The organism is Paenibacillus alkaliterrae (assembly GCF_021532375.1).
Taxonomy (GTDB): Bacteria; Bacillota; Bacilli; order Paenibacillales; family Paenibacillaceae; genus Pristimantibacillus; species Pristimantibacillus alkaliterrae.
The window spans coordinates 1-57,671 of the sequence record NZ_JAKGAP010000003.1; the positions used below are offsets into that span (position 1 = coordinate 1).

Annotated in this window: 52 protein-coding genes and 5 pseudogenes (1 of these 57 running past the window's edge); 16 read left to right on the forward strand and 41 right to left on the reverse strand. The window is 49.1% G+C overall.

Translation table 11 applies throughout. The annotated features are described in order from the left end of the window. Positions 1-398: 398 nt before the first annotated feature. Complete coding sequence (locus L1N85_RS01825; RefSeq protein ID WP_235234372.1) at positions 399-1,241, reverse strand: class II fructose-bisphosphate aldolase; 843 nt, start codon at positions 1,239-1,241, stop codon at positions 399-401. 244 nt (positions 1,242-1,485) lie between these two features. On the opposite strand from L1N85_RS01825, the gene L1N85_RS01830 reads away from it, so the two are divergent. The 4 genes from L1N85_RS01830 to L1N85_RS01845 all read left to right on the forward strand — a co-directional run bounded on the left by L1N85_RS01830 (position 1,486) and on the right by L1N85_RS01845 (position 6,589). Then, positions 1,486-2,334, forward strand: coding sequence for a MurR/RpiR family transcriptional regulator (locus tag L1N85_RS01830; protein ID WP_235234373.1), 849 nt, complete (start codon positions 1,486-1,488; stop codon positions 2,332-2,334). 16 nt (positions 2,335-2,350) lie between these two features. Next, entirely contained in the window at positions 2,351-3,418 is a 1,068-nt protein-coding gene (locus L1N85_RS01835) for a 2-hydroxyacid dehydrogenase (protein WP_235234374.1), read from the forward strand. A 28-nt stretch (positions 3,419-3,446) separates the two neighbouring features. Beyond that, complete coding sequence (locus tag L1N85_RS01840; RefSeq protein WP_235234375.1) at positions 3,447-5,030, forward strand: FGGY-family carbohydrate kinase; 1,584 nt, start codon at positions 3,447-3,449, stop codon at positions 5,028-5,030. A 194-nt stretch (positions 5,031-5,224) separates the two neighbouring features. After that, positions 5,225-6,589, forward strand: a complete 1,365-nt coding sequence (locus L1N85_RS01845; protein ID WP_235234377.1) for a GntP family permease — start codon at positions 5,225-5,227, stop codon at positions 6,587-6,589. Between the two features lie 116 nt (positions 6,590-6,705). Here the strand turns inward: L1N85_RS01845 and L1N85_RS01850 are convergent. Continuing rightward, positions 6,706-7,827: pseudogene (locus tag L1N85_RS01850) on the reverse strand (transposase); the annotation flags it as partial. A gap of 85 nt (positions 7,828-7,912) precedes the next feature. Here L1N85_RS01850 and tnpA (L1N85_RS01855) point away from each other — a divergent pair. After that, on the forward strand, positions 7,913-8,224 hold the full coding sequence (gene tnpA / locus L1N85_RS01855; RefSeq protein ID WP_235234378.1) for an IS66 family insertion sequence element accessory protein TnpA: 312 nt from the start codon (positions 7,913-7,915) through the stop codon (positions 8,222-8,224). 7 nt (positions 8,225-8,231) lie between these two features. Next, the gene (gene tnpB / locus L1N85_RS01860) at positions 8,232-8,558 is read left to right on the forward strand and encodes an IS66 family insertion sequence element accessory protein TnpB (protein ID WP_235234380.1); all 327 of its coding nucleotides are present in this window, start codon (positions 8,232-8,234) and stop codon (positions 8,556-8,558) included. Here tnpB (L1N85_RS01860) and tnpB (L1N85_RS27795) read toward each other — a convergent pair. The 17 genes and pseudogenes from tnpB (L1N85_RS27795) to L1N85_RS01950 form a co-directional block, all read right to left on the reverse strand. After that, a pseudogene (tnpB, locus tag L1N85_RS27795) lies at positions 8,504-8,647 on the reverse strand (IS66 family insertion sequence element accessory protein TnpB); the annotation flags it as partial. The gene tnpB (L1N85_RS01860) and the pseudogene tnpB (L1N85_RS27795) overlap by 55 nt on opposite strands. Then, complete coding sequence (gene tnpA / locus L1N85_RS01865) at positions 8,641-8,973, reverse strand: IS66 family insertion sequence element accessory protein TnpA (protein WP_235234381.1); 333 nt, start codon at positions 8,971-8,973, stop codon at positions 8,641-8,643. The gene tnpA (L1N85_RS01865) and the pseudogene tnpB (L1N85_RS27795), both read right to left, overlap by 7 nt. An 84-nt stretch (positions 8,974-9,057) precedes the next feature. Then, positions 9,058-9,414, reverse strand: a pseudogene (locus L1N85_RS01870) (zeta toxin family protein); the annotation flags it as partial. Beyond that, positions 9,407-9,583, reverse strand: coding sequence for a hypothetical protein (locus tag L1N85_RS01875; protein WP_235234385.1), 177 nt, complete (start codon positions 9,581-9,583; stop codon positions 9,407-9,409). The gene L1N85_RS01875 and the pseudogene L1N85_RS01870, both read right to left, overlap by 8 nt. Before the next feature lie 175 nt (positions 9,584-9,758). After that, positions 9,759-10,460, reverse strand: coding sequence for an RNA polymerase sporulation sigma factor SigK (sigK, locus tag L1N85_RS01880; RefSeq protein WP_028611699.1), 702 nt, complete (start codon positions 10,458-10,460; stop codon positions 9,759-9,761). Between the two features lie 168 nt (positions 10,461-10,628). Continuing rightward, positions 10,629-10,858, reverse strand: a pseudogene (locus L1N85_RS01885) (VWA domain-containing protein); the annotation flags it as partial. After that, positions 10,827-11,210 carry a TerD family protein gene (locus L1N85_RS01890; protein ID WP_328285138.1) on the reverse strand — a complete coding sequence of 128 codons (384 nt, stop codon included), beginning with the start codon at positions 11,208-11,210 and terminating at the stop codon, positions 10,827-10,829. The pseudogene L1N85_RS01885 and the gene L1N85_RS01890, both read right to left, overlap by 32 nt. A 551-nt stretch (positions 11,211-11,761) precedes the next feature. Further along, complete coding sequence (locus tag L1N85_RS01895; protein WP_235234386.1) at positions 11,762-12,394, reverse strand: UPF0158 family protein; 633 nt, start codon at positions 12,392-12,394, stop codon at positions 11,762-11,764. Between the two features lie 95 nt (positions 12,395-12,489). After that, positions 12,490-12,843 (reverse strand): hypothetical protein, encoded by a 354-nt coding sequence (locus tag L1N85_RS01900; RefSeq protein WP_235234387.1) that lies wholly within the window; start codon positions 12,841-12,843, stop codon positions 12,490-12,492. A gap of 67 nt (positions 12,844-12,910) precedes the next feature. Further along, positions 12,911-13,882, reverse strand: coding sequence for an ABC transporter permease (locus L1N85_RS01905; RefSeq protein ID WP_235234388.1), 972 nt, complete (start codon positions 13,880-13,882; stop codon positions 12,911-12,913). Continuing rightward, complete coding sequence (locus L1N85_RS01910) at positions 13,875-14,786, reverse strand: ABC transporter ATP-binding protein (protein WP_235234389.1); 912 nt, start codon at positions 14,784-14,786, stop codon at positions 13,875-13,877. Before L1N85_RS01910 ends, L1N85_RS01905 begins: the two co-directional genes overlap by 8 nt. Further along, positions 14,783-15,571: a GDSL-type esterase/lipase family protein gene (locus L1N85_RS01915; protein ID WP_235234392.1), complete on the reverse strand. Its 789-nt coding sequence runs from the start codon at positions 15,569-15,571 to the stop codon at positions 14,783-14,785. The genes L1N85_RS01910 and L1N85_RS01915 overlap by 4 nt, the downstream gene beginning before the upstream one ends. A gap of 65 nt (positions 15,572-15,636) precedes the next feature. Beyond that, positions 15,637-17,418, reverse strand: a complete 1,782-nt coding sequence (locus L1N85_RS01920) for a glycerophosphodiester phosphodiesterase (RefSeq protein ID WP_235234393.1) — start codon at positions 17,416-17,418, stop codon at positions 15,637-15,639. 169 nt (positions 17,419-17,587) lie between these two features. Next, positions 17,588-21,892: a rhamnogalacturonan lyase family protein gene (locus L1N85_RS27480; protein WP_328285137.1), complete on the reverse strand. Its 4,305-nt coding sequence runs from the start codon at positions 21,890-21,892 to the stop codon at positions 17,588-17,590. Between the two features lie 263 nt (positions 21,893-22,155). Further along, on the reverse strand, positions 22,156-24,291 hold the full coding sequence (locus L1N85_RS01940) for a right-handed parallel beta-helix repeat-containing protein (RefSeq protein WP_235234394.1): 2,136 nt from the start codon (positions 24,289-24,291) through the stop codon (positions 22,156-22,158). Between the two features lie 167 nt (positions 24,292-24,458). Beyond that, positions 24,459-25,793 (reverse strand): DUF445 domain-containing protein, encoded by a 1,335-nt coding sequence (locus L1N85_RS01945; RefSeq protein WP_235234395.1) that lies wholly within the window; start codon positions 25,791-25,793, stop codon positions 24,459-24,461. Between the two features lie 6 nt (positions 25,794-25,799). After that, positions 25,800-27,074 (reverse strand): DUF445 domain-containing protein, encoded by a 1,275-nt coding sequence (locus tag L1N85_RS01950; RefSeq protein ID WP_235234397.1) that lies wholly within the window; start codon positions 27,072-27,074, stop codon positions 25,800-25,802. A 103-nt stretch (positions 27,075-27,177) separates the two neighbouring features. On the opposite strand from L1N85_RS01950, the gene L1N85_RS01955 reads away from it, so the two are divergent. The 7 genes from L1N85_RS01955 (at position 27,178) to L1N85_RS01970 (ending at position 29,419) form a co-directional block, all read left to right on the forward strand. Then, positions 27,178-27,468: a hypothetical protein gene (locus tag L1N85_RS01955; protein WP_235234398.1), complete on the forward strand. Its 291-nt coding sequence runs from the start codon at positions 27,178-27,180 to the stop codon at positions 27,466-27,468. A gap of 14 nt (positions 27,469-27,482) precedes the next feature. Beyond that, positions 27,483-27,713, forward strand: a complete 231-nt coding sequence (locus L1N85_RS27800) for a COG4315 family predicted lipoprotein (protein WP_407946303.1) — start codon at positions 27,483-27,485, stop codon at positions 27,711-27,713. After that, the gene (locus tag L1N85_RS27805) at positions 27,676-27,756 is read left to right on the forward strand and encodes a hypothetical protein (protein ID WP_407946304.1); all 81 of its coding nucleotides are present in this window, start codon (positions 27,676-27,678) and stop codon (positions 27,754-27,756) included. The genes L1N85_RS27800 and L1N85_RS27805 overlap by 38 nt, the downstream gene beginning before the upstream one ends. Next, the gene (locus L1N85_RS01960) at positions 27,734-28,087 is read left to right on the forward strand and encodes a cupredoxin domain-containing protein (RefSeq protein WP_268818110.1); all 354 of its coding nucleotides are present in this window, start codon (positions 27,734-27,736) and stop codon (positions 28,085-28,087) included. Before L1N85_RS27805 ends, L1N85_RS01960 begins: the two co-directional genes overlap by 23 nt. A gap of 64 nt (positions 28,088-28,151) precedes the next feature. Next, positions 28,152-28,280: a cupredoxin domain-containing protein gene (locus L1N85_RS27035; protein WP_268818109.1), complete on the forward strand. Its 129-nt coding sequence runs from the start codon at positions 28,152-28,154 to the stop codon at positions 28,278-28,280. Positions 28,281-28,577: 297 nt separating this feature from the next. Then, on the forward strand, positions 28,578-29,162 hold the full coding sequence (locus L1N85_RS01965; RefSeq protein ID WP_235234401.1) for an anti-sigma factor: 585 nt from the start codon (positions 28,578-28,580) through the stop codon (positions 29,160-29,162). Between the two features lie 74 nt (positions 29,163-29,236). Beyond that, a complete protein-coding gene (locus L1N85_RS01970) occupies positions 29,237-29,419 on the forward strand; it encodes a hypothetical protein (RefSeq protein ID WP_235234402.1) in 183 nt (60 codons plus the stop codon). Here the strand turns inward: L1N85_RS01970 and L1N85_RS27485 are convergent. Continuing rightward, positions 29,384-29,491: pseudogene (locus L1N85_RS27485) on the reverse strand (hypothetical protein); the annotation flags it as partial. The gene L1N85_RS01970 and the pseudogene L1N85_RS27485 overlap by 36 nt on opposite strands. A 194-nt stretch (positions 29,492-29,685) precedes the next feature. Continuing rightward, the gene (locus L1N85_RS01975; protein WP_235234404.1) at positions 29,686-32,049 is read right to left on the reverse strand and encodes a glycoside hydrolase family 95 protein; all 2,364 of its coding nucleotides are present in this window, start codon (positions 32,047-32,049) and stop codon (positions 29,686-29,688) included. A 101-nt stretch (positions 32,050-32,150) separates the two neighbouring features. Between L1N85_RS01975 and L1N85_RS01980 the strand changes: the two genes are divergently transcribed. Further along, entirely contained in the window at positions 32,151-32,975 is an 825-nt protein-coding gene (locus tag L1N85_RS01980; RefSeq protein ID WP_235234405.1) for a helix-turn-helix domain-containing protein, read from the forward strand. Between the two features lie 193 nt (positions 32,976-33,168). Here the strand turns inward: L1N85_RS01980 and L1N85_RS01985 are convergent, their stop codons facing one another. From L1N85_RS01985 to L1N85_RS02035, 11 genes are all read right to left on the reverse strand, one after another. After that, positions 33,169-33,324 (reverse strand): helix-turn-helix domain-containing protein, encoded by a 156-nt coding sequence (locus L1N85_RS01985; RefSeq protein ID WP_235234406.1) that lies wholly within the window; start codon positions 33,322-33,324, stop codon positions 33,169-33,171. A gap of 101 nt (positions 33,325-33,425) precedes the next feature. Then, complete coding sequence (locus L1N85_RS01990) at positions 33,426-35,072, reverse strand: type 2 periplasmic-binding domain-containing protein (RefSeq protein ID WP_235234409.1); 1,647 nt, start codon at positions 35,070-35,072, stop codon at positions 33,426-33,428. Positions 35,073-35,119: 47 nt separating this feature from the next. Next, on the reverse strand, positions 35,120-36,019 hold the full coding sequence (locus L1N85_RS01995; RefSeq protein WP_235234410.1) for a carbohydrate ABC transporter permease: 900 nt from the start codon (positions 36,017-36,019) through the stop codon (positions 35,120-35,122). An 18-nt stretch (positions 36,020-36,037) separates the two neighbouring features. Further along, positions 36,038-36,952, reverse strand: a complete 915-nt coding sequence (locus tag L1N85_RS02000; protein WP_235234458.1) for an ABC transporter permease — start codon at positions 36,950-36,952, stop codon at positions 36,038-36,040. 381 nt (positions 36,953-37,333) lie between these two features. Continuing rightward, complete coding sequence (locus tag L1N85_RS02005) at positions 37,334-39,016, reverse strand: type 2 periplasmic-binding domain-containing protein (RefSeq protein ID WP_235234414.1); 1,683 nt, start codon at positions 39,014-39,016, stop codon at positions 37,334-37,336. Between the two features lie 23 nt (positions 39,017-39,039). Then, positions 39,040-41,244 carry a helix-turn-helix domain-containing protein gene (locus L1N85_RS02010; protein ID WP_235234415.1) on the reverse strand — a complete coding sequence of 735 codons (2,205 nt, stop codon included), beginning with the start codon at positions 41,242-41,244 and terminating at the stop codon, positions 39,040-39,042. Between the two features lie 784 nt (positions 41,245-42,028). Further along, complete coding sequence (locus tag L1N85_RS02015) at positions 42,029-42,247, reverse strand: hypothetical protein (RefSeq protein WP_235234416.1); 219 nt, start codon at positions 42,245-42,247, stop codon at positions 42,029-42,031. Positions 42,248-42,396: 149 nt separating this feature from the next. After that, the gene (locus L1N85_RS02020) at positions 42,397-42,660 is read right to left on the reverse strand and encodes a VOC family protein (protein WP_235234417.1); all 264 of its coding nucleotides are present in this window, start codon (positions 42,658-42,660) and stop codon (positions 42,397-42,399) included. Positions 42,661-42,774: 114 nt separating this feature from the next. Beyond that, positions 42,775-43,293 carry a GNAT family N-acetyltransferase gene (locus tag L1N85_RS02025; RefSeq protein WP_235234418.1) on the reverse strand — a complete coding sequence of 173 codons (519 nt, stop codon included), beginning with the start codon at positions 43,291-43,293 and terminating at the stop codon, positions 42,775-42,777. Between the two features lie 411 nt (positions 43,294-43,704). Beyond that, entirely contained in the window at positions 43,705-44,457 is a 753-nt protein-coding gene (locus L1N85_RS02030; RefSeq protein WP_235234421.1) for a methylenetetrahydrofolate reductase, read from the reverse strand. A gap of 155 nt (positions 44,458-44,612) precedes the next feature. Beyond that, positions 44,613-45,509 carry a LysR family transcriptional regulator gene (locus L1N85_RS02035; protein ID WP_235234423.1) on the reverse strand — a complete coding sequence of 299 codons (897 nt, stop codon included), beginning with the start codon at positions 45,507-45,509 and terminating at the stop codon, positions 44,613-44,615. A 712-nt stretch (positions 45,510-46,221) separates the two neighbouring features. On the opposite strand from L1N85_RS02035, the gene L1N85_RS02040 reads away from it, so the two are divergent. Next, complete coding sequence (locus tag L1N85_RS02040; RefSeq protein ID WP_235234425.1) at positions 46,222-46,884, forward strand: SIMPL domain-containing protein; 663 nt, start codon at positions 46,222-46,224, stop codon at positions 46,882-46,884. 89 nt (positions 46,885-46,973) lie between these two features. Here the strand turns inward: L1N85_RS02040 and L1N85_RS02045 are convergent, their stop codons facing one another. Next, the gene (locus L1N85_RS02045; RefSeq protein WP_235234429.1) at positions 46,974-47,666 is read right to left on the reverse strand and encodes a metallophosphoesterase; all 693 of its coding nucleotides are present in this window, start codon (positions 47,664-47,666) and stop codon (positions 46,974-46,976) included. A 92-nt stretch (positions 47,667-47,758) separates the two neighbouring features. Continuing rightward, the gene (locus tag L1N85_RS02050; protein WP_235234431.1) at positions 47,759-49,015 is read right to left on the reverse strand and encodes an MFS transporter; all 1,257 of its coding nucleotides are present in this window, start codon (positions 49,013-49,015) and stop codon (positions 47,759-47,761) included. Between the two features lie 559 nt (positions 49,016-49,574). On the opposite strand from L1N85_RS02050, the gene L1N85_RS02055 reads away from it, so the two are divergent. Further along, a complete protein-coding gene (locus tag L1N85_RS02055; protein WP_235234432.1) occupies positions 49,575-50,189 on the forward strand; it encodes a 3'-5' exonuclease in 615 nt (204 codons plus the stop codon). Here the strand turns inward: L1N85_RS02055 and melA are convergent. From melA to L1N85_RS02090, 7 genes are all read right to left on the reverse strand, one after another. Next, on the reverse strand, positions 50,186-51,682 hold the full coding sequence (gene melA / locus L1N85_RS02060; RefSeq protein WP_235234434.1) for an alpha-glucosidase/alpha-galactosidase: 1,497 nt from the start codon (positions 51,680-51,682) through the stop codon (positions 50,186-50,188). The two genes, L1N85_RS02055 and melA, sit on opposite strands and share 4 nt — an antisense overlap. Before the next feature lie 122 nt (positions 51,683-51,804). After that, the gene (locus L1N85_RS02065) at positions 51,805-52,719 is read right to left on the reverse strand and encodes an AraC family transcriptional regulator (protein ID WP_235234436.1); all 915 of its coding nucleotides are present in this window, start codon (positions 52,717-52,719) and stop codon (positions 51,805-51,807) included. A gap of 88 nt (positions 52,720-52,807) precedes the next feature. Continuing rightward, on the reverse strand, positions 52,808-53,533 hold the full coding sequence (locus L1N85_RS02070; RefSeq protein WP_235234438.1) for a nucleoside phosphorylase: 726 nt from the start codon (positions 53,531-53,533) through the stop codon (positions 52,808-52,810). A gap of 2 nt (positions 53,534-53,535) precedes the next feature. Continuing rightward, on the reverse strand, positions 53,536-54,210 hold the full coding sequence (locus tag L1N85_RS02075; protein WP_235234439.1) for a sulfite oxidase-like oxidoreductase: 675 nt from the start codon (positions 54,208-54,210) through the stop codon (positions 53,536-53,538). Between the two features lie 45 nt (positions 54,211-54,255). Further along, entirely contained in the window at positions 54,256-55,179 is a 924-nt protein-coding gene (locus L1N85_RS02080; protein WP_235234440.1) for an ABC transporter permease, read from the reverse strand. 1 nt (position 55,180) lies between these two features. Then, a complete protein-coding gene (locus tag L1N85_RS02085) occupies positions 55,181-56,200 on the reverse strand; it encodes an ABC transporter permease (RefSeq protein WP_235234459.1) in 1,020 nt (339 codons plus the stop codon). Positions 56,201-56,222: 22 nt separating this feature from the next. Further along, on the reverse strand, positions 56,223-57,671 hold the 3' portion of the coding sequence (locus tag L1N85_RS02090) for an ABC transporter ATP-binding protein (RefSeq protein ID WP_235234442.1). Its footprint extends 51 nt past the window's final position; the window shows 1,449 of its 1,500 coding nt (coding positions 52-1,500); its start codon lies off the right edge, out of view — the gene reads right to left on this strand; its stop codon occupies positions 56,223-56,225.

A 57,671-nucleotide genomic window follows, 5' to 3' on the forward strand; every position in this document is an offset into this window, starting at 1 on the left:
CTGTTCAAGGCTTTGTCAATGAGATCAATAAGACCCCAGAAGTTACGGTTGATCGGTTATGCGTTCAGATGTAAATCATTTTTGCCGAATATATAGCTTATTTATGTGCATTTATCTTTATGTTGTATCACGCCTAACGAGGTAGAAAAGTCTTATTCACGGCAGGGAGCAGCCAATAGACCAAGGTGAAAACAAGGTTAAAATAATAATTTCTTCTCCGCGTAAAATATGGTATAAACTAGTAGTTAATGGGTGAGCATATCGGGCAAGTGGAGTGGCAATCTATTGGAATGATCTTATACATACTATCAGAAAAAGTGAGCTACAGATACAAAAATGCACCGAAACAGCGGGCATTGCAGAAGCGGCACCCGTTAGGTGCAACAATACGGATGGTTTTACCCGGTAGCCCCCATAAACAGACGGGTGAATCGTTCCATTGACCGCTCCATTTCCGCCTGCATAGAGGCCATGATAGAGGATAGATGGTGGGGCTTTCCGGTTATGCCGAGTGTTTGGAGATAAGCGACCGCAGCCATGGATATTTCTGTGTTGACGTTGATTTTGCAAATGCCGTTCTCAATGGTTTGCCGAATCTTATCATCTGGAGTGCCAGAACCGCCGTGCAGCACTAAGGGAATCTCAACCGCCTCCCGAATTTGCTTCAGCAGCGGAATGTTAATGTTAGGCTCACCTGTGTACATGCCGTGGACCGTGCCGATCGCGGCCGCGAGGAAGTCAACGCCCGTTTCTCCGACGAAGGCTTTCGCTGATTGCGGGTCCGTCAACGTGCCGCTGCCTTCTTCTTCATCGGAAAATTCGCCGCGGGCGAGTGAGCCGATCTCCGCTTCAACAGTAACCCCGCCCATATGGGCGAGCTCGACAATCTCCTTAGTCCGCCGGATATTTTCAGCCAATTCATATTTGGAACCGTCATACATCACGGAAGTGAAGCCGTTACGGATTGCACGAACGATCGATTCTTTCTCGTATGCGTGATCCAGATGCAGCGCAACCGGAACCGAAGCTTTATGAGCTAAAGCCCGAACCATCGCGGAGAATCCCTCTATGTCAACCGTATCAAAGTAACGCTCGCCCAAAGCAATGATGACAGGATGCTGCAGTCTTTCCGAAACGGCGACGGCGGCTTGTGCGGTTTCCATACTGTACACATTGAATGCGGCCACTGCATGGCGCTGTAGCTGCGCCTGCTGAAGAATGCGCTTCGTATTTACCAACATATAAATTCCCTCTCTTTCGCGTAATAAAACTACATCATTACCACTGATCATTATAAACTATACTACAAATGACATTATCACACAATGTAGTATTACTACACTACTTCCTCTCCTACAGAAAACTTCATATGAATGTAGTATAATTACAAAGATAAGAGATAAAAATAAAAATGTAGTATAAATACATTGATATTTAAATTTAATTGTAGTAAAATTACAACAAGCTGAAAGTGAGGCTGTAAGGATGGCTACTTTTCAAAACCGCGTGAATGCCATTGAGAAGGAGATGACGAATTCCGACAAAAAGATATTGCGTGTGATTCAACAAACGGAAAAAGCATTCTTGTTGTCCATGAACGAGTTATCCAGACTGAGTGAGGTCAGCGAGCCAAGCGTCGTGCGTTTCTGCAGAAAACTGAAATATAGCAGCTATCAGGAAATGAAGGTTGCGCTTGCCCAGGAAAGCACCGCAAATCACAATCTAGCAAGCAACATCTATGAAGCAATCGATCTGTCGGATTCCACGCAGCAGGTGTTTCATAAAGTGATCGAGCAGACGATAGTAGCCTTGAACACGACCAAGGATATGATCGATTACGAGGCCGTTCAGCGGGCAGGACTTAAGATTGCGCAGGCCAAACGGCTATTTTTCTTCGGTCAGGGCGTATCAGGCATCTTGGCAGGCGATGCGGCCCATAAGTTTCTTCGAATCGGTGAAACGGTAATTCCGATCATCGACCCTCATCTGGAGGCAATCGCAGCTTCACATATGAGCAAGGACGACGTGATTGTCGCCATCTCGCATTCCGGAGAAAGTCACGGACTCCTCAAAGTGCTGGAGCTCGCGAAAGAGAAAGAGGCGCAAATTATCGTCATTACCGGGTTCAACAAATCTTCCATCGCACAAATGGCGGATGAGCTACTCGTGTCAAGCGCAAATGAAACCGAATTTAGGTCGGATGCGATGGTAAGCCGCATCGTTCAATTAACGATCATAGACTGCCTCTATGTGATTACGGTTTTGCATAAGGGGAAAAGTGCGATTGAAGCGGTGAACACATCCCGGCTGGCGGTAGCAAAACTAAAAACATGATCGAGAGGGATACAACATGAAAATATTAACGTTCGGCGATGCAATGATTAACGGTAAACAATTTACGAAAGCGGCGCGCATGCTCGGTAATCACGAGATTGTGACCACGGATTGGGAGCCGGATTGGGGTCGACTGCAAAATCGCCGGCTTGTCATTGAGCAGCAGGGTCCGGCAGTCGAAGAGGCGCCCTTGATGTTCAAGGAAAATAAAGACGCCGATATGGTGCTCGGCTTGTTCGGGCCTTTCTCGTCTGAAGGCATGGATTCGTTCGATAACCTGAAAGTTATCGGCGTTGCGCGTGCGGGAACCGAGAACGTGGATGTTAAAGCGGCTACGGAGCGCGGCATTGTTGTGGTCCATGTTATGGGACGGAATGCGCAAGCCGTATCGGATTTCGCCATTGGACTAATGCTGAGCGAATCGAGAAATATCGCACGCGCCCACATGTCGATTATGAATGGGGAATGGCGCAAAGTATTCAGCAATTCGGATTATATTCCGGAGCTTAAAGGTAAAAAGATCGGTATCGTCGGCTTTGGCTATATTGGACGTCTTGTGGCCAAAAAATTGGCCGGCTTCGATGTAGAGATTCTCGTCTTTGATCCGTTTGTACAAGCCGACTCCATCGATCTGCCGAATGTGAAGCTGGTGGATAAAGACACACTCTTGGCTGAATCCGACTTTGTTTCGATTCATGCCAGACTGACTGAGGAAAATCATCATTTTATCAGCCACGCTGAATTGGAGAAGATGAAACCTACTGCCTATCTGATCAACTGCGCCCGTTCCGGACTCATCGATACGGACGCGCTAGTGCAGGCGCTTGCCGAGAAGAAAATTGCCGGCGCGGGATTGGATGTATTTGACATTGAACCCATTCCAGCGGAGCATCCTCTGCTTGCTCTGGACAATATAACGTTGACTACACATATTGCCGGGACGACCTCCGATGCTCTGACCCAATCGCCTTACTTGCTGGTCGAAGAGGTGAAGAAGGTGTTGGAAGGCGGCAAGGCCAATTGGGTGAAAAACCCTGAGGTTCTGCAGCATCCGAAATTCCGTGAATGGCTGTCAACACTATAATAGCGGATAAGAACAGGAGGTGAATGCAATGACAAACCAAGAGCATGCTTTAGTGCTGGTTATGGATATTGGAACGACGGGCGGTCGTGTTATTCTCATGGACGCGAAAGGCGAGTCGCACGGTATGGCTTACCGTGAATACCGGAGTATCTTTCATGCGCCGACCGTCATTGATCATGATCCTACAACGTGGATCAACGCTGTCGTGGAGGGCATTCAAGAGCTTAAAGAGTCGCATGCGAACGTCCTGCAGCGAGTCAGGGCAATTTCCATTACGTCACAGCGGGCGACCATTATGCCTGTAGATGCGGACGCCAATCCACTGACTCATGCGATATTGTGGCAGGATAAACGCTCCATTCAGGAGAGTCGCGAGATTGAGGCCCGAATTGGCCGTGAAGAAATTTATAAACGAACCGGGCTGAAAATCGATCCTTATTTTTCGCTGCCTAAGATTATGTGGTTCCAGAACAACCATCCGGAGATTTATCGGAAAGCGTCTTGTTTTCTCACCGTTCATGATTTCATGGTGGCTTCATTAACGGGTGAGTTCAAAACCGATTGGACACAAGCTTCCCGAACTATGCTGTTTAATATCAATGATTTTGCTTGGGATCGTGAGCTGGCGGATCGTATGGGGATAGATCTGGGAAAATTACCCGAGGCTTATCCCACAGGTACCGTTGCGGGTAACGTTACGGAAGCTGCAGCGGTTCGTTTCGGCTTGCCGGTAGGGCTGCCTGTTGTTATGGCAGGCGGCGATCAGCAGAGTGCGGCCATCGGGTTGGGCGCCATTCGTCCGGGGATTGTAAAAGTGACCACAGGCACGGGTTCATTTGTCGTTGCACCCATCGATCACCAAATTCACAATCCGGAGCAAAAGGTCGTATGCAGTGCATCCGCCGTTCCCGGAAAGTGGGTGATCGAGGCAGGTATATTCACGACGGGCTCAACCTATCGCTGGCTGCGGGATTTTCTCGGCACGGACGGCTTATATGATGAATTGAATGCTCAAGCGGCAATGTCGACACCGGGCGCAAACGGCGTGCTTCATATTCCGCACTATGCTGGAAGCGCGGCGCCCTATTGGAATGCGAACGCGTCAGGCGTGCTCTTCAATTTGTCCCTGGGTACGAAGAAAAGCGATGTTGTAAGGGCTTACCTGGAAGGGATATGCTATGAAACCAAGAAAAATCTGCGTATCATCGACTCGCTGCTTTCAGCGGATCAGGATGTTGATCATATCCGTCTGTCTGCCGTACATGTCAGCGGTGGACTCGCGAGATTTGACTGGTTCAATCAAATCCAGGCGGACATTTACGGTATCGTGGTCATACCGGACAGAACCGAACAGGCCACATCCTTAGGAGCCGCAATTATTGCCTATACGACGCTTGGCTTCTATTCCGATCTGATTGAAGCTCATGCTGCTATGGGCAAGCTCGAAATGAAGCGGATGAAAACGACGAATCGTGCGACCAAAGAAGTATACGAGGAGATGGGCGAACTGCATCATGCCCTCTATGAATCGTTGGATAGAGATGATCTATACGGTCGTGCCAAACACATGGCATCCAAATTTGATGCGGTCAACAGCATCCAGGCCATTTGACAGGGAACAATTCCCCTGCAATCGTATTCAACGGCATTTCAGTCCTGAAAAAGCAGGAGGAATGCCGTGTTTCCTGCAAAAGAAAACAAAACATAAAAATGTAGTAAAATATAATTGTGTAGTACGAAAGTATGTAGTATTATTACATTATCACATATGAAAGCGATATCATTCATTGAGAGGGGAATTCGGCCATGGTAACTGGAAGTGCTTTAATTTTCATCTTTATCGGTTCACTGCTCGCTTTATTCGCACTTATCTTAAAATTCAAGTGGGATCCGTTTCTCGCACTGATCGCCGTTGCGGTCGTTACGGGACTTGTTGTAGGCATCCCATATACCGAGCTTCCGGGCGTTATTACAACCGGTTTCGGTAATACCCTTGCCGGCGTTGGTATTATGATCGGTTTGGGCGTCATGTTCGGCGAGCTGCTTGCCGCTTCAGGAGCAATAGAACGAATAGCCAACTCGCTTCTAAGGGTTTCAGGCAAAGAAAAGTCGCCGCTTGCGATTACGATTACAGGCACTGCGGTTTCCATTCCAGTATTCTTTGATGCAGCATTCGTTATCCTCATCAACCTGATCCGTAAGCTGTCCCAAAGCACCAAGATTTCCATGGTAACGTTCATTACGGCTCTTGCAGTCGGACTCATCGTCTCGCACAGTCTTATACCTCCTACTCCCGGACCGCTCGTTGTTGCTGAAAATACGGGTTCGGGACTCGGATACTTCATTCTTTATTCGATGCTGGTCGCGATCCCTGCCGTATTGGTCGGCGGCTGGTGGTACGGCGTGCGAGTCGGCAAACATTCTCCGATCTACATTCCGCAAGCGGGGGACGCAGGAGTCACTGAAGTAGCTGCATCCCTTGAATCCGATCAGGCGCGGCCGGAAATCGGAACCAAGCTTTCTTACCTTCTGCTTCTCCTGCCGATCGTGTTGATTTTGATGAATACGATTATTGGCTTGATTTTCCCGGAAACGTTTGCCTCAGGCATCTTCGGTTTCCTGGGAGAGAAAAACTTGGCCTTATTTATCAGCGTTCTTGTGGCCGCATTTGTTCTTCGTCCTTATCTGCGGGACAGCAAAGAAAACCTGTATGCAAAAGCAATCAGTTCCGCAGGTTTGATTCTTCTGATCACCGGTGCTGGAGGCGCCTTCGGTGCTGTCATCCGGCATAGCGGTATTGGCGATTACCTTGTCGAAGTTATGCAGTTATGGAGCATACCGGTTCTCCTTCTTGGATTCCTGTTCTCTCAGATCCTGCGCGCATCGCTGGGTTCGACCACCGTTGCTCTCGTTACCACCTCTTCGATTCTGGGGCCGATGATTGCGGATCTTAACGTGTCGCCTGTTCTTCTTGGCCTCGCGATCTGCGCAGGCGGTATCGGGTTGTCGCTCCCGAACGACTCCGGCTTCTGGGTTGTTAATAAGTTCGGAAGATTGACGGTTCCTGAAACGCTCAAAACTTGGACGATCGGCGGCTCGTTAGCCGGTATTACAGCCTTTATCGCCATTTACATTTTGAGTTTCTTTGTCGGCATATTGCCGGGCTTGTAAAATCGATTCACAAGAAGACCCGCCCCTAGGAGAGCCCTGCAAAAGCCTTGCTTTTGAGTAAAATTGAGCTTCAAAATGGAAATGTAATCGTTAAGACTAAAAAAGCAGCTCGTTCCTCATCCGAGGGCGGGCTGCTTTTGCTCTACCAGCTTCACCATTCGTTTCACATTTACAACAAACGCGGTGAGGTACGCCTGTATTCGCATGCGAAATAGACCCCGGTATTTGGCTGTTGCCATCCCGTGGAGTCTCTTCATCTCTGCGTTCTTGTGTTCAATTATTGGTCTCCGCTTAATCCGATCTTTAAACGTATCACTTTTCTCAAACTCGATCTGTTCCTTGAAGTGCTCCGCAATAATGCGAATCGAGTATGTCTTGCTCTTTGAGCCTGGTTTGTAACACCCTTCGCTTAGCGGACAGCTCTTGCACTTCTCAATATCAAAATAAAACACAAGGGAGCGGCTTTTTCCGCTTTGCTTACTTCCTTTCATCGCTTTTCGAGTGTTGTGCAGTCCGGCAGGACATATCACTAAATCCGCATCTTTGTTGTATTCAAATCCTTCTTGTCGCTCGCCCCCGTTATGGACAACAGGGTTTAGTGGTACGACAGGCTGAATCGTTTCTTTTTTCATTTCCGCTAGATTATCTTTGCCAGAGTAGGCGGTATCTGCAATAATTTCCGTTACCGTTATGCCATTTGCTTGAGTTTGTGACAACAGATAGGACAGTTGTTTTCCATCATCGCTGCTGCCGGGTGTGACTTCAACCGCTGTAATAATCTCTTCTTCCGTAATGGCTAAATGCTCTTTGTAGCCAAAGAAGGATTTGGTTTTGCTTTTCCATGCGAATCGGGCATCTGGATCAATGGCTGAAAGAATACCTTTTTGGGACAGCAAGCGCTCATCTTCTACGATTTGTCTAGCTATTTGAAGCTTTTCGCTAATGGCCCCTTCATGAGGCAGTAGTTCCTCCACGGCTTCACTTAACTTAGCCAAGTAATGAAGCGTAATCTCCTCTGCATCCACTTGTTCGCTTTTTACACGAGGCATGGAAGGTAGCCTCTTCTCCAGCTTCGGATGTCGTTTGACAACCGTTCGCAGTAGAAGTTTAGCTGCATCCCGCAACACGTCCAAAGGGCGCTGCTTTTGACTGCTTGCATGGGTATGAGTGGCATCCAAAATAATGGTTTTACTCTTAATGAGTCCTTTTTCCACACATTGACTCACCACCTGTTTCAACGTAAGCGTCAAATCTTCCACACCTATCAACCAATCATACGTCATGAGAAAATGAAGGCATCCTAAGAAAACAGGAGGTTGCCTCATGACAAAAAAAGATCAACGCCAGCTCGAGTGGTCGACGCGCATAGCGGACTACAAAGCAAGCGGTCTTACGATGACCGCATGGTGTACGGCCAATCAGGTTGCCCTGGAGCAATTCAAATATTGGAAGCGGAAACTCAAACCTATCGCATCGGATATGGTGTCCCCCACTGCCTCCTTTATCCCCATCTCCGTAGCGGAATCCGTTCCTCCCCACAGCGCCTCTTCGCTTGTCGTTCACGTTGGGCACGCCAGCATCACGCTTCAAAAAGGGTTTGATCCCCAGTTGCACGAGAAGCCGTCGAAGCCTTAAGCGCAACATGCTGACGTTCTCGAACGCTCATCCCGTCTATCTGGTGGCAGGCGCCACGGATCTGCGTAAATCGATTGACGGTCTTGCCGCCCTCGTACAAGAAGGGTATGGCTTGAATCCATTCTCTCCGAGCCTGTTCGTGTTTTGCAATCGCGAGCGCAATAAGCTCAAACTCCTTTTCTGGGATAATAATGGTTTCTGGCTGTTATCCGGAATTCCGGATAACAGCCAGAAACCATTTAAATCCCAGTATAGCATCTTGAGCTTGTCACGCTGGCGATTGCAGAAAACAAACAGGCTCGGTGAGAAGGGATCAAGACCGAACCCTTCCTGAACAAGGGCAGCGAGTGCGTCGATCGACTTACGCAGATCCGTAGAACCTGCAGCCAAGTAGACTGTGTGAGCGCTCGATAGCGTCAGCATGATCGGCTTATTGCTTCAACAGCTTCGCGAAGCAATTGCGGGTCGAAGCCGGGATGAAGTTCGATGCTGGCGAACCCCACTTGAACAACGAGCGAAGAAGTGGCTGTACGAGGAGCAGGTTCGATTGCGATGAGCGGAATGAAGGATTTGGAAGGAGCAATGGAAGCAATGGCAGAGATCGTTTTGAACTTACGTGTCCAATATTTCATTTGTTCCAAGCTTACGTGATTGGCGGAGCACCAGTGAGTCATTTTGAGTCCGCTAGACTTGAAATCTGAGACGCGGACTTCCCATTCGCGTTGGCGCTGTTCTTTTGGGGACAACATGAGGCAACCTCCTGTTTTTTTAGGATGCCATCATCTTCTCATGATTACCGAGGGTATGTAAGGTGTGCAAGGTTTGACGCTTACCGCAGCGACACGCTCAATATTTAAACGATAGTCTCCTAAACCAACATAAAACATGATTACTTCAAAACCGTTCTTTTTTGCCTCGCGTATTTGGCGAATGACGTTGCCACCTGCAAGGGTCGTTTCCACAGTAAAATCTCGCTTGTTCTGTATACAATCTCTGGCCAACTTTATAGCTTCTTTTCCTGCTGATACCTTACGCCGCTCAGGATGCTCACCATCGATTCCACGGGCTAAGGCGTCTGGATCGATGTTTACACTTACTCCAAGCCGATCTATGATTAGATTGCGTATCGTGCTCTTACCGCTTCCATTGTTTCCAGCAAAAACAAACATAGTGGCTATTGGCTCACTCATTCTGCAGATCCTCTTCTTTAATCCGTTCTATTTCACCATTGCTATGCTCTCTTATAAATTGTCCTTCATTTGTTTTATATACAATATAGGTACCGTTCGCTTTAGCATCTAGCTTGGCCCGATCACCAGTGAGCTTAATTAACTTACTCAAATCTTGAGTTCGATTCATTTCGTCTCGCCTCCATTTCATTATTACGATCTAAAATCGAAACATTCCTCATATCAAAAAGTATAGCACAAACCTCATTATTCAAGAACGTTCAATAAACCAATATTATTACATAGCAAAACAGACTCCCTCTTGGATAAGGTCGTCTGCACATAAATATTCTTATAATTCGATTTTACCGCTTCGCCTTATAAAACTCATGATAAAGCTTCATCAACGCCCTTTTCTCTATCCGCGACACATAACTCCGCGAGATCCCAAGCTCCTTCGCAATCTCCCGCTGCGTCCGCTCATCCCCGCCATGCTCCAGCCCGAAGCGACCGATCACAACTTCCTTCTCACGATCATCCAATATATCGAGGTTCTTATATATCTTGCTCTTCTCTATCTTCAGCTGCACCTTATCGACAATATCATCGGCCTCCGTGCCGAGGATATCTATTAGCGTAATTTCATTGCCTTCCTTATCCGTACCGATTGGATCATGCAAAGACACGTCTTTGCGAGTTTTCTTCAACGATCTTAAATGCATAAGTATTTCGTTTTCAATACAGCGTGCCGCGAATGTTGCCAACTTAGTGCCTTTTCCGGTCTGAAAGCTCTCGATTGCCTTGATCAGACCGATCGTTCCGATCGAAATCAAATCCTCTAAATCCTCCCCAGTATTGTCGAATTTTTTTACGATATGAGCAACCAAACGGAGATTATGTTCAATTAAAAGGTTCCGGGAACGCTGATTGCCTTCGGCCATCAACTGAAGATGCTTCGTTTCCTCTTCCTCTTGGAGCGGCTGGGGAAAAGCGTTATTTTTGACATAGGAGACGAGCAATGTAAGCTGTTTAATGAATAGCGCTATCGCTGAGAACAATCCAGGCATTAACCGTACACCCCCACGTTGTATTACCTGAAATGAGAAGCGCACGCGGCTCCTGATCCAGGCGAACATTGAAGTCTGTTCTTTAGTGTATGTGGGTAATTGCCTAGTCGTGCATGTACGGGGAACGATTCCTTGACTTTCTCTCAGGCATAATGTTTTTATAAATGACTACCGTATGATCCGTTTCTCCTTGGCCGCCTTTATCCAAAGCGGAAATTCATTCAACAGTTGATCGTACAGCATCTCATCCGATACCGCTCCAATATCATCCAGATGGATGAAACGTCCTCCATTACTGGCGGTTCATTGTTGCGTCCGAACTTATGAATGGCGTGATTATTCATAATATGATTTTGAACATATTGGCTAAAATCCTTCTCCGTCACCGAAGATTGGCGATAACACGACCGCTTCCACGGCAGCAGCCACCTCTGGAGCTCCCTCCTCAATCTCAAGCCCAAAGTTTGTGCATAACGCTTCAAGACCGCCATAAAAGCCGCTGCCAATCGCATTGAATTTCCATTCTCCGATATGCCTGTACAGCTCTCCAACCACGATGGCCGTCTCTTTCGTAAATTCAGAACCGCAATCAAAGCGGAACAGTTCTTCTCCAGAGTCGCAATTTACAAGACGAACGTACAGACCCGAAACATCCTTTATAAAATGGCCAAGCTTCTCTCCCTCATGAATCGTTACCGTAAATGCTATTTTCGCGGTATTCTCGGGAACTCGTCCAAAAGATACATCTATGCTTTCCTTATCTGATTAGCTTGATATATCGCGACCTTTTGTTTCAACCTTCTGCCCTTTTAATAGCTGCATGCGTTCAACTCCCGATCATTGATTTAGCTCCTTACCTTACAGCACTTGAATTTATCTTAACTGACTATGCAATTCATACAAACTATCGTGAAAGCCCCAGCCGATGCCGGACGTATAAACGCCTTGCTCCACATAGAAAAGCCTAAGCTCCGTGCTGTATTTCACGCTTCCCGTTAGCTTCTCGAATTCGGAAATCGCCTTTTTGGCGACCTGCAGCTGCAGTCACGCGAGTTCACGGCTGCACCGGCAGCATGAAATGGAAAAACTCCAGCTAGTTTGTCTCTGATGCTCAATATAAAGCAAATAATGGGGAAACCAGGCGTTATTCACCGGAATCATCGCTTCTAGCCGGCAAACGGACCGCATTAGCGGGACAAATTCCAGTTAGGCCAGACTTACTCGCTAATGAAGCAAGTTTAGCGGGATCCTTTCCAGCTAGATTCGTCTATCATTTCGCAGAAGCGACGCTATTTTTTCGCTCATTCCAATATCGTTGCTCTAAATCCGATGGATTGCAGCCATTCCAACACGCGTTCGCGGTTTCGTTCTTCGACGAAAGCATAATACCGCTCTTGCTCGCCGGCATCGGATGAAAGTACATTCTTAAATCTTCGGAATACTCCGCGGCCGCCGTTTAGAGCAGTCATCAGCTTCGTTCTAAGCTTTTCGTTCGATACCTCAGCTGTAAAGAATACCATATCTTCGAAGCCCTCATCCGAACCAATGGCAGGGATTTGAAAATAGATCTCATTAAACCCTTCATCTATGATCTCGCTCCATTCCTCGTCCTCTTCATCCTCACCTAACGTATTCAACGTTACGACATCCCCTGTCTCCACGTTCAAGTAGAATTCGATGCCATCTGCTTGCATGTCAAAGTCCTCGATGATTTCCTGAAGCTGCCGCTTCGTAAGTTGTAGTTCTTTCATCTCTACCGAATCACCCTTCTTCAAGCCGCCTGCGGCCTCCTTAAGCTTATCCGCCTCATGCTCCTCCCAGGTTATTCCGAAGGGTGCGCCACCATCTGTATATCCCGCTATAAAATAGAAAGTATCGTCTTGGTCTATGTCTTCTGCTTGTTCGTTTTTAAACTTACGTTTATTATTTTTCATGACTTGTCCACTCCTGCAATAAGATTCATAACCATTATAACAAAAAAAGCCTCCCTCAAGCAGCAACCGCCGCCTTAGGAAGACCTCTTCAAACGCTATTTTTTATCTACCTGCAGCAGTTTCACCGTCTTAAGAGAATACGTATCCTTAATCTTCTCCTCCGTAATGACATTCAGCTTGATCAAGCTCGTAATTTTGGAAGCGTCGGATTTGGATAACATACGCCATATTTCCGGGTCGGGCAGCGCCTCGAACAGCTTGTTGTCATCGTATTCCTTTCGCTCCTGCGTGACGATCCTCGCCTTATGGCTGCCGGCCTCCAGCTCGCTGACGCCTTGCTCCATGCAATAGGCCATAATTTCGCCCCGCAGCCCGGACAGCTCTTGTTCTATTTCTTTTTGCTTTTGCTTTAGTTGATAGTACCTCTTTATAGCCTTATCCAATAACATCACTCTCCTCATCTACTAAATACTTATGCAGAGAGCGTCATTTTAGGACAAGACACCGATACTTCCCTCAATAAATATCCTTGCGCATAAACACCGCAAACGAAACCGCCAGCGCACCAATCATCCAAGCTGCCAGCACCGCGAGCGAGAAGCCGAGTGTCATACCCTCGATCGGGGGCGCCGTTCCGCTCACATAATCCATTAGTCCCAGATTGACCATGAACAAATATTTCGCTGAATCCCAAGAGGAGACCATGCTGCTAAGTATCGCCCCCGCTATTAAACAGGCGAGCATTGTGCCCATGCCGGCCGCGCTGCTTCTCATCAGGATAGACAGCATGAATGACAGCGTGCCTACAACCATCGATATAAACCAAGCTAAGCCGAATTGCTGTAAAATATACTGCCACTGCGATACCAAACGAACGCCTGATATATCGAGCTCGCCGCCCTGAACCGAGAAGCCGGTCAGCACCGGTGCCGACCAGCCCTGGCTGCCGAACATCATGGCGGAAATCACATAGGATAACAAGCCGAATATGAACAAAACGAGTGAGACGGAAAGGACTAGGGCGATATATTTACTTAGCAAAATGCAAAAGCGGCTCACCGGTCTCGTCAGCAGCAGCTTGATGGTACCCATGCTGCGCTCCGACGATACGAGATCGACCGCGATGATCATAACCAATAATGGCAAAAACAGCTCAGCTGAATTTTCGACGAAGCCCCTGATAAACGTAGGAGCGCCTGGCTCTGACGGATTAACGCCATGGTCTAAATAATACTGGGATTGCTGAATTTGGATTTGAAGATGTTCCCGCCATTGACCTGCGCTGCTGAGGCGGTTTTGCCAATCGACAATTTGCTGCTGCAGCTCGGTTCGCCAATCGACTGATCCCAGCCGCTCCCTGGTCGTCTCGGCATGACGCGCCTGCGCATACGTAAACATCGAGAGAAGAACAATAATGATGACCGAAATAATGAGAAACCGCCGTTTGCCGATCAGCTTCATCATTTCGTTCTGAACGAGGTTAATCAATAGACTCCCCTCCCGTCAATTCGAGGAATAAATCTTCGAGCGCCGGGAGTTTCCGGTTCATTTCCAGCACCCGGACGCCCGCTTCGACCAGCTCCCGGTTCCATTCTCCCGCCTCCCGCTCCGAATAAACGGTCGTCACCGTCTCTTCTTCCTCATTCAAAATAGGAGTCCTATTACTCAAAATGGATTTCCCTGACTCATAAGGCATCAACCGCCATACTAATCTTTCTTCGCGGGACAAGAGAGCTTGAACGGAATCGACACGCACAATTTCACCCTTCGAAATAATGGCCACGCGATCGCACATCAATTGGATTTCATGAAGCAAATGGCTGGACACAAGAACGGTTAAGCCTTCCTCCTCGGCCAAAAAACGAATAAACGCGCGCATCTCTCTAATCCCGGACGGGTCCAATCCATTCGTAGGCTCGTCAAGAATGAGCACATCGGGCCTTCCGAGCATAGCTTGGGCAATGCCTAGCCGCTGACGCATGCCTAAGGAATAAGTGCTCACCTTATCGTTCACTCTTTCCTGCATGCCGACCAGACGCACGACCTCGTCGATCCTCTCCTGCCCGGTCCCGCTAAGCATAACGGCGAAGTGACGCAAATTATCCATGCCGCTCAAAAAGGGGTACAGCTCAGGATTTTCGACGATACAGCCCAGATGCCGCATCGCCCGCGTGAACTGCTTCGATATATCCAATCCGCAAATGTGAATGGAGCCCGCAGTCGGCTTGATCAAACCGACCAGCATCCGGATGGTCGTCGTTTTTCCCGCGCCGTTAGGGCCCAGAAAGCCGAACACCTCTCCGCGCTTCAGCTCAAAGCTTAAATCTTTTATAATGACACGTTTGCCGATGACCTTCCGCAGTCCTTTGACTGATAAAGTGATGTCGCTCATGATTGTCCTCCTGTTCCAATGATTAGCGCGGCAACCCGCTCAGCCATACGCTGATACCCCTTTTCATTCGGATGGAATTGATCCGTGAATAAGTACTCGCTCACATTCTGCTGAAACAGATCATAGGTTGGTACGAAAACCGCATTGGCATATTCCGCTATCGTCTCCATTGTCTTATAATTCCAGGCTCTCACCACACGGGACGTTACGGCTCCCTCCTCAAGCTCGCCAAAAGGATCATATAAGCCCAAAACATATACGGCCGCATCCGGATTACTCGCCTGAATGGCCCCGAGAATAACCTCCAAATGGTTCAAATATTCGTCCTCCAGCTTCGCGATGCCCTCATCCGTGAGATTCGAAAGCGTCTGCCCGCCAAGGAACAGGTCATTACCGCCAATTGTCATTAATACCGCGTCGGCTTGTCCGATTTGACGTCCGATTTCCATCTCTTTCATTTGCTCCGCCAATTGAACCGAGGTTAGACCCTTTATGCCTAAATTGACGAACGAGATGTTCCACCCGGCTTGCTTTAATCGGTCGCTGACGTAGCCCGCATAACCCTTGCCCTCGAGATCTCCGATTCCTCTGGTCAAGGAGTCGCCGAGCGCAATGATTTTAAATTCATCCGAAGCAGGCGCCGGCTCCTCATCGGAAACCGGAAATGCCGAAGCTCCATTTGTCCCAAACAAATAATCGTTCACCGTCCAGCCTAAACCGAACAACCATAGAAGACAGGCAACAGCGGCAAAGGCGGTTATAAAACGAACCTTCTTGCTTTGCAATGAACTCCACTCCTTTCATCTAACAGCAAACCAGCTTGCAACCTGCTGCAGAGCATGTCTAACACCTACAAATTAAGCTCAACCATGCTTTGGGCGCGGGAAGGATAGTCGGTAATGATGCCATCGATCTCGAATTTCAGCACTTCCTTCAAATTGCGCTCGCTATTGACCGTCCACACCCAGACCTCCCGGCCGTTTTTATGCGCTCGCTCAACAAGCTGCTCCGTCAGGATCACCTGCTCAATCGTATAGAAATCGACATCTAGAAGCGATAAATCCCCTAATGCGAAATAAAGAATTTGACCGATCCTGATATCGGGATTCAGCTGCCTGATTTGCCTCAGCGAAAGCTGGTCGAACGATTGAATGTAAACATCCTGTACCATATCGAATTGTTCAATCAGCGACACGACCTGCAGGACAAGCTCATCGCCGGGTCCATATGGCTTAAGGTCTATGAGCAGCTTCGCTTTCCCTTGCGCTTCAGCCAGCACCTCGGCCAGCATCGGAATTCGCCGCGACTCGTCTGCAGCATCCTGCCGGTTGTCGATATTCAGCTTTGAAAGCTGGGCATAGGTAAGCTCGCTAACCCTCTTCGCAACCCCGGTCATCCGCCTGAGATCATAGTCATGATGCAGCACGACGACGCCATCCTTCGTTAGCTGCACGTCAATTTCAACGGAATCAACCCCCTTATCTATCGCACTTTGAACGGCGCGGAGCGAGTTTTCCGGGGCCGCCTGCATATCGCCGCGATGAGCCGATACGAGCACGCTCCATTTGACATAAACCAAGCTGTCATTGGCCGCATAGCTTACAATTAGCGCTAACGCCAAATATACCGCAATGGTCGACGCATAAATCATGCGCTTTCTCGTTCTTCCCTTCAGAAAAGCCGCCATACGCCGCTCGAGCGATCCCAGCAGCCTGCTTCGGTACAAGGGCAGCTTATCAAGCGGCATGACGCCTTGACTGCGGCTGAAATTATAAAATAACCGGGTCAGCAAGATGATATTGACCGGCACAAGAAGCAGCGTAAACATATACGTGAGCACGGTCGATAACGTCAGCGAATAATGATCCGATATCGCTTTAAGCACATTCATGTTCAGCCATGAGGGCAAATACGAGATCGAGGAGATCATGATAAAGCCAAGCATAAATATGAGCGCATTAAGCAGAAATAAGTTTACGAACAGCTTGAAGCGTTTGCCCTTTGTCAGGGCCAGGCTGCTTCTGACCGCCAGGAGAATGGATTTTCCTTCAAGCATAATGAAATGCAGTACGAATATCCATCGCAGTATCGTATAAACGGCTGCTATAAAGAGGAGCGCATATATGGCAAGCCGTATGTCAGAAGTGTTTAGAATCCGGCTGTTAACGAAAATCGGCACATTAAATAATCCGTAAAACCAAGACGATATGGGAGAATCGATAAACGGCACGAGAAACAAGAGGAAAAATAACAGCTGGATAATCCCGAACCCAAACAGCTTAGGCGTTTGGCGGAGCGTCGTCAGCACCGCATCCGCGATTAACACATTTTTGCCGAAATAATGCTGCTGAGCGATCGTGATGATAACGCCGAATTCGATAAAAAGCACAAATACCGCTATCAGGCAGATTGCGATAAGTCCAAATACGCCCGTATAGCTGAGCCCTACTTCATAGACCTCGCCGTTTAGCAGGGAGCCTGATCCCACCACGCGAATAATTCGGTTCAATATAAAGGTGAGTATTGGAATGATGGCGAAGCTCGTTAGAATCATGAACAAATATTCGAACAACAGATGTTTTTTATAGGTTGCGCGAAAGTCTTGCATGCTTTTCCAAAATAGCTGAAGCATAACCGTTCATCCTATTCTTCAACATGATTATGAGCGTAGAGGATGGCTCAAAGCAGCTTGCCATTTTCCCCTCTCTGTCATTATACTCATCATCCTCCCCTGGAGTCGAATTCTCGACATAGAAAAAAGCACCGGCGCATCATTACGAAGCTCGCCGGTGCTTTCCTGATTATCTCAACTGAAACAGCCTATCTATAATTACCGCTGCCTGCGCTCTGCTTGCTTGGCCTTTCGGCGCGAAGCGCCCTTCTCCGACGCCTTGAATGATGCCGCCGGCTTTCATCGCCTCAATCGCTTCCATGGCGTAACCATCGATCATCGCTTTGTCAGTGAATTCGGCTGCGCCTGTCGTTCCATCCAGTCCCAGCCGAAGCTGCGAGGCTGCGCGATAGGCCATTACCGCCATATCCTGACGCGTTATCTCATCTTTTACACCAAAGCTGCCGTCCATTTTTCCTTGCACGATGCCCAGCTTTTGCGCTGCCGCAACGGAGCTGTAATACCAGCTTCCTTCCTTCACGTCACTAAGCGTGCTCGCTGCTTCTTCATCTGCCAGATCAAAAGCATGCATGAGCATTTTCAAAAATTCCGCTCTCGAAACATTCAGATTCGGTTCGAATGCCCCGTTTCCAACTCCATCGATAACGCCTCTTGCCGCGAGCGATTCAATACTGTCCTTCGCCCAGCTTACGTGTGCGATATCGGTAAAGCTGATATCGACATACGCTGTAGCATATTTGCTGAAATGATCCGGCTTGAATTCTGCTTTACCCGTTGACGGGTTATACGTTCCGTCCTTCACGATGTGCAGGCTGCCGTTATCATCCATGAAATAAATAACGATAAGGTTTGGATTTTCGCCAGCCTTCAGGGTATAGTCGAGCTCCACCTTCACGCCTCCACCGAAGCTGCCTACCTTCTTGCCGTCAACCGTAAGGTTGAAATCATATACGGCATGATCCCCGAGCTTCTCCTTCGTTTGCTCAGGCAATGAAGCGACATCGACCTGACTTACTGATAGCTCCACCTTTGCGGATGTGCTGCTTAGGTTAGACGCAAGCAAAGCTTTGTCTATCGAAACCGTCGCCAGTCCGGTACGAACCTCAACCGAATCGATCGCTTCTTCTGCAGCCGTTAATAGCGATTGTGCAGGCAGCGATACTTGAACGGATTTCGCAGCCTGATTGGAAACAACCTCGATAATGACCTTCTTGTTCGCTGCCGATTCCACAGCCTTCGTTATGTCTGCCGCTTTAAAATCAGCCAGCGCTTTGCCATTCGCATCCGCGACAACCGATTGCTTCAAACTGCCGTTCTCGACAACCGTTGTCGTCTGCGGCGGGATATAGCCGACGGAACCCTCCGTGGCCACCGGCTTATCTATCGCGTTCGCGCGAATATTAGGTTGTTCCGGCGCCGTCATTCCCGTTCCGAGGAAAAAGCTCGTATGCGGCGGCTGATTGTAGGCCGTATTTTGCCATGCGATGCCGAGTCGGTAGACCGGATCATGCATAAGCGTATGAATGCGGTGCTCGGTAATGTCGGTTGTCGTATAAATTCTGAGCGCGCTGCTGTCCTCCGTACGGAGGATGACCTCTTCCCTCCAGTCGCCCAGCAGATCCGCCTGAAGAACCGGATTTCCTTTTGTATCATTGTTGGAATAGGTGCCTTCAAATCTCTCGAGCGGTATCAGCGTGTTGTTCACATAATCCCATTTGTCGATTTTCGGAGTTCCTACTCGCGTTGGATCGCCATGCCATTCATGATCCAGCAGCTCGCGGCTAAGATCGCCATCCCACCAGATCGCGAAGTTCGAGCTCGGAATTTGATTCGAAATTTTCTTGCCTTGCGCGGAGAACAAGCCGCCGGTTGCACTATTCCATGCGCCGTCGATCGACCACACCTCCGCTCCCTCGTATCTAGGGTCTATATCGGCCGACAGGCCTCTGCCCGTATCGATTCCGGTCTGCATTTGCCCCCAAATGACTCTTCCGGTCCGCGCATCCTTCACATTCGACGAATATTTTACGGACGTGTTTTCCTGTACAGCAAACAGCTCAAGACCTAAACGATTAGGGTCCAAATCGCCCAAATGCATCGCATCTCCATGACCGAGACGCGAATTCCATAATCCCGTACCGTCATCATCAATCGCAGCAGGGCCCGTTATGATTTCATCACGTCCATCATTGTCGACATCCGCGACGCTTAGCTGATGATTTCCTTGTCCTGCGTAGCTTTCGTTGCCTGCCGTATTCGAATCGAACGTCCAAAGCTTCGTCAGCTTGCCGTCTCTAAAGTTGTAGGCTACAAGCACCATCCTTGTGTAGTAGCCGCGCAGCATAATGACGCTGGGCGTTTCGCCGTCCAAATAAGCGATAGCAGCTAGGAAACGGTCAACGCGGTTGCCGTAATTGTCACCCCAGTCCGCAACATTTCCGCGTTCCGGCTCATATGCTTCAGTTGCGAGCACTTTGCCTGTTGTTCCTTCGAAGACCGAAAGGAATTCAGGTCCGGTCAATACATAACCGCCCGCATTACGATGATCCGCAGCCGCATCGCCGATCACAGTGCCTTCGCCATCAATCGTGCCATCTGCTGTACGGAAGGTTACCTCCGCCTTGCCGTCGCCGTCCAGGTCATACACCATCACATTGAGGTAATGGGCTCCGGCACGAATATTTTTGCCCAGGTCAATGCGCCATAGCCGTGTCCCGTCTAACTTGTAGGCATCCACAAAGGTATTGCCCGTATAGCCGCTATGCGCATTGTCCTTGGAATTGGTAGGATCCCATTTCAATATGATTTCGTATTGACCGTCGCCATCAAGATCGGCTACAGAAGCATCGTTTGCGCGATAGCTGTATGCTTGTCCGCTAACGGTTACGCCATCCGCCGGCTTTTGAATCGGAACGTGCAAGTAATTCATATCCCAGACCTCGGCAAATTCCGATTGGCGCTGTTCAACTCCGTCTAGGACTGTTCTAACGAAATAAGTAGAATCGGCCGTCCCTCCCTCATCCGCATAGTTCGTGCTGCCCGTAATCGGGCTTGCGTTTACCTTCGCTCCATCCCGGTAAAGGTTAAAGGCAATAGAAGCAGGATCGGTGCCAAGCAAACGCCAGCCGACATAGACATGACCCTCTTCCTTAACGGCAACGATGCCCCGATCCAAATTTTCCATTTGCCTTGCAGGAAACCGCACAGGCGTTTCGCTGATCTCCACGCCGCTTGACTCCATCACTTCCTCGCCTTCGTAAGCGAATGCGCCTTTTACGATAAAGTCATACGCCATCCCGTTTGTAAGACCCGATATCGTCGAGATATATTTCCCCTTCGGCACGGTGTCTGCCAATACGAAAGAGCCCTCTTCATTTTTCATATAAATACGGGCTTCCCGATAGTCAGGATCTTTCGGTTCCTCCCAACCGAGCAGCACTTTGCCGTCTCTGGCTTCCGTTGCTGCATAATTGACGTTCGGCGCTTTCTCCAGTCTATTTACCGTGACCGTATAGGTTCGATTAATATCCGTGTACTCGCCGGAGGTTACCGAAGTACTAATCGTTGTCGTATTGCCTGTTAACGCGACCGTTGCCGCGTTTCCATTCTCTACGCCCATCTCTCCTACCTTCACCGCAACTCCGCCGGGATTGCTGGCAATAGGCGCAACTGTCAGCTTCTCAACTGAATAAGGAACATCCATCGTGTAATTATTTACCTTCGGATCGAACGGAGGTACGATCTCCGGGCTATATTTTCCAGCTTGCAGCGCAAGGCTCGTAAGCGCCAGATCGAGCGCTTTTACACTGACATTCGTCAATTTAAACTTGCCGCCGCCCGCGTTCACGAAAAATCCGAAGCTGCTGATTTTATCCCGCGCGCTATAGAAAGCATCCGGCCATTCGACCGTATCATTCGTCGTCAAATCCGTAATCGTCGTCTTATATGTTTTTTGCGGCGCATTGAACACCATCTTGAAGCGATACCAGTGAGCCGTATCGTAGCTGATCTGCTTGTCCGAATTATGGCGCTTAATAACGCCCCCATCAAGCTGATAGCGCAGGACGGCGGCGCTTGTCGCATTGATATTGCCATCCATCACCCACAATGTTCCGCCCTTGCTTGTCGGAATGTTCACATCGAATTCGATGATAACGCCTCCGTTTTGTGCGGCGAACCGTTGGCCGAAATAAGAGGACCCCGTCAGGTCGTGGGTTATTTCCGCATATGTCAAACCCGTCGCTGTATCCTTGATGACTTGGATATCGGGGGCAGTTCCGAGCGTTGACCATTTATTTCCGCTTCCTGCCGTAAGCTTTCCTTCGGCATAAGTGCTAAAGTCATCCGATACAAGTACCGCATCCGCAGCATGCGCCGGCATTACGTTTAGCGGCATCAAAAGCGACATGACTAACATACAGCTTAAAAACTTCGATAAGAGCCGTTTACCATTCTGCTTGCTTCGAGTCTGCATTTCTTCATTAACCTCCCAAAAAATCTGATTGTGAACATTCCTTCTCAAATCCGGTTGGTTCCCTCTTCCCTTTTCCCTCGGCCTCCTTTCACCGAATTGAAAGCGATACCATTTCAATTATATGGATATTTGTCCAAGACTCCATTTAAAAACCAGATATAAATGATTAAAAACTAGACTATTTTCGGTTTTATAACGCCGCATGCGAGCTTAAAGCACAAAAAGCTCCGACCGCAAAGGGTCAGAGCCTTATTTTGACTAGCTTATTTTAACGTATTGTTGCTGACGGCATCGTTGCTCTTCAGAGACAGCTTAGCCTTGTGCAGCGTGTTATTCTCTATCGTGTAAGGGGGCGCGCCGATTCCTGCATTTATAGTAGAGATGCCGATGGCGGCGTTATTGGAGGTAATGGTATTCCCGCGAATAATCGCCTTCAAAATATCATGCTTCTCCTTTCGTTTCCAGTAATCGTTTATTCTAATTAATTCAAGACTCGTATTCGTCAGCTTGCCCGCGTTTATCGTATTGTTCTCCAGCAAGACGCTCTTCGCGGCTTGAATGCTGATGGCCTGCGTGTTGCCCAGCACTTCGAAGGTCGAATTTTTGATCGTGAGATCGAGCTTCGGATGCTCGCCTACGAAATTCGCGATTAGCGTCGAGGCGGATTTAAAGGAACAGCCGTCAAAAACGTATTTACCTGCGGAAGCGGCATGAATGATGCCGAACTTGCCTCCCTCCGCTCCCTCGAACACGCAATTATTGTAGGTGCCCGGCGGAAGCGACAAGCCGTAAGTCGTGTTAAAGCCGATAACCTTCAGGTTGTCGAAAATGCTGCCCTCGGCCGAGATGCCCGAGAAGGAGCGCAAGGTCGATAGCCCGTTAATCGTCAAATTTTTAATATGAACCGGCTTTCCCGCCAAGGAAAGGCCGGAATTGCTTATTTTATTGTTCTTGATCGTAACGTTCGAGACGGCAATGCCGAACGGCACCTTGGAGTTTACGGCAAATAAGGAATCCGTGAATTCCATGCCGTCAATAGTAATATTGGGACCTTCCAAGGTCGTAAAGGAATCATTCATCTTGTTATTCAAGAAATCAACGTCATGATAAGCGATAATTCTTGTTCCGTCAAAATGATTATTTTTGATCAGCGCTCCCTTGAACGGTTCGGACACTGCAAGGCCGATGACTCCTTTCGAAGCCAAATGATTATCCTCGACGGTCGCATCTCTGCCATCGTAGAGAATGACGTCATACGAGGCGTTATTATAAAACTTGTTGCCCTTGATCGTAATATTGCTGTTTCGATGGCCGTTCTCTCCGAAGCCGCCCTCCACATCAATGCCGGACTGCGGCATCGTGCCCTTCATATCATGAAACGAGCTGCCCGTAATCCATACGTTATCGGCGCCGCCAACCGTAATGCCTTGTCTGCGGTTAAACGCGAACTCCGAATTTTTGATCACGACGTCCTGCGTTACGACCCGATTCCAAAATTCCACGTACGCGCCCTTCGTCGCGGATTGATTGAACACGAGATGAAACTTCGCCGCTCCCTCCGGGATGGTGAAGATATCGCGCACTCTTTTGCCTGCCATCTTTTGGAGGAAGGTTCCATTCGCCTTATAGAAATAAATGTCGAAGCCCGCAGGCAGCTTTATCGGATTCGACAGCTCGAATTCGCGCTCGCTTTTGAAAATCGCATTTGTGAAGGTAAGCGGATTCTTCGTACGAATTTTTTTCGCATTCGCGACTTTTTTTCCTTTGCCGTCGAATTCTCCCTGCTCGAAATGATTCGCATACAAATCCTGAACCATCGTTCCATGACCGCCGAGCACAAGGCCGTCACCCGTAAAATGGGTAGCCTTGACACCGTCAATGGTCAAATTAACCGCGCCCTCCGTCGCGATGCCATAGCCGCTTTCATGGGTTCCGGCCGAGAACTGATGGTCCTTTTTCGAATAATCATGCTTATCCTTATCCCCTTTATAGACGCCGCCCTTCAGCGTAACGTTGTTGACGCCGTAGCCGATATACATCAGCTGATAATGCTCTTTGCCGTTCGTCTCCTTCTGAAGCACGGCATTCTTCGGCAGTTCAAAGGTCATGTTGCTAACCATGTTAATGCGGCTGTTTTTGTCAATCAAATATGTGCCGGCCGGCAGCGAGGTTACGGTTTTGCCATTTTTGCCGGCCCATTTCAGCGCATTGTTTATTCCTTTTGTCGTTTCCACGGGACGCGTGCCGTCATTACGAATGCCAAAGCGCGACAGCTCGATTTCATACTTCTTCTGAACCGCCGAAGTGGATGTGCTGGTAGGAACGACAGCCGATGAATTGGACCAAACTCCCGGCACCGACAGCTGTGCCGCAAGCAGTAAGACTAGTAATAATTTCATAAGATTCTCTTTTACCTCCGATTTCTGTCATAACTAAAAGATTCTATTTATGGACAAACGCTCCACATAGACCTCTTCACTATAACATCTCGGAAATTCTTTATAAAGAACATCGCAATCAATTACGTTCGTTTTTCGAAAAATGATTCTTTGCTCCTACTTCGCAGCTAACGTAAATGAAGCAGCGGCTCATAAATACCGTACAACACGATATAAAACGCCGCGCCAAGCGCCGCCCCGATATAAGCCCCGTTTAAGCGGATGCGCTGCAGGTCGGTCTCGACCTTGCTTTCGATAAAATGAACGAGCCGCTGCTCCGTGAAGCTGTCCAGCGTTTTGCGCACGATCAGGCCGATGACCGCATGCTCCGTCTCGATAATCGTGTGGACGAATCGCTGTGCGTACTGCTCCAGCCAGCTCTTTGTTTCCTCATTGGATTTGAACCATTCCCAGTAGGATTCAATAAACCGATTAATCAGCTGCTTAATATCCGCTTGATTAACCGTATGTTTATCCGCGGCCGCAAGCTGCATGCCCGAATCCTGTGTCAGCAGATGCCTGAACTGGCCGAGAACGGCCTCAATTGACGGAAGCAATGAGATTTTCCCAAGCATCTCGTCTCTCCACTCGTTTATGGCAGCGGACACATCCTCCCGGTTCTGCAGGTTATCGGCAAGCTGATAGACCATCGTCTCGAGCAGGACACGAAGCTCATGCTTCGGGTTTCTTAATTCGTTAATGAGCTTTTGCAAATCGTCATACAGCGCGTTCGAAGCATCGTCAAGATTAAGTGCATTCGTGGATTCCGCGATTTCTACGGCCATTTTTTTGAGCCACTTGGAGAACACTCCTCCCTGATTCACGAACTTATCCTTCTCTCTCGCCAGCATTTCGCGTATAACAAGCTTCGTTTCTTCGCCGGCAGCACGCCCCGCGGCATATTCTACGATCTGACTGAGCCAACTTTGAAAATCACCCTTATCCAGTACCCATCTGAGCGCTTTCCCTGCATAGGGGGACAAATTCATTTTGCTTACGCCCTTGCGCGCTTGCTCATCCACTACGATGGATAAGCCTTTTAAATCAAGCTTTGCCAGCATGCCTGACAACAGCGTCCAGCCCTGCTCCGCCATTACGCCTGCAGGGCGCCGGTCGATCCAGGCAATCGCGATTTCCACAAGCGATATTTGCTTGACCTTCTCCTTTAGCAGGTCTTTACTTAGCAATTGCTGCTCAACCATACTCGCCACGCCTTCGATCAGCTTATCGCGATTTTTCGGAATGATCGCCGTATGCGGGATCCACTTCCAGCCGAACGGATGGCGGAATAATACCGTAACCGCGAATAAGTCAGCTAACGCACCGACTAATCCAGCCTCAGATGTATAGAGCAGCATGCGGGCCCACCATTGATCCGGAAAAACATATACACAGCAAGCGGCGCCAACGAACAAGACGGCTAGAAGGATGAGGCTTCGATTCGCTTTTTTTCTCATGGCCATTTCCTGCTAACCTCCTATCCAAAATGTCGCAAGATGCAGCACGACGCCAATTAGCGCGCCGACTCCAATGCCGTTTATGCGAATATACTGCAAATCCCGTCCTGCTTTTTCCTTCACGAGCTGAATAAGCTCCTCCTCGGAGAAGGTATTCAGCTTATCGGTTACCGCTTTGCCGATGTAGGAATGCTTCTGCTCCATCCATTTCAGCAGGGTAGACTTCACATAGCCGTCAAGGCGCGACAGCATTTGATCATTGCCTGACAAATAAACAACGCCTTGATGAACCTTTTCTTTAATCCAAGGATAGCGGTCACGCTCCCCCTCCGCATTCGCCGCCGCTGCCTGCCGGAGCTTCTCTAATCCTTTTTGAATATAGGCGTCAAGCTTGATCTCGTCTTTTACCGCCTGCAGGAGCTTCGCTTTGCCTTCCTCGATCCGGTAACGAAGCCGCTCATCCGTTCTTAACCGTATAACAAAACGTTCGATATACTGCTTGATTTGCTGCCGCTGCGGATGCTCCTCCGAAGCAAATTGACCCAGAAACTGCACCAGCCATTCTTGTATTTTCCCGCTAATGTTCGCTGATTCTAATCCGGCCGTAAAATCAATGAGCTTTCTTCTGAACTGATCGCCCTCGTAGGATTTAATGGCGGAATCGACGATTTGGCCGATAATCGACCGAAATGGAGCCGACTTCACGATCTTCATAAGCTCAGGAATCATGAACGCAATGATGCGGTCATCATATCGGTTGCGAATCGTCCAGTCGCCAATATCGGCGGCCAGATCAGAAACTTGAATCGTATCGGCATTCTCGAGCAGAAAGGTTTGAACCGTTTTGGCCAATTCCTGCAAATCGATCGTCGTAATCACATCATCCGCTGCCTGCTGCAAAATGTCGTTAACGCCCTCTTCCCCGCCGTGCTGCTTTAAATATGCAACGATAACGTCCGCGATATTGTACTCGTCCAGTCTCTCCTTAATGTTAGGAATAGTGAGCAGCTCATTCTGCACCATCATGACAAGCTCGCCTATGAGTCGTTCCCGGTTGCGCGAGATGATGTTAGTCCCCATCCAAGCCGGCCATTTGATTCGCAGCGGGTTGCCGAACAGAGCGCTTATCGCAAAGGAATCGGCCAAGCCGCCAATCGCAGCCGCGCTGAACAGCGAGAACAGCAAGCCTCCTGCAAAGGTATGATGAAATGGAAAAGCAGCTAAAATGCCGATAGCCGAGCTGAGCAGCATGAGATCCGCTTTTTTCTTAATGCTGAAAGACTTCATAGGCAAACTCCATTCTGGATGATCGTTATTCTCATGATTATCCCATATTCAGGGGGTATGAAACAATGGAGCGCTTCCTACCTGGTACATCACAGCGGACTTCATGCAAAAAAAAATGTCCATTCGCTCAAACCGATTCCCGCTCGCATTCGGCGCATCGGCACAAGACCAAGACTCGATAGTCAAGACGGATGCAGAAACTGCAGCTGAGCTTGGTTTGCTGCTCGGTGACGGGAGCGGCGTCAACGCAGCCTATTTAGGCAAGCAATCGACCAGGCTGCAAGCCGCGATCATTTCACTGCGCCTTCAAGGACTTTTAGAGGAGGCTGAGACGTTGTCGGTACATATGGCAAGCGGCGCAACGCTTTTTGGGAAATTGCAATCCAGAGAGTGATTTCCGCATCAGCTATGCTGCCAGACGATCAAATCTTATTGCAGAGCAGCGACAAATTGGGGACATTCTTCACCAATAAAAACGGTCGTACGCTGTATTTCTTTACGAATGATGCAGATGACCTGAATTCCTGCCAGAATCAATACTTAAGCAATTGGCCGGTTTTTGCAAATACCGGGCAGCTTGAATGCCGGCGATTTCTCGGTACTGACTCGTGCCGACGGTACGAAGCAGACAACCTATAAAGGTTGGCCTTTGTACTACTTTGTACGGCAGCAGGCGATGTAAAAGGCGAAGCGGTCGGCGGCGTATAGTTCGCGGCGAAATCCGACTATTCCATCAGATCGGAACGACAGCACCGCAGGTCAAAACATACAAAGTTGACATAAAGGAATTTTCCTTCGGGACGGAGCCGTTGACAGTTGAGGCCGGTTCCAAAGTGGTTTTCACCAATTACGATGAAATGAAGCATAATGCTGTTGCGTTGGACGGCTCATTCGAAACACCTCTCCTCGGCAAAGGGGAGTCCTTCACGATCACATTGGATAAAGCCGGAACTTACGGCTATTTCTGCGAGCCGCATAAGCAATTTATGACGGGCAAAATCATTGTAAAATAAGAAGAGGTGATAAGCTTCATGCCAAGACAGCATCGAACATCAAGCTATACCTGAGCTTCCTGTTTTGTTTAATCCTCGTTTCCGCATGCAGGATGAGGTCGGCCATAGCGCCACAGCGGATAACGAATCCTTCGATACCGGCATGCTCGGTCAAGACATATCGAAAGAGGTAACCTTCTCTGAGGAAGGATAATTCTCTTATTACTGCTTGCCGCATCCGGGGATGAAGGGAACGATTATCGTAGAAGCCAAATGATCGGATGATTAGGGGGAACCGTATACGGTTTCCCCTGGCTACCAAGAATGTCCTTTTTTACAAGAAGAATCTCGATAAAGTGCCTTATGGCGCGCTATACTCGATTTGTACAATAACTTATCGCTTTCGAGTCCTGTTAGGCGCGCTATACTGGATTTGTACATTCCCGATTGTGCCGACTGCCAGGCCGCAATCAAAGAGCTTCGCATCGTATGGGAGGCGTTACCCGAAACCATGGAACGATTCGAACCGCCAAAAGATTTGAAGAAGCAAGTCATGGGCGCCGCCTTAGCTGTGGAGAGAGAAAACGATCATACTAGTTTTGCAAGAAAGCCTATTTTCCGTAAAAGATGGAAATCGATTGCCGCCATTGCCGTCGTATCCGCTTTCTTCTTCATAGGCTCCATCTGGAATTATCAGCTTTACCGCGAACGTTCGGCTGCTCCCCTTCCATTGGAGCAAGCATTAAATATTCCCGCTGCCCAAATTGAGCGTTTGGTTTCACTGAAGCCGGAAATGGCGGAAACCACTCGCACCTATGGTGTCGCCTGCATTGTCGATAACGGGCAGAACAAGCAGTTCATCGTATATGTGTTCGGAGTGAAAGCTTCAAAGGATACGCAAGCATACCAAGTATGGCTGCTCCAGGACGGCGAGCGCAGAAGTGCCGGTACGTTCCGCGTAGACGAGCAGGGGATCGGCGTATTGGCTTTGCCGATCGCTGCGGATAGCCCCAGCTTTGATTCGATCGGCATCAAGCTTGAACCGGATGATCGCGGTGATCAACCCCGCGGCGAAAAAATGTTTGGATCCATTTGATGGAGAAAAGAATATTATTCATTGAAATCAACCACAATACACTTGGAATAATACAGAATGGAGGTCGATCCCTTATGAAACCAGATCAGCTAAACGTTTCTAAAGCTGAAAAGCAGCCGAATGTCTTCAACAATTTAAACCACACGGGAACAAGTTATGTACAGAATGCCATAGAAAATGCACAGGAAAACAATTCAATACATGATGAAGCAGCAGCAAATTTAGTAAAACAAGTTTTGCAAAATAAAAAAAGTTAAATCGAATAACGATGTGGGAATAACGCTGTTATCCGCCGCGTAAAGACCGGAAATGCCATGAATTTGGCCATAAGAATCCGTTACCTATGTATCGGGATCGTACCCCAGCTCTCTAAATCGGGTTTTCGCAACCTGCGTATTTACTTGATCGAAGTAGCTCCAGAAACGCGGCAGGGTCAATTGCTGCAATATAATTGCAAAACGCGCGGATCTATGGGAGACCGCGCGCTTTGACCAATTATTTGGCTTCCTTAACCAGGTGGGGATTAACCCGCAACGAAAGTATAGAGTCTTCCTGCTTCCGTCACGAGCTGAAGCTCTTTGCTCGCCGCTTCGTCCGCTCCTTGAAGCATCAGTGGCACGCCGGCTGAAATTGTACAAGCTCCGCCACTGACCGACAAGAGCACTAGCTTCACAAGCGCTCCTTCCCGCCAGCTCATGCCGATTTCGAAGCCGCCGCGGGCGCGCAAGCCCGAAACCTCACCATCGGGCCACACATCCGGCAAGGCCGGAAGCAAATTGATCATGCCCTCATGCGATTGAAGAAGCATTTCCGCCACGCCTGCCGTGAAGCCGAAGTTGCCGTCGATTTGAAACGGCGGATGCGCGCCGAATAGGTTCGCGTAGACGCCGCCGCCCGTCACGCCTTCTTTATCGCTGTCGACCAGACTAAGCAAATTTCCAATCAGATTATGCGCGCGGTTACCGTCGCCGAAGCGTGCCCACAGGTTCAATTTCCAAGCCAGGCTCCAGCCGGTGCCCTCATCCCCCCGTCGCTCCAGCGAGCGCTGCGCCGCGGCAAACCATTCAGGCGCCGCTTGCTCTGTAAGCTCGCTGCCCGGATATACGCCGTACAAATGCGACACATGGCGATGGTGAACATCCTCATCCTCGAAATCCATAAACCACTCCTGCAGCTGCCCATATTTTCCGATCCGGTAAGGCTGCAAGCGCTCCCTTGCCGCTTCCAGCCGTTCGCGAAAAGCCTCATCCTCACCGGTCAATCCCATTGCCGCGATACAGTTCGTGAACAGCTCGCGAATGAGCGCCATATCCATCGTGACCGCCTTGCTGACGGCCGTCTTCTTGCCGTCCGGTCCGATAAACTTATGCTCGGGCGAGGTCGACGGCGAAGTTACCAGGTATCCGCCGGCATCCTCAATCAGCCAATCCAGGCAGAACATCGCCGCTTCCTTCATCACGGGGTAAGCTTTGCTCCGGAGGAACTGCACATCTCTGCCGAATTCATAATGCTCCCATAGATGGGCGCAAAGCCATGGCGCCGCCATAAACCAGCTTGCCCAACCCGGATCGCCGTGCCCATATGCTCCGACCGGTGCCGCTTGGCACCAGATATCGCTGTTGTGATGCGCGACCCAGCCGCGCATGCCGTAATTTTCGCGCGCGATGACTGCGCCGGTCTTCGCCATATTCCCGATATAATCCAGAAAAGGTCCGTGACACTCGGATAAATTGCAGGTTTCCGCAAGCCAATAATTCATCTCGGCATTGATGTTAAGCGTATAATTGCTGCTCCAAGGCGGCCTGATCTCTTTATTCCAAATGCCCTGTAAATTCGCCGCCTGGGTACCCGGCCTCGAGCTCGCAATTAGCAAATATCTGCCGAACTGGAAGAGCAGCTCGACGAGTTTCGGATCCTGCGCGCCGTAGGCAGCCACGCGCGCATCGGTCGGTAAATCAGGCGATAGGCCGGCATCTCCCAGACTGAGAGCTACGCGTTTAAACAAAGGACGGTAGTCATCGAGATGTGATTGGAGAAGCTCTTCATAATTTTTTGCCAGCGCGTTTGTTACATACCGTTCCGTCAGCGGCGAAGGATCGATTCCGTCCGTGCGAGGATGACGGTCAAAGCCGTTAAAGCTTGTTGCCGCGCTAAACACGAGCGTCGCTGCCGCTGCTTCCACAACGTGAATGCCATCATGGTCAACGTACGAACGTCCCCCCTCCAGCGACAAGCCCAGCCTGCCTTCGAAAAGCATCCCGGACTCGCTATAATCGATCGGATTATCGGTCCTATAGTAGTTGGGATCAACATTAGAAGGACATTCGCCTGCTAGCACAAAAAAATCGCCGTCCGTGCCCGTCCGATGCTTCAGCCTGCTGTCAAGCCTGACCGTAAAGTTCAGTGCATTCTGGCGATCCGCTTCCAATCGCAGCACGATTACCTGATCGGGATAGGATATAAAACAGCTTCTCCGATATTTCACTTGACCGATTTTGTAGCTAGTCGTTGCAACCGCATCCTGAAGATGAAGCTTGCGTTCATATTCCGTTGCCAAATCGCCATGCTGGAAGGTTACGGTCAAGTCTCCAAGCGGCATATACGATTGCGTATAGGAACCCATCGTTTCCTTGCAAAGCCTGTCCGCTTCCTCGTATCGCTCCTCGTCGATTAAACGGCGAATTTCCGGCAGCAGCGCGGCGGCATTCGGATTGGAGCCCGTCTTCGGAACGCCAGACCACAGCGTATCTTCGTTCAATTGCAGCCGTTCGGTCTCGATGCCTCCGAACACCATCGCGCCAAGCCGCCCGTTGCCGAGCGGCAGCGCCTCCTCCCAGACCGAGGCCGGCTGCTTGTACCAAATTCGATTTTCTATCAACGTTTTCATCCACTATTCCCCATTTCGTGCGTTAGCCTTTTATTTGGTCGGTCAATCTATTACTATAAAATAGACAAGTCAAATTTCCCGGATGCAGGTGGCCGTTAACGATGCAAGAAAACGAACAATTTGCCTTATCCGATTTGCTGCAATCGCTGCAAATCGAGCTGTTGGTCGCTCATAAGACCCAGGTTACCCATAGCTGGGGGGAAACGGATTCCGTCCCCGAATACAACAAACTTTATTTCATATGCGAAGGCGAGGGCTGGATCCGCATCGGCGATGTGGATTATTACCCGAAGCCCGGACAGCTGTTTCTTACGCCTGTTAACTGCCGGAAATCATTCTCCGCATTCAGCGGACGCCCGTACTTGAAATATTGGTGCCACTTTCACATCACGGCCGGTCCATTTGACCTGTTTCAGTGGATCGGCGTTCCGCTTTGTATAAATGTGGGCGATCCAGCCAGAATGACGGACTTGTTCCAAGATCTCATCAGCTGTAATCAACAGCATACGATCGTTGCCAGACTGCGCGAAAAAGCGCTGCTGCTGGAGATCATCGGCCTCTTTCTAGAAAGCGTGCCGGTTCGCGTTCTGCAGCATCGCAGCGGCGAAATGAATCGCTTGAATGTCATTCAGCATTTTGTAGACAACAGGCTGCATACGGGCATCACCGTCGATCAGATGGCTGAAGCCGTACATCTTCATCCCAACTATTTTATCTCCTATTTCAAAAAGCATTTCGGCATTCCGCCTTTAAAATACGTCAACCGCAAACGAACGGAACGGGCGAAGCAGCTGCTCACATCAACTCCGTTAAGCATCAAAGAAATAGCCGATCGGACAGGCTTCAAAGAAACGAATCATTTTACAAAGTTTTTCCGGAAGGAAACGAATCTGTCTCCGACCGAGTACCGGAGCGCATATTCCTAAAGCACCCTGTTCCTCCCGCTACCCTGATTATAAAAGCGCATTCATGGCATGGCGATGGAAGAAACTAAGGTATAGGTGTATAAAACTAACTCGCCTTGCCTATGCGCGTATTCGGCATCTCCAGCAGCGGTACCCGGCAATCGAAGAGGATCCGTTATTTCCCTGCAGCATAACTTTATAGCAGCATGATCCTTTAGTCCATGCTTTTCTTCGAATTCTGGCGGTAATCAATCGGCAGTTTGCCATACATTTTTTTAAACATATCGCTAAAATGACGGGCATTATTATAGCCGACCTTTTCGGCAACCTCGTAAATCATCAGATCCGTATTTCTTAGCGGAGTGACCAAGGATATCCCTACTGATTGAAGGCATCGGCTGCGTGCTCTTTTGTCGGCCTGCATGCTACAAAAAACCATCATCCTTAGCGAAAGGATGATGGTCTTTGCTCTTATTTTTTTTTGCTGTCATAAGCATTCTGATAGATTTCGAGATAACGCGGCAGGTTTAGACCTTCAAAGCCCTTCACGTAGTTATCCCACTCCGCATCATTTAATTTCTTTGTTCCCGTCACGAATTGCGCCATATTCGACCGTACGTAATCATTGATTTGCGTACGGAGCTGATTCGCTTCCTTAGCGTCGTTCGACTCCATGAAGATGGTCAGCGGGAACGTTTCTTCCGGCTGCTTGTTTTCATAGTTTTTCGCGGTTTCCAAATACAAGCGGTATTCATAGCCGACTTGGGAGAACGGATCTTCCGGTACGGCCCACGATTCGCGAATATCCCGTGTTCTTCTCGTAATGCCCATTTGATCCCATGTGTCGTTGAACGTCGTGCCGATATTCCAGTATTCCGGCTTCAAGCTGTACTTGGCTTGATTGCCGTGCACGTCCTTCTGGCCTTCCTTGGCTTTTTCCCAGTACTTTCCTTCCAGCCCATATTCATTCGTAATCGCATGCTCTTCGGAATACAAATAATCCGCCATTCTTATCGCTGCAATGGCTTCTTCTTCCGAGGCTTTGTCCGTGATCGCAAACTGTCCGTTGCCGTATGCCTTGTAATATCCCGCGAAGGCTGTGCCGTTCGGCCCTTTGAGCGGCGGGACGGTAATATACTCCTTATGCCGGTTTTGGCCTTCCGTCAAGCTGAAATACATGCCGATATGGCCGGCAGTCACGCTGCCGCTCACGTTGTCGCCAGAACGGTTGCCTACTTGCGCCATTTGATCGTTATTTTGTGTGAAGGCTTCCTTATCGATCAGACCTTCGCTGAACAGCTTGTTTACATACTCCAATCCTTGACGCCATTCCGGCTGGCTGGCAGCGAGCCCAACCTTCCCGTCTTCCATAAAGAAGAAATCTTCATCGTTATTATAGATAAACGAGTTCATCAGGAAGTTGGAAGGGATGCCGCGCCAAGTGTTAAAAGCGCCGGACAGCGGGATTTCATCCGCTTGGCCGTTGCCGTTCGGATCCTTCGTCTTGAATGCTTTCAGCACCTCATAGTACTCGTCGGTTGTCGTCGGCATTTCAAGGTTCAATTTAGCCAGCCAGTCCTTGTTGATCCATAATTTCTGCGAATACCAGCAGTGGAAGCAATCGTTAATGTGCGGAAGCGCGTAGATGTTGCCGTCCGGAGCCGTAATGGCCGCTTTCAAATCGGCATCCTCTTCGAATGCCTTCTTAATCTCGTTCCCGTATTTCTCGATCAAGTCGTTCAGAGGAATCAGTATGCCCTGTTTGCCATAGTCGATCTGTTCGGCTTGCGTGAAATTGCCGGAAAGAAAGACAGCCGGATAATCGCCGCTCGCCATGGTCAATTTTTTCTTATCGTTGGCATTGGCAGACGGAGCGGCGTCAAATTTGAACTTGATGTTCAGCCGATCCTCGATAAATTGGGTTACCTTGTTTGTGCCGACGTCTTCGATCCGGGGCGGTACTGTAATGAAGGTGTTCAGCGTAACCGTATCTCCTTCTCCATTCTGCGCATTCGTGCCCCCGGCGTTATTTCCTCCGGATCCGTCGCTGCAGGCGGATAAAAACATCGAAAACGCGATAACCAAAACCAGGGTGATCGAGCTTGTCTTTTTTTTCAAAGCAGACTCCTCCTTTAAGTTTTGTGAGCCGGAATGATCCGGATTAGCTATCCTTTTAGCGATCCGATCATAATGCCCTGGACGAAATACTTTTGAACGAAAGGATAAATGGCCAACACAGGCACCGTCGCGACGACAATGAGCGAGAATTTCAACAAATCCCGCAAGCCCTGCATCGCCGCCATTTGATTCGCGTCCACCATCATGCTCGCGTCGATCGAGTTCAGGATGAGGATATTCCGCAATATGATCTGCAAAGGAAACAGCTCCTGCGATTTCAAGAAGATGAGCGCATCGAAATACGCATTCCAATGCCCGACCGCATACAGCAGGACCAGGACGGCAAGAATCGGTTTGGATAGAGGCAGCACGATCCGCCACAGAAAGCCGAAATCGCTGCAGCCATCCAATTCAGCGGCCTCCCCGAGCTCCTTCGGAATCGTCGATTGGAAGAAAGTGCGGGCGATGATGACCTGCCACACCGCCAATGCGCCCGGGAGCAGCATCGCCCATCTTGTGTCCAGAATCCCCAGCATTTTAACCGTCAGGTAATAGGGAATCAGCCCTCCGCTGAACATCATCGTAATGACCAGAATGACCATGATGAAGTTTCGGCCGAGAAAGGTGCTTTTGGACAGCGGGTACGCCAGCATCACGGTCATGCTCACATTGATCAAGACGCCGAAGAACGTGTAGAAGAGCGAATTGGCATATCCTGTAAGGATCTGCGGGTTGGAGAAAATCGCCTTATAGCCCGCCAGGCTCGGCTCGACCGGGAACAGCCACACCCTGCCGCTGATGACGGCCTGCGGAGAACTGAAGGAAGAGCTGACAATATAAATGAGCGGATAGAGCACTATGATGAGAATGAACAGCAGAAAGGCGTAGACAAGGAAGAGAAATAGCTTGTCGCCCATCGACTCTTTGACTGCCACCGGTTTATTCATCTCGATTCCCTTCCTCCCTTACCAGAGACTGTTGTCCGATATACGTCTTGCAAAATAATTGACGGCCAGCAGCAAAATGAGATTGATGACCGAGTTAAACAGGTCCACGGCTGCCGAGAAACTGAAATTGGCCCCTAACAAGCCGATTTTGTAGACGTAAGTGGAAATAACTTCCGACGTGCTCGTATTAAGCGGATTTTGCATCAAATAGATTTTTTCGAAGCCGACATTCATAATTTGCCCGACATTCAAAATAAGAAGAATGATGGCGGCGGGCATGATCCCCGGTATGTCGATATGGAGAACCTTCTGAAAGCGGGAAGCCCCGTCGACCTTAGCCGCTTCATATAAATCCGGGTTGACCCCGGCGAGCGCGGCAAGGTAGATGACTGCGCCGTAACCGATGCCCTGCCAGACGTTTGACCATACGAAGATGCTGCTGAAAAAATCCGGAATGCCCATAAAGTTAATCGATTCCATCCCCAGAAACTTGACGATCGAATCGACGAAGCCCAGACGCGGAGACAAGAAGAGAATAATCATCGAAACCATGACGACGGTGGAAATAAAGTACGGTGCGAACGTCACCATCTGCACCGTTTTCTTGAATCTCGCATTTCGGATTTCATTTAATGCGAGAGCCAAAATAATGGGCGCCGGAAATACGATGAGCAGCGAATACACACTGATGATCAGCGTGTTCTTAATTAGGAGCCAAAAATTCGGGGAATTGAAAAAATCCGAGAAGTTTTTGAGCCCCACCCATTCGCTTCCTGTAAAGCCTCTTACCGGGCTGAAGTCGCGAAAAGCAATCTGTGCGCCGTACATCGGAATATATTTAAAAATGACAATGTACGCGAGCGGCAGCAGAACGAGCAGGTATAGCTGCCAATGCCGTTTCATTTTTCTGGCCGGACCTTTCAGACGAACCATTCTGTTCTCGCCCAAGCCGATCCGACCCGCTTTCTTTACTTCCAGTCCTCCGATTGATGGTATGATCGTCGACCACTTCCTTTCTGGATACGATGAGGTTTGGTATCCACGATAATGGAATGGGGACGAGGGGGTCAACGAACAGTATTCAACCAGGAGACGAATTTCTGCAGCCGCTTGCTTTTCCAGGCGATTGCCGGAACGTACAACTTTCCGCTGACGCTCAATATTCTGCCGCGCCGCTGCAGGCGCCGTATGCCGTATTGATGAACGGCTGCGGCTCTGACGAATGCCTATCTGCCGCTCCGTCGCCCCCCGCGGCATACGAAGGGGCTGTCCCGAAAAGTCATCTTGACTTCCGGGACAGCCCCTTGCGACGCGTCATGGATTGCGTTTGTAGTTGTCGTAGGCTGTTTGATAAATAGACAAATACCGGTCAAGCTTCAAACCATTGAACCCTTCCAAATAGGCGTCCCACTCCTGCTCGATATTTTTTGAGCCGGTTATAAACTGCACCATGGCGGATTCAATATAATCGTTGATTTGCACCCGCAAGCGCGCTGCTTCGACCGCTGAGCCCTGTTCCACATAAACATGAGCGGGAAAAACCTCTTCCGGCTCTTTGCCCGCGTAATTTCTGGCCGTCTCCCCGTACAAACGATGCTCGTAGCCTTCCATGGAATACGGATCCTGCGGCACCGCCCATGATTCCCGAAGCCCCCTGTCCCGGTAAGAGATGCCCATTTGGCTCCAGCCTTCATTCTGCGTTAAATGACCGAAGTATTCGGGATTTACCTTGTATTTTGCAGGCCTTCCGTGCTCGTCGACCTCTCCGGGCTTACCTTTGCGCCACCACAAATTTTCCGGTCCGAATTCGTTCCGTATGGCCGCCTCTTCCGAATACAGAAAATCGGCCAGCCGGATTGCCGCTGCCGCTTCCGTCTCCGTCGCTTTATCCGTTATCGCGAATTGACCGTTCTCCACCGTGTTGAAATAGCCGGCCGCCTGATAGCCATTCGGGCCGATTAACGGCGGGATCGTATGATACGCTTTGTTTCTTTCTTCATCCATTCCGCTGAATGCCATCCGAATATGACCCAAAGCCGCACTTCCGAGCACATTGTCGCCACTATGGCTTGCCAACTGGATCAAGCCGTCAATCGTCTGGGTAAATGAGGACGGATCGATCAATCCTTCGCTGTAGAGCCGGCGAATGTAGGCAAGCCCCTCCTTCCATTCCGGCTGTGCCGCGGCCAGCCCCACTTTGCCGTCCTGCATATAAAAGTAATTGTCGTCCGTGTTATAAATAAAGGCGCTCATCAAAAATCCCGTAATTTTCGCATGCCAGGAATCGGTTGCCCCGGACAATGGAATTTCATCGGCTTTGCCGTTGCCATTCGGGTCCCTCGTCTTAAAAGCTTTCAACACCTGATAGAATTCCTCCGTTGTTTCGGGAGGCGCCAGATGCAGTTTGTTCAGCCAATCCATGTTAATCCATAGCTTCTGTGCGTACCAGCAGTGAAAGCATTCATTAATAGCCGGAAGGGAATAAATTTGGCCGTCGGGGGCCGTAATCGCCTGGCGCAGGATGGGCTTCTCGGCAAATATCCGTTTGATGTTGTCCCCATATCGGTCGATTAAGTCATTCAGAGGCTTCAAAATGCCGGACTTGCCGTAGTTGATTTGTTCATCCGGTGTCAGATCGCCGTTAAGAATAATTGCCGGGTAATCGCCGCTGGCAAATAGCATCTGCTTTCTTTCTTTTTTGGCGGCTGCACTGGCGATCACGAATTCAAACTTGACATTCAGCTTTTCTTCCAAATATTTCGTAAATGTGTTTGTATTCAGATTCTCCACAACCACCGGAGGTGCCGCGAATGCCGTTAACACGATCGGCTTGTCCGATATGGGGAACTGACCGGCCGGATTTATCCCGCTCTCGGGGGAGATGCCTTTATCCCCCTTGCCCGTTTCCGAATGGGCTTGAAACAGGGAACCGGTCATGAGCAAAATTGCGGAGGCGATCAGAATCATGCCGACAATCCATTTATGTTCAGATTTCAAATGCAGTTTCCCTCCCTGCCCTGTCAGCCGGTATTCTCAATTGCGTTGAGCTTGCGGTAATCGACGGGCGATAAGCCCTCCACCCTTCGAAAAACCCTTCTAAAGGTAGCCGCGTTGACATAACCGACACGTTCGCCAACGTCCTGGATGGAGTCCTGCTGTTCGACCAACCACTTTTTGGCATGCTGAATTCGGACGTCGGCCAGAAAATCGAGAAAATTTTCCCCGAACTCCTCCTTGAACAACTGGCTTAAATATTTGGCGTTTATGGAAAACTTATCGCTCAAATAGTCAAGGGACAGCTCAGGATTCGCGAAGTGCTGTTCGATATACTCCCTGATTTCTTTCATCAGTCGATGATACTGGCGTCCCTTGCAAAGTACGGTCAGCCGTCCGGAAAATCCCTCCAGAATCCGGCTGAAGGATTGCTGGAGTTCATCCAGCGTATCGAATTCCCCGATCATTTTCTGTGCGGGATTTAACGCATGACAGGTCCAAATCTCATAATGGTCTTTGGAAACTTGAGAGAGATGCAGATCCATATGGGCAATAAAGTAGCGGCCCAGCTCAATGATTTCGTTCTTGGACAGCCGGCATTTCCGCATCCCGTCAAACCATTGCCGGAAACAATGATGCCAGCCCTCCTCGCTCAGCCGAAACGTTTGAACCAGGCTGTCGATCGCTTTGAGATGCTTATTGGTTTCCTTGCTTGTGGCATTTCGGGCTTCCCGATAGTTGATAAGGCGGTTATTGCCCATAACGGCTTTGAATTTCAACGATTCCAGAGCTTCCTTGTAGGAATCCGCGGCGCCTTTGAGTGACACGGCCGGCTCGCCGATTCCAATGGTGAGTGTGAATTTCAGATTTTTATTGACCCAGGCGACGATCCCTTCACAAATATCCGTCATTTCGGTCTCCGGCCCATCCAGGAAAAAAATGCCGGTCAACTGCAGATGGGAGGTCCATTCCAACCATACGTTAATCGCGTGTTGGCTGGCTAATTCATGGGTCACGCTGCTGAGTACGAATTTGAACAACGATTGATCGCGGGTTTGATAGCTGCAGAACGATTGCTCAGCATTGTCGATTTCGATAATGAGCACTTTCAACCGCTCATGGGCAGGTATCGGCAAATGATTCGTGAAATCACTCACGTTGCCGTCTCCCGCAATCAATTCCGTGAAGAACGTTTTCTTCTTATGAAGCACCGCTTCTTCATATTCCTTCTTGAACGCTTTCGATTGCTCGGTAAAATTGTTGATCGCCGATTCGATAAAGGCGAATTCGTCGACGGGCAGCCTTCCCAAAGTATGCTTGTCCTGAAACAGCTTGTCGTTGATTTGGAAGACGATATCTTCAATCGGCTTATAATTTTTGCGGGTGACATAAATGATGGAGACGACTCCGGCGATGAGAACAAGGAAGCCCAGCATCAGCCAGACGCTTGAAAAAGTAGAAACCGCGCTGACGATTCTGCCGTTGTATACGCCGCTTTCCGCCTTCCAGCCGGTATATGGCGAGGAAACGCTGGCGAGCGGTTCCCTTTCCTTGACGGACTCACCCCGCTTAAAGAGCGAATGACCGTTTCGATCGTATAGATTTACAAAAGTCGTTGCCGGATCGTACATATCCGCAACCATATCCTGAAGGGCGGAGATGCTGATGTTTACGACAAACAGCCCGTCCGAGCCAATACTGAGGGGCACTTTATGAACCAGACTGACGACGTCTTTTTTATTCTGAAAAGCAAATTCGCGATACGTCCGCAGATCGGACCACGGGGATTTGTCTGATCGACGCTGGACTTCGCGTACAAAAGGGGCATCTTCAAAATCCGGGAGGCTATTGATGACATTTCCGTTATAGATCAACTGATCGCTATACCTGACCAAATAATAGGAATCGATGAGCGGCACTTCCTGCTTTAATGCCGACAGCCTTTTGGCCACCTGGTAATTCAAATAAATATTACCGTCATCCTTCTCGTTGAAGAAGTCCATGAACAGCTTGTTGTTTAAAATTTCGCGGAGAATGACGGCATTGACCGATTTTAACGACACGTCAACAGACTGAAGCAGCTGCCGCGCGAACACTTTGCTGGATTCCCTCGTATTTTTATTGTTTTGCTCGACCAGCGTCTGGAAAAACATAAAAAAGACAAAGGAAAAAATGATAAAAAATATCGGAATATAGGACCAGATCATTTTACGAAGCCAGGTTCTATTCATATGAATCATCCTTAACAGGAAGTTTCAAACCGATGATTGCAATTGTAACCGCATACATAATGAAAAAGAGAAAATGCGTAAAATTTTCATAATAACTTTATTATATGAATCTTGCAACGAAATAAATAGTACAGAGCTAACTTATGTTTGTACAAAGTTAAGATGATTTTATCTATATAAGTTGAACTAATGATAGCATAGTTTTTTCAGGTCCTATCAAGCATGTTGACAAAATAGCGTCGCTCCTGCGAGATGAATGACGAATCTAACTGGAAAAGATCCCACTAAACTTGCTTCATCAGCGAGTAAGTAAGCTTTTGAGGGCGAATAGCGGATGGTGCGACGTATTAAGGCTAGTTTCTAGACCTAAGTTGGCTGAATGGGTTAGTTTGGTCGGATTAGATCTATTTTCTAGACTAATATGGGTGAGTGGTGGTTGCTTTTTAATAAAGTGTGTCTAAGACAGCTGGAATTATTCCAGTTCGTGCTGCCAGAGCAGCCGTGAACTCGCGAGATTGATTAGTTCAACTTATATTGATCAGATAAGAGCAATGTCATTTACGAAATGATTTCCACCCGGGGCTTCATTTCCTCGACTAATTATCTTCTTCCCAACCCACCAGAAAACAGCTTTGTCTCTAGATGTAACGGCACGATACAACTCACCCATTTTCTGCGAAACATCCTTTGTAAATCTACGAATTTCAATTTCGCTCATGTTATTAACCAAGAGATACTGTATATATCCATCATAGCGCGCCTAACTCGGCTTGGGAGCGAGAAGTTACTGTATATATCCATCACAAACAGCTTCAACGTATGCATTCATACTGAGATCAGTTAAATCCTTTATTTGCGGTGATCTCATTAATAAACAGTACCCCGGAAGAAACTGTGTTAATCCAATTAACGCAAAACCTGTTTTCATCCGTGCTAATACAGTTGGATTTTCTCCTCTTTCTGCTGAGCCGATAGGATCAATTAGCCATTTTTCTTTTTCCATGAACATCACGTTTATTTCTATTTTGTTCACATACATAAATAGATCGGAATTTCTTCATATCCCACTATCCGTTTTCCTTTGTAATAAAAGCTGTTAATGACTACACAATAAAACGTCCAAAAGAAAACCATCTTTTGCTCAATATTTGTTCATGATTTATTCATTGGTTCAAAAATCGACCATCCCATCGATTCAGGATAATCACTCCATAATTCAATAATGTTTCCATCCAGATCATTAATTTCAAAAGAAAGCCCTTCATAGTCAGTTATATCACTAACATTAATTCCAGACTCTTTCATCTCTCGATGAGCTTCATTAAGATTAGGAACAATAAACCCATATGCCGCTTGTGTCCCGTTTGTGTAAGTCATATGAGAAGTAACTTTTCGATCATCGTTATCGATTAACAAAACTCTAACCCCTGTTTCGGATCTTAACTCTAAAAAAAGTTTGTCTACCCTAACCGCCTTGAAGATATCTGAATAATCGCATTCCAGATCCGAGCCTGCCTCTGCACGCTTATATTACATTAAACGTTTTGCGTAACAATGTCTTTGTTTTCCGCCATACATCTCGCTCGTGAATTGAAGCTTAAAACCGGCAAGTTCTAAATTTTTTATACTCACAGCATTCTCCGGATGAACGGTTGAATAGAGGTATCGAAAACCGTTCTCCCTTGCGCGTTTCTCACGCAGAACATGGAATTGTCGCTGCAAGCCCATACCGCGCACAGATTCATGGACTACCGTTGAATCCAATACTGCGACGTAAGGCAATTGTTCCTCCGACACACCAAATTCCCTTCCGAGATTGCCTTCACTCCGTCCAGGAAACGCCAAAACCGAATAAGCAACGAGCTTCCCATTGAGGTATGCGCCGTATATTTCACCTTTGTCTTCGAAGTGGGCGTGCATGTAATCTTCATCATCCGTCGCAAAAAGCTCCTGAGAAGGAAGCCGAGATATAACATCCATCATGAGAGCCCCTATATTTGCAACATCTTTATGCCCCAATCGACGGATTTCCAAAGAAACGTCCCCCATTTTTTTCCTCCTAATTACGTTATCTATATAATTCAAACTAATCAATTACGCGAGTTCTTGGCTGCACCGGCAGCATGAAAAGGAAAAACGCCTGCTAATTGGTCTCAGACACGTCTATTCATGCATTTAACGGGAAACCAGACGTTATTAACAGGAATAATCGCTTCTAGTCCACATACTAACCACATTAGCGGGACAAATTCCAGTTAGGCCAGACTTACTCGCTGATGAAGCAGGTTTAGCGGGATCTTTTCCAGTTAGATTCGTCATTCATCTCGCAGGCGCGACGCTATTTGGTTAACATGCTTAATAGGGGAACGAATCAAAAAAAACAAACTGCAAAATGCTCGCAGCCTGTCAGCTTTTCTATTGGTCAGAAATCAACGCTGAAATCCTCGCTTCAGCTCTCTTCTAAACGTACACTTCATTAAATACGCCTTTAAAATAAGCAGACAAATCAACTTTAATCGGCATGAAATAAATATTGCTTTTAGATTGCTCCGTAAATGTCAATGCTTGTCTCGAGAATTCAATATTCCAATCCAGCGTCGGCTTAAAATCTTTCGGAAATACGACATTATTCCTTGTCTCCCAATATCTCCGGGATTTGTCCGATACGACGGGCGAAACGCCCCAGAAAATCTCCGTGCCCTCCAACATATCCGCATAAAGCTCCATTAACCGCAGATCGAAGTAGGGCTGGGTGAAGAAGCCGTCCGTTCCGGCCGCAAGCTTCCTTTGCACATATTCATATTCATCGCGAATACTGCCACGATAAGGATCAAGAGCAGAATAAACCTTGATATGAGGATGCTCTCTTTTGATTTTTGAAATGAGATCGATGCATGAAGTCGGATAAACGCGATGATGGCTATTTTTTGGAGCATCGCCCGTAACAACCAGAATCTCAGAAATATGATGAGTGTCTAAATAATCTATGATATGAAATGGCTCGCCTGCATCAAAATCCATGGCCCGAATATGAGGGATACTGTTTTCAAAATAGGCTTTGGAAAGACCCACGGCTTCCCAGCTCCTGAAATCAAACCTCGTTAAATCGGGTATATTTATCGTATTTATTGATGGGAATCGCGCTTTGGTTAATTGCAGTTCCGCTCTCAACTCTTCTCGATCCCGCGGAATAAGCTCTAATGAAATTCTCACCCCATAGTCCCCTTACTCGTAAAATAATAAACGATCAGCTGTATCGTTAAGTGATGTTGCATAATAATACATGATACCGAATTTTAATTCGGTTTACCAATCAATATAAACATGTGATCCTATCAATATTTCTTATAAATCAACCGGTATCGCAATCATATTTCCGTCCTGAAGCTCTCGATAAACTGCTGGGCCCGCTTAGACAAATAATAATCCTTAAGCCACAGAACACCGACATCAGACTGGAAATCGGCGTCTTTTATATCGAGCATTTTGACTACCGTAGTTGGAAAAGATGACATAACCGATTTCGGGAACACGGTCGCCCCGATCCCCCCGGCAATAAGCGACATAATGATCGCAACGCTGGAGCATTCGCAAATGATGTTCGGCTCGAAGCCATGACGCTTGCATTCATTGACGACCTGCTCGTGCATCCGGGTCGTTTTGTCCGTCTTTAACGTTAAAAAAGGAAAGTTGGCCAGTTCCTTCATCCCGATCGTTTCCTTGCTGGAGTACGCGGTCCAGGTGCTTGGAATAACGGCTACGAATGGATCGGAGGGCAGCGGCAAAACCGAATATTGCTGAGGATGGGTTTGCGCTTCGAACGGAAGTCTGGCAACGATTAAATCGATTGCCCGCTTCTCCAGCTGCTCACCCAAATAAAAATGGTCTCCCTCTAATATTTTGTAGGTCACCTGCGGGAACCTTTCCCTGAACAGCTCAATTCGCTTCGGAAGCAGGGAAATGCAGGATACGACCGAGCCGATCGACAGGACACCGCTTACTCCCTCCTCTATTCCCTTCACCTCGCGGATAGATTCATCGAACTGAAGCAGCAGCGACTCGGCTTTCTGCTTGAGTAGCTCTCCCGAGGCGGTCAGCTTAAAACCTTTGTTGCCCCGATCAAACAGCTTCACGCCAAGCTCCTCCTCCATCAGCTTCAGCTGTCTGCTTAGCGGTGGCTGCTCCATATTAAGCAGCTTGGCTGCACGGGTAACCTGCCCTTCCTCAGCTACCGTCAGGAAATATTTCAGCTGTCGCATGTCCATTTCGCTCACCCCTTCACCACATACCCAAAAAGTATGACAACTCAAAAATAATAGGTGTTTTAAGTATATCCGATGTGCAGGAATAAACAATAGCTGCCCCTGTGGGTTTTAAGGATAACCTAGGACAGCTCATCTCGATACAGGCAGAAAATCGGCTTCTTACATTTCACACAGCGGCCAACAAGCTCCTGCATAAATATAACCTCCTACATGCGAGATGAACGACGAATCTAACTGGAAAAGATCCCGCTAAACTTGCTCCATCAGCGAGTAAGTGAGCTTTTGAGAGCCATTAGCGGATGGTGCAACGTATTAAGGCTAGTTTCTAGACTTAAGTTGGCAAAATGGGTTAGTTTGGCCCGATTAGATCTATTTTCTAGACTAATTTGGGTGAGTGGTGAGCTTTTGAGGCCGCTTGGCGGGAGGTGCGACGAAATAAGTCTAGTTTCTAGATCTATGTATGCAGAATGGGTTAGTTTGGCCGGATTAGATCTATTTTCTAGACTAATTTGGGTGAGTGGTGGTTGCTTTAATAGAGTGCGTATGAGACAGCTTCAGCATCTCCCGGGTATACGGGCATGCCGGTTTCTATCATGCGACTAAGATCGATGATCATTCCCTATGACTCATCTCCGTCTAACCCTATAAGAATCTTAAGCGTAAAAGAAACATACATTAGTTCGACAATCCTTTTTCAGAAAGGAGTTCTCTAATGTATAGTCATTCATACGGCAATTCGCCTTCCAATCAGTCAAAATGCCCCTTTACCATCGAAGTCCTCGGTGAAGGAACGTTAGCTGCGCCTCCAGACCGGGCTGTGGCCGTGCTTGGAGCCATAACGGAAGGTCAAGTCCTGCAGACCGTCCAAAGCGAAAATGCACAAATCGTTACCAATATTATAGAAGCGCTCTTGGAGCTGAACATTCCAAAAGATAAGATCCAAACGGATGATTTTCGAATCGAGGCCCAATACGAATATATAGATGGGCAGCAAGTCTTTCGGGGCTATAAAGTCACCCATCTTCTGCAAATCACAATCGACAGAATCGAAGACATCGGTATCGTTATCGATACGGCCGTATCGAACGGCGCTAATACCGTTGCGGGCATCCAATTTACGATGGCGCAGCCGGCCATTTATGAGAATGAGGTTTTAGCGCTTGCCATTCAAAATGCCCGTCAGAAGGCCGAAACGATCGCAGCAGCACTCCAGGTCAATCTTGCCGCGGTTCCAAGTCAAGTTCAGGAGCTTTCTCGCAGCGCGGAACCGATTCCCTTCACGGCCTCCCTGCATATGCAAAGCGCAGCCACACCGGTCGAACCGGGGCAGCTGACCCTGACCGCCACGGTTAGAGTGTGGTATTTGTTCGGGTAACCTCCTCAAATTATATCACCAAAAGGTGCATCTTCGCTCAAAATAGCCGATAATGATGGCAGAGAACTCGGAAATTCGGAGGGGCCGGCCTACTGCTGCAATACAAACTCATCCAGCTTAATGCCGTCTACGGCATACGCCTGATAAGTCAACGATTTGCCGTTAATCGTAATCCCCGCAAACATCTGCTTCCCGTTCTGAAAATGCACCTTATGATAAAATTGGTCTTCCTTCTTCTCATTAAATTTCGGTCCGGCCGTATTCGTTACGACATATACGGTACCCTCTTTGTTCAATACCAGGCTTTCGCCATCCGGGACGACTTCACCGTCTCGCAGCGGATACGATCTCGAATACTCGTGGTTATGGCCCTGCAGCACCAAATCCACCTTAAACTCGTCGAACGCCTCGGTCCAGTCCGCGACCTTTTTGTAACGGTTGCCTCCGTACGGCCCTTGGTGCACGGCAATGATTATCCATGCCTTATCCGTATTTGCGAGATCTTTCCTCAGCCATTTCGTTTGCTCCTTGATGTTCGATTCGGAGTTCAACATAACGAAATGGACGGCACCGTAGTCAAACGAATACGTCGTGCCGGGTATTGATCCGTCAGCACCATTTACCGGCACGTTGAAATGAGACGTGAAGCGCTCCGCATTTCCGTCCGTTTCATCATGATTGCCCGTAACCGGCATGAGCGGTACACGCGTTACCCACCTTTCAGCTTCTGCGAAAAGATGCTGCCAAGCCGCTTTATCCTCTTGCTCTATAGAACGAAGCATCCGACCAGCAGCAAGACATTATTACGCATGCTCAACACATTCCCCCATCGATCCATTTATGTTTTTACCATAAAACGCTAAAAATGGATAAACTACCCCTGCTCGCCTACCTGCTTTTCCTTAATAAACAAAACAAGTAAATATTGCAGAGCCGCCATCGCGAATAACACGACCGGCATCCATACCGACTGCATATCCTTAGCCAGCACAATGAGCAGTGTAATCGACAGCACCCTACCCACGTTGAGGAACAGCTCACGCATAACGACCGACTCGACGCGCAGCTGGCCTTTGAGCGGCAGCGTGCCGATTAACCGGTAGTAGTAGGAGGTTAACGTGTTAACCGCGAGCGGATTGCAGATGGAGAAAAGAATCATATAGATCGCAACCGACCAAAATTCCACCTGTATGAGCAGCAGTGCCGATCCTAGCGCAACGCCGGTCGTAGACAGCAGCACATATTTGCGCACATGCTCCTTCTGCGCTTTCCTCGAAATGACATAGCCCGTCGCCACCGTAAGCGAGGAGAAAAACACGCCCAAATAGCCGACTAAATCCTCCCTGCCAACGGTCTGAAACAGCATAATGCTCGGCAGAAACAGCATGATCCCTTGAAACAGCCCGAGAACGAAGAAGCTGTACAGCCCCTTAAGCCAGCGCTTGTTTCGGTGCATGACAAGCCCCATAAATTTCAAGTAGTAAGCTTTGTGATGCGACGGAACCATCGGAATGCGAAAGCTCACGATCGCGGCGATCAGGAACATGACAAATGCAAGCATGAATATGAAAATGTAGCCCTGAAGCCCGTCGCTGCGTTGAATAACAAATCCCGCAAGTGCCGGACCAGCCAATCCCGATGAGTTAAACACGACCATGTTAATGGCCAGGAAACGAATGCGGTTCGCTTCAGTCGACACGTCATATTGAATGACTAAGTATCCGGTCCAATACAAGCCGGCCGCTATTCCGTTGAATATGGCAAATGCTATGTAATATTGAGCAACCTGCTCCTGAGCAATGACGACCATGAAATAGAATAAGGCAATCATAACGATGCCAAGCCTGTAGGTCACCATTCGGTCCCGCCGCTTCGCAATCCAGCCTCCAAGCGCGAAGGCGGGCGGCGTAAGTATAAAAACGATAATATTATAAATGCCATTTACGACTAGATCCTCTGTCAGCCGCCATAGGTATAAATTGAGGAATAATCCGGACATGGAAGCGCCGAATTGAAAGCAGCAATGAATGATTAATGCGGTAACCGCATCCTTGCCCAGCCTTTGTTCGATCGGCAGCGGCACACCTTTCAGCATATTAAATCTGGCCCGTAAACCCGTTCCTGTTCGCATCCGCGGCATCCCCCGTTGTTCGTCAACTTATCTTTTTATTCATTTTATCATAGGTCAAGGCATTGTCCCCGCAGGAAGAAAGCGCTCTCTCCCTCAAAATAGTCTGTCTCCTTGCGTATGGGGCGCCAAAGGAAACCTATTCTTTGTTTTTGTCCATTGTTCGCATGATTAGGCATGCATACCGGACTTGAAAGGCGGTGTTGAACTAAATCATGATCAAATATTTTAAACTTCCAACCCTAATTGCATAACGGGCTGCCCTATAATCACAAACTACTTTCAACGTCACGGGAAAGGAGGGAGATCGATGGCTAAACAACAAGGGCATGCAAATAAGAACACGACAACAAAAAAGTCGGATAAAAAAGGCAATGCATCCGGCAACAACCACTAACCGCGCATCAAAATAAACGTTCCTAAACGCAAACGCCCCGTTATCAGCTCCTTCCAGAGCGGTAATGGGGCGTTTCTTATGCGAAAATAAAAGGTTTTTTACATTTTTTATCGAATATTAGCGTTAGAGTCCTAACCTTATAACTTGAAAAAGTGGTGAATCCTAATGGCTGACCTTTCCTATACCGTATTCGATTTTGAAACAAGCGGGCTCGATCCCAAAAACGACCGCGTCATTGAAATGGCTGCTATCCGCGTCGTAAATGGCGAAATAGCAAGCGAATTCAGTACGCTTGTGCGCTATGACGGCAAGCTATCGGCGAAGATCACGGAGCTCACCGGAATAACGGATGAGATGACCGCAACCGGTATGGACGAGGATACCGCATTCCGCATATTAAACCGCATGCTTGGCGATCATATATTAATTGCTCATAATGCTGCCTTCGACCTTGGCTTCCTGCATCATTCCTTGCTTCGTATCGCAGGTCGTTCTTTCAACAACAGCTTCATCGATACGTTAACGATCAGCCGTGCCATGCATGTCTATCCGCATACACTAAAGGATATGTGCGACCGGTACGGCATCCCGTTAATCGGAGGACATCGCGCGCTCAACGATGTGATTGCCTGCTGGAAGCTTTTCCGCAAAATGGAAGAGGAGCGGTCCGCTCACGATTATTTAAATAAGCTTGGTTATCTGAAGAAGTTCGGTCCTCCCGCTTGGAGTCCCCCTGGCGCAAAGCTCGAGCCTATTGAGCTCAAATACGCGCCGCGCTAGACGCGCTCCTTCCCTTTGTCCGACTCCCCGGCATTTTTGTTAGCTGCTTCGCGGTCCTGCTGCATTTCCTCGACCGACTTCACCTTGAGGCGGGCTGCGCCTTGGTAATCGCGAGTCGGAAGCAGCGGACCCTCCGTTAGGCGTTTCTTGGCTGCGGCGATGGCATCCGAATATTGCGGAAGCCATTGCTCCTGCGCCACAAGCATCTCGTCGACCATTTGCCAAATCTCGTTCGGATTACAGACGGCGCCGACCAGCGGATCCATCATGAAGGCTTGGCGCAGCAGCTTATCATCGCCATGAATCGCCGCTTCAACAGCCAGACGCTGGACGGATATGCTCACGTTGCAAACCGCTGCAGCCCCGAGCGGCAAATCGCCGACAGTCGGCATCGAGATGCCGTTGCGATCGACATAGCCCGGAGCCTCGATAATGGCATCCGCAGGCAGGTTCGCAATGACCCCTTTGTTCTCCGCGTTAAAGTGACCTCGGTACACGCGCCCGGTTTCCAGCCCTTCAATAATGTAAGAGCCGTGCTCATGGCTGCGGAGCTCGCTCTTGAATTCATTAGCCGGATCCTTCATCCAGTTAGGAAAATCGGTCTCAAACCAATTGCGTCCCTCCGTACATACGCGCAAGTAGCCGCCGGTTTCGCCGTTGATCCATGAGCTTAGGTCAATCCAATCGTTAATCTCCTCCGGCCGCTTGCGGTACCAAGGCACGTACTCGCTCAGATGTCCGTTCGACTCGGTGCTGTAGTAGCCGAAGCGGCGCAGCATGTCGATTCGAACCTTCTCCGTGCGGCTGAAATCCGGATGCTTCTCGAATGCTTCAAGCAGCTTGCCGGTCAAGTCCTCGCCATTATGCTTAATTTGGATATACCACGTTTGGTGATTAATGCCCGCGCATATAATGTCGACTTCCTCCTGCTTCAGACCGAACGCTTCGGCAATTTGCCAATGTCCGCCCTGTACCCCGTGGCATAATCCGACCGTCCGCACGCCTCCGTACTTGTTGCAGGCCCATGTCATCATCGCCATCGGATTCGCATAGTTGAGCAGTAGGACATCCTCTGCAGCAACCTCGCGAATATCGCGGCAAATGTTCATCATTTCCGCGATACCGCGCTGCCCGTACATGATGCCGCCGGCGCTAAGCGTATCGCCAACGCATTGATCGACGCCGTATTTAAGAGGAATGTCCACATCGGTCGCGAACGCCTCGAGCCCGCCTACCCGAATCGTACAAATAACGTATTTCGCATCCTTCAAAGCCTCTCGCCGATCGGTCGTCGATTGTATAGCGATCGAAAGGCCGTTCTCATGAATATCCCTTTGGCAGAGCGCCGTAACCATCTCTAAATTGTGAGCATTGATATCCGTAAAAGCGACCTCGATGTTCTGGAATTCAGGTACCGCGAGCAAATCTCGAAGCAGGCCGCGCGTGAATCCGATAGAGCCTGCGCCAATAAATGTAATCTTGAAAGTAGACATGCCAACCAGCCTCCGATTATCTTCTAATATAGATTCGTTTCATCTCCTCTACATTTTAGCAACGATTAACCGGAAGCGTTATCAAAATTGTAACTTTCTCCTGCCATATGAGTAAGAAATCGTCACTTTATTTCAATGTAATCCCTTGAGTCGAGATTCGCGCTCATCCCCGTTCGATATTGGACAGGCGTAACACCGATGTTTTTCTTGAATAAGGCATGAAAGTATTGACGGCTGCCTACGCCGATATAATCGCATATATCCATAATTGGTATGTCCGTCTGCCGGAGGAGCATCTTTGCCTTCTCCAGCCGCAGCTCCGTCAAATATTCCGTTACGGATTTTCCTAAATGCGCCCGGAAAATCCGGTGCAAATAGCCGTGATGCAAATTGACGGCTGCGGCGATGTCCTTCACCTGGATATCGCGGTCGTAATTATGATGGATGAATTGAATACATTTGTTCATGTATATATCATGCCGCGGCGATCCGCTGGAAACCGACTGACGATAGATGCGCGCGATTTGAATCAGCAATTGGGCGAATAGAAGCCCGACCATCGCTTTAGGCTCCTTGCCTATGCTATCAAGCTCAAGCACTAGCGTCTTGAGCGTATGATAAACCTCGTTCGAATCCTTCAGCACAAAGTATGGAGCAGACGCGTTCATTAACGAGGTTAAATCCAAGTCCTCCTGGGCTACTTGTCTTATCGACGGGAAAATGGAACATTCAGAGCTTGTATTAAATTCAATATTCAGCATTCTGCACGGCGTATGCTTGTCCACGATCAGGCGATGCCGCACATTCGCATTCAGAATAATAAATTCACCCTTTTTCAACTCGACGAGCCGGGCGGAATCCGTATCCCCGAAAATCTCGATCCGGCACAATCCGCTGATCACATACATAATTTCTACCGCATCATGGCGATGGAAGGGCATATCGAACTCCTCCCACTGCTTAAAATAATAGGCGCTTGCCGACGCCCAAACATCCCGATTCAGCCATTCCGGTTTAAACAAAGCCGCAATTTCCATGAATTCTCTTGCTCCCTTCCAGCATATATGCTTGAATCCTCTGTCAAGCATGCAGAACCGGCTCTGTCCTGCTCATATTCAGCTGCAGCTAATTCGAAGCGAGCTTCACTACCGCTTTTAATGCGGCATCAATTTCGCGCTCAATCGCTTTGGCGACTACATCCGTATGCGGATCGTATTCGCCCGCGAGGTCTGTGTCGGCATAGCCGTCCAGCGCCAAAATAGCGCCAGCCCGCGCCCCGCGAAGCGCAGCTACAACGTACAATGCCGCAATTTCCATCTCGACCGCGAGCACGCCCGCCTCCTTGTACTGGCGATGCGGGATATCCACGACACCGGAGAAAAACACATCCAGCGTCACCGTTATGCCCTTTTTCACAACGCCCTCGCTCTCAAGCGCCGACGCAAAAAGCGCTTCAGTCACTGCGCTGTCTGCAACAGCGGGATAACCTGCGGGCACGAGCTGGTGCGTAAGCCCCTCCGCCCGGACGGCAGCCGTGCTGACGATTAGGCTTCCTGCTGGATAATCTGCCGAATAAGAGCCGGCCGTACCTGCCCGGATCAGCGTCTTCACGCCGCCGCGAATCAGCTCCTCGAAGCAAACCGCCGCTCCAGGCGAGCCAACGCCATGGCTGACAACCGCCAGCTGTACGCCATCATATTTCCCGACAAACGTACGATACTCACGGGCGAATGCAAGCTCGCGCGCATCCGTCAGCCTCCGGGAAATCGCCTCCGCTCTACGCGGGTCACCGCAAACGATCGCATATTCCGGCAAATCCTCCGCACTCACTTGCAAGATAGGCAAATACATCGTTAATCAAACTCCTTCTTGGTCCACTCGTCCTCGGGCATCACGTACTCATCGCTGCTAAAACGCTGTTCTTTGAAAGGATCGGCGTAATTATGGAAGCCATTGCGCTCCCAGAAACCTTCGCGGTCCTCCTTCATAAATTCAATGCCCGTGATCCATTTCGCACTTTTCCAAAAATATAAATGTGGAACGATCAGCCTTAGCGGCCAGCCATGCTTATCCGTTAACGGCTGTCCGTCGAAGTGATGAGCCAGCAGAACATCCTCGCGCTGCAAATCCTCCAACGGCAAATTCGTATCATAGTCTTCATCCGCATGAATCATTACATATTTCGCATCCGGCTTCGCGCCAAGCAAAGGCAGCAAGTCAGTAAATTTCACGCCCTCCCACTCGGTATCGAGCTTAGACCAGCGCGTTACGCAATGAATGTCGCACAGCGTCTTCGTTTGCGGCAGCGCCAGCAGCTCCTCGAAGCTAAATGAGCGCTCCTCCTCTACCTCACCGAATACACGCAGCGACCAACTGCTCAAATCGTAACGAGGCACATCGCCCTCGTGAAGAATCGGGAAACGATCCGTTACCGTCTGGCCTGGCGGTACGCGGTGCGCAAGCTCGGGCGCTGCATCCGCTCTCCTTACCGCCGATACCTTCTTCAAGCGTTCTGCTTTGTTGTGCATAGGAATAACCTCCAATTTGTATTCTTTGTAGCAGCCGGCAATCGGCTAGCGGGAGCTTTCGTTCGATTTACGCGCTTCCTGCATGTAGTTTTTGTCTTTAAAAAACAGCATAGCTGCAATTGTAACGATATAAGGGAGCATCATCGTGAAATGGGTCGGCATCGCAAAGCCCTGCAGCCTGATGCTTAACGCGTCCATAAAACCGAACAATAAACTCGATGCGGCCACGCCGAGCGGATTTGACTGGCCCAGCATCGTGGCAACGAGCGCGATAAATCCTCTGCCCGATGTCATCCCTTCCGTGAACATCGTGACGTTTCCAAGCGATAGCTGCGCGCCTGCAAGTCCGCATAATACGCTGCACATCAACACGGCGCCGTATTGAATGCGCGCAACTTTGATGCCAAGGCTCTTCGCGGCCGTCGGATTCTCGCCGGCGGCAAGCAAGCGGAACCCGGTAACCGTCTTGAACAAAAACAACTGAAGAAAAATAACGAGTAAAATAGATAAATATACGAGCGGCGAATGGCCGGACAGCGCCTCCCCGAACCAAGGAATGTCTTGCAGCAGCGGTATTTCCCATTTCGGAAGCCCGATCATATCCTTATTGTAGTATGCTCCCTTTACGTCAAAGACAGCGCGTAGCGAGAACGTGGTTAGTCCGAGAGCAAGAAAGTTCAGCGCAATACCGACGACGATAACGTTCGCCTTTAAGTGAATGCTCATATAACCAAACAATATCGAAAAGATAATCGTGCATATGACCGCAAAAATGACCGCGGCAAAAACATTGCCGGTGAAATGGTTGCCCACGATCGCGGAAAATGCCCCCATCAGCACAAGACCTTCCAGGCCTACGTTAAATAAGCCGACGCGGGCGCACAAAGCGCCGCCTAGCGCAGCAAGCAAAATAGGCGTGACCAATCTTAGCGTTGAAGCAAACAGCGAGACATCGAATAATTGATCCATATTATGACCTCGCCTTCCTGCGTTTAATGAACGAATACGTTAATTTCGCGGATACGAATAAAATAAGCACCGCCTGAATGATGCTGGAAACCTCCAGCGGCACCTCAGTATTGCGCTCCATGCCCATCCCTCCGGTTTGCAAGGCGGCCAGCAAAATCGCCGCGATTGCGGTGCCCAGCGGATGAGAGCCTGCAAGCAGCGTCGCCATAATGCCGGACCATGCATAGCCCGGCGATGTTAACGCTCCGTCCAAATACCGGTACTGCGTGCCAAGCACCTCGACGGAGCCCGCCAGTCCTGCAAAACCTCCGCTTACAAACATGCTGAGGAGCATCATTTTGCCGCGTTGTACACCGCCGTAGCTTGCGAACAACGGATTGCCGCCCAGCATTCTTATCTCGTAGCCCTTCACGGTATATCTCATGAACAGAAATAGGAGCACAGCGCCAACCGCAGCCAGTATAAACCCTGCGTGCAGGCTCATCCCTTTGAACAGCTTAGGCAGCCATACGCTCTGATCAAGCATGACCGTTTGGGCCATGGCCGCAGAGCCTGTCCGGTCCTTAAGCGGATAGGAGACAAGGTAGCCGGCAAAGAGCGCAGCGATATAATTAAGCAATAAAGTCGTGATTAGCAGATTCATCCGAAATCTTGCATCAAGCCAGCCAGCGAGCGCCGACCATATTCCCCCGGAAATAATGCCGGCAATGATAGCTGCAATAAGCTTAAACCAGCCAGGCCCTGGCAAATAAATCGCGGTGACCGCTGCGCTAAGCGCGCCAAGCACCATTTGCCCTTCCGAGCCCATATTAAAAAAACCGGCACGAAACGCAAGCGCTACCCCGAGACCGATCAAGATGATCGGCGTCGCCCTGCTTAACGTATTCGTGAAAAAATAAAAGCTTCCGAACGCGCCCTTCCACATTTCCGCGTAGGTCTCCGCTACCGAGCCTCCGACGATTACGATGGCGATCGCACCGGCTGCCAAGCCGACGAATACAGCCAGCAGCGGCTGCAGCATCGAACGTCCGAATTGTAACAGCTTATCCAACCGCTTTTCCTCCCGCCATTAACAAACTAATTTGCTCCTCTGTCGCCGAGCTTGCATCCAGCTCGCCTGCGATCTGCCCTTCATACATGACCAAAATACGGTCCGACAGCTTTAATATTTCCGTTAGCTCCGAGGAAATGAGCAATATGGCGCCGCGCTCATCCCGTTTATTCAGGAGCTCGCCGTGGATAATTTCCATCGCCCCGACGTCGACCCCCCGCGTCGGCTCGGCGGCAATGAGAAACGGCGTCTTCTGTGCCAGCTCCCGCGCAACGATCAGCTTCTGCAAGTTGCCTCCGGACAAAAACTGTGCTTTAGTAGATAACGAGCCCGTTTTTATTCCGAAGCGTGTCACCCATTCACCCACCATCCGACGAATGCCCGATCCGCTCAGCACGCCGTATTTTTGATGCTTCCTGGCATGGCCCATCAATCCGTTCTCCGTTACGGTGGCATCCTTCGCCACGCCCCACTGATACCGGTCCTCAGGAATATGGGCAAGTCCACACGCGCGAATGGCTCCAACGGGAGCACCCGTAACATCGTGATCAAGCAGCTTAATCATGCCCTTATCCGGCTTTAACAGACCCGATATGCTCTGGATGAGCTCCGACTGGCCGTTGCCGGAAATGCCGGCGATACCGACAATCTCGCCCTCAGCCACATCGAAGCTGATCTCGCGGAGCAGCGCCTTCGCTCCTGCTCCGTTCACCGACAAGTTCGATACCTCCAGCACAAGCTTTCCCCTATTGGTTTCATTCCGGGATATATGTACCAAATCCCGGCCGACCATTAGTCGCGATAAATCTTCCACATTTGTATCCTTCGCTTCTACCGTACCCGTAACCTTACCGTCGCGAAGCACAGTGATTCGGTCGGCGACCTCCATAATTTCCTGCAGCTTATGACTAATGAGGATAAAGCTTTTCCCCTGCGCGGCCAGGCCTTTTATGGCAATTAGCAGCTCCTTCACTTCAAGAGGCGTCAAAACGCCAGTCGGTTCATCCAAAATAATGACTTCCGCGCCTTGATGGAGCACCTTCAAAATTTCAACACGCTGCTGCATACCCAGCGAGCATTCCGCAACCTTCTTCCACGGATCAACCAGCATTCCGTATTGCTTGCCAAGGCGTTCCGTTTCGGCGGCTGCAGCCTTTCGGTCGAAGCCGACTCCTTTGGAGGGCTCGCGCCCGATGACGATATTTTCGGCAATCGTAAAGGTCGGAAACAGCATGAAATGCTGATGCACCATCCCGATTTTATGCTTGATGGCGTCAGCCGGACTCCCTAACGAAACCGGCTTCCCATTCAGCTGAATCTCGCCGCTTGTCGGACTTTCCATTCCATATAAAATCCGCATAAGCGTCGTTTTGCCTGCACCATTTTCGCCGACTAACGCATGAATTTCACCTTTGCGCAGCGAAAAATGCACGTTACTATT

Excerpts from the sequence above, each read along its gene's own strand:
- L1N85_RS01825 (WP_235234372.1), bottom strand. The coding sequence starts at position 1,241 with ATGTTGGTAAATACGAAGCGCATTCTTCAGCAGGCGCAGCTACAGCGC.
- L1N85_RS01830 (WP_235234373.1), top strand. The coding sequence starts at position 1,486 with ATGGCTACTTTTCAAAACCGCGTGAATGCCATTGAGAAGGAGATGACG.
- L1N85_RS01835 (WP_235234374.1), top strand. The coding sequence starts at position 2,351 with ATGAAAATATTAACGTTCGGCGATGCAATGATTAACGGTAAACAATTT.
- L1N85_RS01840 (WP_235234375.1), top strand. The coding sequence starts at position 3,447 with ATGACAAACCAAGAGCATGCTTTAGTGCTGGTTATGGATATTGGAACG.
- L1N85_RS01845 (WP_235234377.1), top strand. The coding sequence starts at position 5,225 with ATGGTAACTGGAAGTGCTTTAATTTTCATCTTTATCGGTTCACTGCTC.
- tnpA (WP_235234378.1), top strand. The coding sequence starts at position 7,913 with ATGACAAAAAAAGATCAACGCCAGCTCGAGTGGTCGACGCGCATAGCG.
- tnpB (WP_235234380.1), top strand. The coding sequence starts at position 8,232 with ATGCTGACGTTCTCGAACGCTCATCCCGTCTATCTGGTGGCAGGCGCC.
- tnpA (WP_235234381.1), bottom strand. The coding sequence starts at position 8,973 with ATGTTGTCCCCAAAAGAACAGCGCCAACGCGAATGGGAAGTCCGCGTC.
- L1N85_RS01875 (WP_235234385.1), bottom strand. The coding sequence starts at position 9,583 with ATGAATCGAACTCAAGATTTGAGTAAGTTAATTAAGCTCACTGGTGAT.
- sigK (WP_028611699.1), bottom strand. The coding sequence starts at position 10,460 with ATGCCTGGATTGTTCTCAGCGATAGCGCTATTCATTAAACAGCTTACA.
- L1N85_RS01895 (WP_235234386.1), bottom strand. The coding sequence starts at position 12,394 with ATGAAAAATAATAAACGTAAGTTTAAAAACGAACAAGCAGAAGACATA.
- L1N85_RS01900 (WP_235234387.1), bottom strand. The coding sequence starts at position 12,843 with ATGTTATTGGATAAGGCTATAAAGAGGTACTATCAACTAAAGCAAAAG.
- L1N85_RS01910 (WP_235234389.1), bottom strand. The coding sequence starts at position 14,786 with ATGAGCGACATCACTTTATCAGTCAAAGGACTGCGGAAGGTCATCGGC.
- L1N85_RS01920 (WP_235234393.1), bottom strand. The coding sequence starts at position 17,418 with ATGCTTCAGCTATTTTGGAAAAGCATGCAAGACTTTCGCGCAACCTAT.
- L1N85_RS27480 (WP_328285137.1), bottom strand. The coding sequence starts at position 21,892 with ATGCAGACTCGAAGCAAGCAGAATGGTAAACGGCTCTTATCGAAGTTT.
- L1N85_RS01940 (WP_235234394.1), bottom strand. The coding sequence starts at position 24,291 with ATGAAATTATTACTAGTCTTACTGCTTGCGGCACAGCTGTCGGTGCCG.
- L1N85_RS01945 (WP_235234395.1), bottom strand. The coding sequence starts at position 25,793 with ATGGCCATGAGAAAAAAAGCGAATCGAAGCCTCATCCTTCTAGCCGTC.
- L1N85_RS01950 (WP_235234397.1), bottom strand. The coding sequence starts at position 27,074 with ATGAAGTCTTTCAGCATTAAGAAAAAAGCGGATCTCATGCTGCTCAGC.
- L1N85_RS01955 (WP_235234398.1), top strand. The coding sequence starts at position 27,178 with ATGCAAAAAAAAATGTCCATTCGCTCAAACCGATTCCCGCTCGCATTC.
- L1N85_RS27800 (WP_407946303.1), top strand. The coding sequence starts at position 27,483 with ATGCTGCCAGACGATCAAATCTTATTGCAGAGCAGCGACAAATTGGGG.
- L1N85_RS01965 (WP_235234401.1), top strand. The coding sequence starts at position 28,578 with ATGGAACGATTCGAACCGCCAAAAGATTTGAAGAAGCAAGTCATGGGC.
- L1N85_RS01970 (WP_235234402.1), top strand. The coding sequence starts at position 29,237 with ATGAAACCAGATCAGCTAAACGTTTCTAAAGCTGAAAAGCAGCCGAAT.
- L1N85_RS01975 (WP_235234404.1), bottom strand. The coding sequence starts at position 32,049 with ATGAAAACGTTGATAGAAAATCGAATTTGGTACAAGCAGCCGGCCTCG.
- L1N85_RS01980 (WP_235234405.1), top strand. The coding sequence starts at position 32,151 with ATGCAAGAAAACGAACAATTTGCCTTATCCGATTTGCTGCAATCGCTG.
- L1N85_RS01995 (WP_235234410.1), bottom strand. The coding sequence starts at position 36,019 with ATGAATAAACCGGTGGCAGTCAAAGAGTCGATGGGCGACAAGCTATTT.
- L1N85_RS02000 (WP_235234458.1), bottom strand. The coding sequence starts at position 36,952 with ATGGTTCGTCTGAAAGGTCCGGCCAGAAAAATGAAACGGCATTGGCAG.
- L1N85_RS02010 (WP_235234415.1), bottom strand. The coding sequence starts at position 41,244 with ATGAATAGAACCTGGCTTCGTAAAATGATCTGGTCCTATATTCCGATA.
- L1N85_RS02015 (WP_235234416.1), bottom strand. The coding sequence starts at position 42,247 with ATGGAAAAAGAAAAATGGCTAATTGATCCTATCGGCTCAGCAGAAAGA.
- L1N85_RS02025 (WP_235234418.1), bottom strand. The coding sequence starts at position 43,293 with ATGGGGGACGTTTCTTTGGAAATCCGTCGATTGGGGCATAAAGATGTT.
- L1N85_RS02035 (WP_235234423.1), bottom strand. The coding sequence starts at position 45,509 with ATGGACATGCGACAGCTGAAATATTTCCTGACGGTAGCTGAGGAAGGG.
- L1N85_RS02040 (WP_235234425.1), top strand. The coding sequence starts at position 46,222 with ATGTATAGTCATTCATACGGCAATTCGCCTTCCAATCAGTCAAAATGC.
- L1N85_RS02045 (WP_235234429.1), bottom strand. The coding sequence starts at position 47,666 with ATGCTTCGTTCTATAGAGCAAGAGGATAAAGCGGCTTGGCAGCATCTT.
- L1N85_RS02050 (WP_235234431.1), bottom strand. The coding sequence starts at position 49,015 with ATGCGAACAGGAACGGGTTTACGGGCCAGATTTAATATGCTGAAAGGT.
- L1N85_RS02055 (WP_235234432.1), top strand. The coding sequence starts at position 49,575 with ATGGCTGACCTTTCCTATACCGTATTCGATTTTGAAACAAGCGGGCTC.
- melA (WP_235234434.1), bottom strand. The coding sequence starts at position 51,682 with ATGTCTACTTTCAAGATTACATTTATTGGCGCAGGCTCTATCGGATTC.
- L1N85_RS02065 (WP_235234436.1), bottom strand. The coding sequence starts at position 52,719 with ATGGAAATTGCGGCTTTGTTTAAACCGGAATGGCTGAATCGGGATGTT.
- L1N85_RS02070 (WP_235234438.1), bottom strand. The coding sequence starts at position 53,533 with ATGTATTTGCCTATCTTGCAAGTGAGTGCGGAGGATTTGCCGGAATAT.
- L1N85_RS02075 (WP_235234439.1), bottom strand. The coding sequence starts at position 54,210 with ATGCACAACAAAGCAGAACGCTTGAAGAAGGTATCGGCGGTAAGGAGA.
- L1N85_RS02080 (WP_235234440.1), bottom strand. The coding sequence starts at position 55,179 with ATGGATCAATTATTCGATGTCTCGCTGTTTGCTTCAACGCTAAGATTG.
- L1N85_RS02085 (WP_235234459.1), bottom strand. The coding sequence starts at position 56,200 with ATGCTGCAGCCGCTGCTGGCTGTATTCGTCGGCTTGGCAGCCGGTGCG.